Below are 53,326 nucleotides of genomic sequence, written 5' to 3'. Positions count from 1 at the left end.
CTGGACCCCAAGCAACCAGCTCTTTACCCGCCTGATGCGTAGCGGCTGGTCGCAGGTTCCCACACGACAACAATCTGAGACCGTCGATATTGCGTTTGTGAAGGCGCACCCCACCAAGCCACTGTCGCTCGTACTGGGGATGGGTAGTGGGAACAGCCATACGTACACTGTCCACCACGAAGCGGGCAACGCCAAGACCAAGCTCGTGGGCGCTGTCTGGGCGGACTGGGATCAGCGGGGGCGCCTGGTCTACTCTCTCGACGGGAAACTCTTCACCGCGGAGCTCGACTTCCCTGGCAAGCTTCAGCCCTCAGAGATCGCCGACTTCACGACAACGGCTCGCCGACGTCCACCAACTCCCGAGTCCGCGAGCCAGTGGTGAGGGTCCCCCGAAGGCCGCATCGCCCTCTCATGCCAGCCCCTCGTAGACCGCGCCGCTCTGGAAGGTCACGCGAAAGGGCACCGGGGCGGCGAGCTGGGTGTTATCGGGGTACCACGGACGCCCCACTTGGACCAGAATCACCAGCCCTTCTTCGTCCCCCACCGGCCGGAAAGTCTCGCTCCCCTCGCAGTAGTCGGGGAGGCTGTAGGGCGGGGAGTTCAAGTAGCGTCTTTGCTGCTCCACCACAGACGTCACCCTGCCGATCTCGCTGATGCCGAGGAGCTCAAACTGCTCGCGGCGGCTAGAGGGTAGCGTGTGGCGTGCGATCAGCTCGGCGATATTGCCATCGGGGTCCTTGAAGTAGACCGCGTGCGCGTTCCAGTGGGTGAAGTCAAAGACCGTCTCGCTACCGTCGGCGCTGGCGAGCAGCGGCACGCGCTCCCGGAGCCACTCAACCGCGGCATCGAACTGGTTCTCAGGGACATTGAAAGCGAAGTGCGCACAGGCCAGGGGTGTCGGTGACTGCCAGAGGGTCCAGCGCGTCTCCCCCGCAGCCAGAGTGACAAAATCGGGGCCGGAGGAAAGCTCCTCCAGCCCCATGGTCTCGACCCAGAACTGCCGTGCACGCTTCAGGTCGGCCGTGCCGAGCTCAAGCGCGCGGAAGCTCACTGCGAAACAACCCAGAGGTTCTTGTACTGAACTAGGTCGTGGTTGCCCTGAAGCACGAGCGGCCCAACCTTGACCTCACCCTTGAAATCGCCGTACTGGATTCCGGTGGGGCCATTGAACTCCTCGTTGTTCTGCACGAGCACGCCGTTCCAGAAAACACTGGCGCGGGCCTTCTCGGTCACCTTCCCGGTCTCGTCGAAGCGCGGGGCACGGAAGAGGATATCGTAGCTCTGCCACTCGCCCGCGGGCTTGGCGGCGTTGAACTTGGCGGCCTTCTGGCTGTAGAACGCGGCGCCGGTCTCCTTGGTCAGCTCACCCCCAAAGGAGTTGTACATCTGCACCTCGTAGCGGCCATGGAACGCGATCCCGGCATTGCCATGCTCGGTGGGAACCTTAAACTCCACGTGCACAAAGCAGTCGCCAAACTCAGACGTGCTGGTGATGTCTTTCTTGTTGGGAAGCATCCCGCCATCTTCCTGTAGGGTCCATGCGGCTGGGTCTTTGGTTCCCCGCGTGACCCAGTTCTCCGCAAACCCCTCGCCCTTGGGGCCGATCAGCACCTTGGCGGCCATCGGAGCGCGCCCTCCGAGCCGGATGGAGCTAGGGAAGGCAGGGGGCTGCTGCTGGCCACGCTGGGCTTGCGATGCCGCGGGTGTCGCCGTCGTGAGGAGCGTCGCCGCCCCAAGAAGCGCCGTTGCGCTAAAAAAGAAAATGGATTTACGTGTTGCCATAGCGTATTGTACTGCCCCCTGGCCCCCACAGGTGGGGGAAGTATAAGGAATTTTTTTCTGATTTTTTTATCAGATTTCGGTGCCATCGCCCGTTATAGGGGCGATGAAACCAAAACCAAAGCTTCGGGGAGGCGCTACAGAGACTCTCCATCAATGGGCTCAGGAGAATCGGAATACCCCGACAGCTGCTGAGGAGCGGCTCTGGGAAGCCCTTCGAAACCGACAGCTCTCTGGGCTGCGCTTTCGATGCCAGCATGCCTAGGCAACCTTATAGTTCCCCCACCCGTGGGGGGCTGGGGGCCACCTTCATGACTCCTTCACAAATTGCTGGCAAAATCAAGGCTATGAAACATCAACCTCCTGGCAGTGTAGGCAAGACTGTCGGCTATAACCCCGAGGGGGGCATCGTGTGGTTTGGGACACTCAAGGCGGGGCTCGCGGAGGCCAAGCGCACCAACCGTCCCGTCTTTATCATGTCCGCAGTCCCGGAGTGCCACGGCGTCTCCGGCATCTGGTGACCGGGCAAGCAAAATACAGACAGGAGTCTCCTGTCTCAGAAACCCGTGATCGACGCCTCCCGTGCGTTTATCTGTATCCGTCCCGCCACCTACGAGAACGCCGCCGAGGCCAAGTACCTGGAGGCGATCTTCAAGGGCCGCGCCGGGACTCTTGAGAATACCGTCTTTGCGATCCTCAACCCCGAGGGCACCGAGCACTTGGTGCGCCCCGGGCGCTCGCCGCAGATGCTCTACCGAACCCCAGCCGAGATGGCCGCCGCGATGAAGCAGCTCGCGGCCAAGTTCCCCGCCAAGGCCGCTCCCACGGCGATCCCCGCCATGCACGACTTCCGGCTCTCCCTCAACACCGCGGCCTGCGACTCCATGCCGCTGGTCGTGGCGGTGGGTGGGGGCGAGGCGACGGTTGCAAAGCTGGCCTGGGCACCGGAGCTCCTCGGGAAGTGGGCCTACGCACCGGTTGCGACTCCTGCCGAGGTTAAGGCAGCGGGCCTGAGCCTGGAGCCGGGAATCTACGCCATCGAGCCGGATCGGTTCGGGCAGAAGGGTGCCGTCTTAGCCCAGTGGCCCCTGAATGCGGACCCTGCGATGGTGAGCAAGGGCCTGCAAGAGGCGCAGAAGAAGCACAACGGCGACGGTAAAGTGGCGCGGGAGCACATCAACCAGGGAGTCCAGCTCGGGGTTCTTTGGAAGAGCCTCCTCCCCAACACCGACCCCAACGGCCCCCCACCCCGCCGCTAGCGTTCGTCCAAGACCGTCTCGCCGTCGCGGAGGGCGAGACGGACAGGGGCGGTCCCGGACTGGCGTGCGATGGCGTCGGCGAGCTTGGTGCTGTGCGTGACGATCCAGAGCTGGGCGCGCTGCGACGCCTCGACAATCAGCTCGGCGAGGGGCTCGATCAGGTCGGGGTGGAGGCTGGTCTCCGGCTCGTTGAGGGCGAGCAGCGGCGGCAGGCGTGGGGAGAGCAGCGCGGCGACCAGGCAGAGAAAGCGCAGGGTGCCGTCGCTGAGCTCCGTGGCCTCCAGCGGGCGCAGCAGCCCTGGAGTCTGGAGCTGCACCCGAAAGCGCGCCTGCTCGGGATCGTGGGCGATCCGCAGCTCCGCGCCACCCAGTGCCCGCGCGACCGTCAGCAGCAAGCGCGGCGCATCCCCAAGTGTCAGAATCGTCGCCAGCGCGGCGGCGAGGTCGCGGCCATCGTGGGCGAGCGCGGGGGTGAAGGTTCCCACCTGCGGCTGGCGCAAGGGCGCGGCTTCGTCGGTGCGGAACTGGTGGTAGAAGCGCCAGCGCTGGAGCGTGTCCCGAAGGCTGACGAGATACGGGTAGCGGTGCGGCTCGGCGATCTGGGTCAGCACGGACTCGCTCCGGGTCAGGCTCATGGGCAATGAGACGCGCTTGCCGCTCTCATCGCGCAGGGTGACTCCACTCTTGCCACGGTCTACCAGAGTCGAGCCCTCGAAGCGGACGGTCTCCTCCTTGATCAGTGGGTCGAGCTGGAAGTAGCCGTGCTCTAGCGGCAGGTCGTTGGGCTCGGGGAGGCCGGCGGCCAACGTGTAGGCGAGCCCGCCGGTCAGGTGGACTCCCAGGGTCAGCCGCCGGGTCTCGTGGCGCTTGCGGGGGCCGGCCCAGAGCACCGACGGCATCCCGCCCTCGTCGGCGAGGGCGCGCGCGAGGCTCCCTGCCGCCGCCGCGTGGAGGAGATAGACCGCGCGGTAGAGGTTGGACTTGCCGCAGCCATTGGGGCCGGTCAGCACGTTGAGCGCCCCGAGCTCCAGCCAGAGATCGTGGACCGAGCGGTAGCCCTGGACCGAGAGCGCGGTGATCATGCGGGGAGCGTGAAGAGCTTCTTCTCCAGCGACGGGTTGGCCTTCACCTGGGTGTAGGTCTCCGCGAGGGTGAGGTTCTCGCTCTGAAAGTCTGTCTGGATCATCAGCCGCCGGAGCAGGTGATCGTCCTTGCCGATGGAGAAGGTCAGGCGCACGATCCCATCCTTGGTCTGCACATCCGCGATCACGACCTCGACCGCGACCCCATCGAGGTTGATCGGGTTGCCGTAGCCCAGCACCTTGGGCGGTCCGGGGAGCAGGCTCGGAATGGGCGCGGCCCGCGAGGTCAGGTAGAGAAAGACCGGGGAGATAAAGAAGTTCGCCTGGCTCAGTGTCGTGATGACGGCCTTCTCCCCTGCCTCCGCCTTCCCCTTGCGCCGGGAGCCGCCGCCCTCGACCAGGCGGTTGGTGCCATCGCTGACCGAGAGCTGGCTCGGTCCGCCCACACGCTTGACCTCGACCCGGGCGCGGTTGGGTTTCTGGTAGGAGACAGTCGCCATGGCGGTCTCGCGCTTGGTATCTCCAACGGCCTCTGCGCGGACCTGGGCGGAGTAGGAAAAGAGCGCCTGGTGCGCCGCGACCAGCTGGTCGATTGCCTGCTGTGCTCCTCGGTCGATCTGTCTCATTGGCCGTGCGGCTCCTTGACGTCTAGCATCTCAATCTCCATGATAATGGTGGCGTTGCCTGGGATCACCTTCCCCGAGCCACGCTCCCCAAAGGCAAGTGCGGGCGGGACGATAAGCTTGCGCCGTCCCCCGGGCCGCATCCCCAGTACGGCATCGTTCAGGGCGGGGAGCACCTGGCCAGGCACGGTGAAGCGCATGGGCTGGCCACTCCCTTCCTCCCGCGACGAGCCACAGGGCCGCCCATTGGTGAGGGTACTCTTGTAGTGAAACGCCACCTGCGATCCCTTGACAGCGGCCGGCCCCTTCCCCACCTTTAGGTCCAGATAGACCAGCCCGGCGGCAGTCTTGACAGCCCCCTTCCCAAGCGAGGGAGCGGGCGGAAACACCTCCGGCGGCCCGTCTTGGTCGCGGTAGCCCGCCGGCGGCTCGAACCACCAGAGAGTTGTGGGGAGAGCAGGATTGACACGCACTGTCTGATAGACCTCACGAAAGGTCAGCGCAGTTCCCTGGGTATAGCTCACCTCACGAAGAATCTTGTCCTTCGGGTCAAAGCGCAGCAACCAGCTCCCACCGGAGTCGCCGTGAAAGGTCAGTGTCCCAGGGTCTAGGGTGAGGGTCTTAAACATTGCCAGGCAGGTCTCCAGGCCGTCGGGCTCGGAGAAGAGCTTGCTAAAGATGGGTAGCGGAATCAGCCCGGTCTCATCGAGCGCCACGGCAAGCGGGTTCCCGTCGTGGGGGACAGCCTCCGCCTTGTAGCTCCGTGTCTTGGAATCGGCGCTGTAGACAAAGCCATCGGTAGCCACCACGAGCCGCGTCCCGCTCAGCGCTCGGGGGCCATCGCACTCCAAGCGCAGGTGATCGGGCCGCTGGAGGGAGACCCGGACCCGTCCCTCGCGCTGGTTGGGAGCTCCCCGAACCGTGATGGCGACCTCGGCGGAGTAGGAGCGCAGTGCCTTGTGTGCCGCAAAACAGCGGGTCAGGGCGGCCTTGACCTCGGGAGCGAGCGTTGTCTCTTGCATAGGCGATTATAGCCTATCTACTCAACCGTAGGCTTGCGCTGAATAATTGTCTATGATACATTAATTACCATGAACGTCTCCTACGAGCCCCTCGCGGGCGGTCTCTACGGCCTGCTGATCGGGGATGCACTAGGTGTCCCCTACGAGTTTCACCGCCCCGAGAGCCTCCCCCCACTCGCGGACCTGGAGATGGAGCCCCCGGCGGGCTTCGCACGAGCGCATGTCCGGACGCCGACCGGGACGTGGAGCGACGACGGCGCGCAGGCCTTGGCCCTGCTCGACTCGCTCCTTACCTGTGGCGGGCTCGATCTCGACGACTTCGGCAGGCGGCTCGTGGCTTGGTACAACGATGCCGCCTACACCCCCGATGGCCGGGTCTTTGACTGCGGCATCCAGACCGGCGATGCGATCCGGGAGCTGCTCCGTGGGACACCCGCCTATGCCGCGGGCCGCACCGACGAGCGAGCAAACGGCAATGGCTCGCTGATGCGTGTTCTTCCCCTGGCTCTCTGGCACCAGGGAAGCGACGATGACCTGATCCGGGACGCGCACCTCCAGTCCTGTGTCACCCACGGCCACCCACGCGCCCACGTCTGCTGCGCCCTCTACTGCCTCTGGGCGCGCTACCTGCTGGCCGGTACGCCCGATCCCTGGGCCGAGGCCACCGCCACACTCCGCGGTTACTACGCCGAGAGCGGCCCCTACCGGCTTGAGCTAGAGCTTCATGTCCAACCCGACACTCCCGCCAGCTTCCCCGGCGGCACTGGTAGCGGCTATGTCGTAGACTGCCTGCACTCCGCAAGGCAAGTGCAGAGCGAGCTTAGCTACGAGGCGATTGTCAAAGCCGCTGTCGCGCTGGGCAACGACACCGACACCACGGCCTGTGTCGCCGGGGGCATCGCGGGGCTACGCTTCGGGCTCTCGCAGATCCCCAGGCGCTGGCGGGACGCACTCCACGGAAAAGCGCTTGTCGAGAATCTTTTGACGCGCCTTTTAGCACACCACGGCCTCGCAACGATAAAGCAGGCATGAATACGTTCTTCTATCAGCCCTCGAATCCACCGCCACCACCGGCTCTGTCCTGAGAGACCCTCTCCAGAGCCGGTCCCGCTGCGCATCGTGTCGCACCGGGGCCGTTTTTATTTTTAGGGTATTTCAATGCCCAGCCCCTGGGTAGGCTCGGTCGCCGGAGAGACCAGCAGCCTGTAAAGCTGTCGCCTTTGCGCTATGGGGGTTCAAGTCCCTCCCTACCCACTTGTTTGTTCACGGGATGTAGCTCAGTTTGGTCAGAGCGCTCGCCTTGGGAGCGAGAAGTCGCAGGTTCGAGTCCTGTCATCCCGATTATCCCACCTCCGTTTGAAAGGTTTTAAAGATAGGAAAAACCATGGATTTTGGAAAGTTCGCAGACGCCATAAAGACACGCTACGAGAAGCTGGCTTCCTTGCCAACCAGCCTCTTGGTGGTCGATGTCCCCAAGGATACTCTCTGGTTGACCTACCTCTACTCGTTTGAGAACGACCCGATCTTCAAGACACGCAACGAGCACGACTGCTCCTGCTGCCGGCACTTTATCTACGATGTCGGCCGTGTCGTCGCGCTGGTTGACGGGAAGAAGCAGACGCTCTGGGACGTTGTGATAGACGATGAGCCGCAGTACCAGAAGACCGCCGACACCATGGCGGAGCTGATCTGGAGCGCGCCTATCACCAGTGTCTTCACCACGCTCACAGAGACATCGGGGGCGAAGCAGTCACGGGCACTGATCGACGACCAGCTCTACAACTTCTCACACTTCCACGCCAAGCACAAGCGCGAGTATGTCTTCCGTAAAGACACCCTGGCCACCGAGCGCTCGGCGCTCAACACCCAGGCGGAGCTGCTAGAGAGGAGCCTGACACAGATCAGCCCCGATGCCCTCACCGAGGTTCTGGAGCTGATCGCCTCCAACGCGCTCTACCGCGGAAGCGAGCACCAGGCACTGGTTGTCTCGTTCCAGAAGCTCCAGCGCGAGCAGCTAGAGTCGGGGCTGGATGCGAGCACGTTTGCCTGGATGCACTTCCGAAAGGCAGGGCCAGCTGTCTGTAGCATCAAGAACTCGGTGATCGGAACGCTTCTGGTAGATCTTGCATCTGGCAGTGCGCTTGAGGAGGCGGTGAAGCGGTTTGAGGTCAAGGTCGCGCCCACCAACTACAAGCGGCCAACGGCACTGGTAACGCCGCGAATGATCGAGGAGGCACGGGCCAAGCTCATCGAGCTGGGCCTCTACGACTCGATCGCGCGCCGCTACGCCAACCTGAGCGATGTCTCGATCAACGACGTGCTCTACGCCGACCGCGGGGTACAGCCACAGCTCAAAGACGGCGATCTCTTCGATCTGCTCAAGAGCAAGGCGACCACGGTCTCGCCAAAGACCTTCGATCGTGTGGATACCATCGGCCTGGAGGCGTTCCTGGCGGAGGTCCTGCCCCTTGCCAGCACGGTTGAGGTGTTTCTGGAGAACAAGCACGAGAAGAACCTGGTCTCGGTCGTCACGGCGGCCAACCCGGACGCTGCCCCGCTGTTCAAGTGGAGCAATCCCTTCTCGTGGTCCTACAACGGGGACCTCGCCGACTCCTACATCAAGGAGCGGGTCGCCGCGAAGGGAGGCAACGTGACAGGAGATGTCTGCTGCCGGCTAGCGTGGAACAACTACGACGACCTGGACTTCCACATGACGGAGAGCACGGGGCGGGGCGGGTCCTACAAGATCTTCTACCAGAACCGCCGGAGCCTCTCGCCAAGCCGTGGGCGGCTGGATGTCGATGCGATGGCAAGTGGTGGTCGCGCCCCGATGCCCCGTGACCCGGTTGAGAATATTTTCTATGGGTCGGTGGGGACGATGCGGGACGGCGAGTACCTCTTGCAGGTGCACCAGTACCGGCTGATGGAGAAGGTCGATACCGGGTTCACGGTCGAGATCGACCTCCTCGGCGAGGTGCACCGCTTCCAGAGCGCGACGAACCCGCCGCAAGGCCAGCTCGTGGATATCGCGCGGCTCAAGGTTCGGGCGGGGAAGATCAGCATCACTCCCCTGATGCAGTCCACAGCCCAGTCGCGGAAGCTCTGGGGCCTGGAGACGCAGAACTGGCAGCGGGTCGCCGCGCTGCTGAAGTCGCCCAACCACTGGGAGGGAGAGGCAGGGATCGGCAACCTGCACTACTTCTTCCTACTGGACGGCTGCATCAACGACGGCAACGCGCGGGGGTTCTATAACGAGTTCCTGCGCGACGAGCTCAACCCGCACCGCAAGGTTCTGGAGCTTGTCGGGAGCAAGAGCCGGACCGCAGAGACAGTAAACCAGCTCTCCGGAGTCGGCTTTAGCAACAACGGTCGTCAGCAGGTCATTGTGCGCGTCACAGGGCGAACCCAGCGCGTTCTGAAAGTCAGTATCTAAAGGAAAGAAACAACTATGTTTGAAAAGGCAACACGTCTTAAGCTACGCTTCGAGACAACCAAGGGGCTCCTCTCGGTCGAAGACCTCTGGGAGCTCCCGCTGACCTCGCCAACGAGCAAGGTCAACCTCGACGAGATCGCGCGGGGGCTGCACCACAAAGTGACTACACAGACCGAGGTTTCGTTTGTGAACCCGACCGCCAAGAGTGCGGCGGCGGAGAAGGACCAGCTAGCCCTGGATATCGTCAAGCACGTCATCGGTGTCCGGCTGGCCGAGAACGAGGCAGCGGCGAAGGCCCGTGCCAACGCCGAGCAGAAGAAGAAGATCCTGGAGATCCTCGATGAGAAAGACACCGAGTCTCTCAAGGGCAAGAGCACGGAAGAGCTCCGTGCAATGGTCGCCGGTCTGTAAGCGCAAGGCCTCTCTGGCAACAGAGGGGCCTTGTTTTTTGCTTCGTGTGGAACTTCTCCCTATCTGTCTACGTCCCATCTCTGGCGAGAGATACGCCAGATTTTACACGTAGGACACAAGACGAATGGACAATCTCCTTCAGGGTTTAATGGGGCAGCTCGGTGGCGGTGCGGTCGGGCAGATCGCGGAGAAGCTCGGGGTGGATGAGGGCACGGCGCAGAACGGAATCCAGGCCGCCCTCCCGATCCTTCTAGGGGCGCTTGCCCGCAATGCACAGACCGAAGGGGGCGCCGAGGCACTCCACAGCGCGATCTCCAACGACCATGATGGCAGCGTGCTTGAGAATGTCGAGGGATCCATCGCGGGCTACCAAGACGGCCCCGGTGCCGCGATCCTGGGCCATGTCCTAGGCGGCCAGAGCGATGCCATCAGCGGCCTTGTCAGCCAGCAGCTCGGGGGGGCAAATGGCGGAGCACTCTTGCAGATGCTCGCTCCGCTCGTCCTGGGCTACCTGGGTCAGCAAAAGCAGCAGCAGGGCCTCGATGTCGCTGGGCTGGCCGGGATGCTCCTAGGCGGTGGCGGCCAGCAGCAAGCGCAGCCTGCCGCCAGCGGGCTCATGGGTATGGTGGGCCAGCTCCTAGACCAGAACCACGATGGCTCCCCGGTCGATGACATCATCGGGCTGGCGGGGCGTTTCCTGAAGCGCTAGAGAGAAAGCTCCCTGCACGGGTTGCCGTGCAGGGGGCCTTGTTCTTTAGTGGAGCTCTTTCAGGATCATGTGGGCGATATTCAGGTAGATAATCAGCCCGGTCGCATCCACGAGGGTCGCAATCAGAGGCGCCGAGACCAGCGCGGGGTCGATCTTCAGCTTGGTCGCCAGCAAGGGCACGAGCGAGCCGATTGTGTTAGCCCACGCACAGACCGCGACAATCGTCAGGGAGACCACCAGCGAGAGGGGTAGCCCACGCCCCATGATCATCGAGCGCACAAAGGCAATCACTCCCAGCAAGAGCCCCAGCAGGAGCCCTGTCCCCGCCTCACGGAGCAACACCCGCCACGCATCGCGGCCCCGAATCTCCTTCAGCGCCATCGCACGGATGATCGTCGAGACGGTCTGGGAGCCAGCGTTTCCTCCCGTGCCGATCAGCAAGGGAATAAAGAAACTCAGGGCCACCACCCGCTTTAGCTCGTCCTCGAAGTGCTGGAGAACAGAGCTCGTGGCGGTCTCGGCGACAAAGAGCAGGATCAGCCAGCCGACACGGCTCTTGACGACGCGCCAGATGGGAGCGGAGAAGTAGGGCGCATTGAGGACCCCCGGCTCGGCGTGGATCGCGCTCTGCTTGAAGATATCCTCGGTCTGCTCCTGCTCCAGGATATCGACCACGTCATCCACCGTGACGATACCCGCCATCGTGCCATCGGAGAGCACCACGGGCAGGGCGGTGAAGTCGTACTTGGCAACAAGGCGGGCGACCTCTTCCTGGTCGAGATCGGCGGGGATCGAGACGATATCCCGGATCATCAGCTCGCTCAGGCGCTGGTTGGGGCGAGCCCGTAGCAGGTCCCGTAGCGAGAGCACCCCGACAAGGCGCTCTCCCTCCAGAACATAGAGTGCGTTGAAGGTCTCAGCGTCGTCCGCAAAGCTCCGCAGGGTGGCAAACGCGGACTCCGCGCTCTGGTTCGGGGCCAGGCTGACAAACCGATCGGTCATCAAGCGCCCGGCTGTGCCCGGCTTGAAGGCGAGAAGCTCACGCACATCCTGTGCATCTTCAGGCGCACGGTCGGCGAGCCCCTGGAGGATCTCTTCCTGTTTCTCGCCGCTCGTGACCTCAGAGACAATCTCCGCCACATCGTCGGCGGGCAGGATATCGAGCAGGCTCGCGATGCGCTCCGGAACCTCGTTATCGAGAAGATAGCGTGCGGTGTCCGAGTCGAGCTCGTCGAGTACTTCCGCAGCACGGACGAGGTCGAGGATGCGGAAGACACGGATCGAGTCGGTGTCGTCGAGGCGCTCCATCACCTCCGCAATGTCTGCAGGGTGGTAGCCATCGAGCACCGCGATCAGCGGTGCGTCATCGGGCGAACGAAGAACGTCTTTAAGGCCGACCTCAAGACGCTCGGTGTTCTTTTCGAGTGTTTCCATCCGGATCATGTGAGTGGTCCTCATCATGCAGCCGGGAATGAAGGATTGTGGAAGTCGCGACGGGCAACGGTGCCCTATCGCATCAAGTGCTTAGGGGCGTGTCGTCCGCCGCGACGGCTTTAAGCCTTCGTCCGTCGCATTTTCTTTCATGGGTGTTTCTTGGTGGTGGTAACTGGAACCGTCCGACATTTCGGGTTCTCCTGGTCTCCCGCACGTGTTTTGTGCTAAGGGAACCGCGCGATTGTATCGCTTTCTTTCTCTATCGGCAAGTGGCCTGCGTAACTAAAGCCGCCGCGGAAGCGTCCTATCCGGTACAATAGGAACATTGTGCGGATGCTGCGATTTTCACTTACCTTTTTTGCCCTCCTGACGGCTCTCCTCCCCGCCCTCGCCCAGAGCGATACCAGAGAGATTGTGAGTGAGCTCAAAGACAAGACCCCCAAGTGCGTTGTGCTGATCATGGATGTCTCGGAGTCGATGAAGGTCGATGACTACAACCGGAAGATGCGCAGCGCGGCGGAGGCGATTGTCAAAGACGGCCTGAGTGATGGCGACCAGCTGGTTCTCTACACCTTTGGTTCGGGCTTTAAGAAGGTCTTCGACGAGACCCCGCAGACACCGGCAGCGCGGCGCAAGCTTATCGAGCAGCTCCCTCTCAAGCCGGAGCCGGGTGAGGGCACCAATATCCGCCAGCCGCACCACGAAGCCCTCAAGCTCGCCCATGCGTCGGGGAAGACCCCGTTTATCGTCATCATGACGGACTCGTTCAACGACCCGCCTAAGAACACCCCCGATGCCTACACCGAGTACCAAAAGTACTACACCCCAGGCAAGCTGGATGTCTACCCCAGCACCCCCGAGAACCAGGACTACGAGTCGCAGCTTGCGTGGATGAACGCCAGTCCGGGCAAGACCTTTGGGATCGGGGTGGAGATTCTGCCATCGGGGCGGCCCAAGGAGCGCTTTAAGGTCGCCCCCAAGGAAGCGGCTCCTGCGACACCGGAGCCCTCGCAGCAGACCACCAGCGCTCCTGCGCCGCCCCCCAAGACTGAAGAGTTTCCCTGGGCGCTTCTGTTGGGAGTCGGAGGGGCCGCCCTCGCCGCTGTTCTCTTTGCGGTTCTCCGCCCCAAGCCCCTCCCCCTGCGGATCGCGGGCTCCGGCCCCCCACGCGACTTCGATGTCCGGGGAAATACCACGCTCCGATTGGGCGGTGAAGGGGGCTCTGCCGCTCTCGATGCCTATCCCCTCGCAGGAACCCGTGAGGTGGTCGCGACGGTCAAGGGAGGTCGGGGGCAGTTTACGCTCGTTCCGCAACCAGGGACCAAAGCCCGTGTCTACCATAACGGAGTCCCGCTGGAGGCTCCATCGCCGCTCCGCTATGGCGATGAGGTTCGCGTGAGTATCCTGGACAGCAACGGAGCTCTTGTCAAAGAGACCCGACTGAAGTTCAGCGACCCGAACAAAACGATTTGAAACGAAAAACCTTGAGGAAAACTGTGAGATTGACCCGCCTTGTCACCCTTCTCGTCGCGCTACTTGCCCTTGCTCTCCCCAGCCTGGCGGGGAAGCCAGAGCTCAAAGCGCTCGCGGCTCCCGATGATCTGAAGAGCCTCTACCGGACCAATGAGAAGTACACGCTTCACCTGGAGTACAAAGACCCCGATGGGTTCACGGTCAAGAGCGCCAAGTTCCACGACAAGTCCAAAGACGGCGAGCCCAGCTTCGATGCCAAGCAGCTCAGCGGCAACACGGAGAATGGCCTCAACCTGACCTGGGAGATCAACGGCTTTGCCAAGGGCGACCACGCCGGCTACTTCGAGGTAGAGAATGAAAAAGGGATGGTGACTCGGTACCCGTCTGGTGCCAATGAGTACTACTCCTTTGCGGTCGAGAGCCTCGTAGACAAGTGGGTCGTGATGGGGATCGGCCTGCTGATCTGCCTCTTCATGCTCCCGTTCTTGGTCTATCTGATCGCCCGCTCGACCAACAAGCAGGGCAACCCCTCCAGTGCGGCGCGAATCGGCCTGATCATCGGGATCTTTGCCGCGCTCGCGCTCTTTATCTTCCAGTTCCTAAGCTGGTACAGCCCCTTGGTTCTGGTTCTGGGGGGAATTGCCGCACTCTTCCTGCTGGTTGTCGTGCTCACACGGCGCTAGGTACCCTACACGATGGAACTTCAGCCCGCAGACCTTGGCCCTAACCGCTCCGTGGAGATCTTTCGGATGCGTGCAGTGGCCCAGTTCTCCCAGGGAAACGCTCCCGGAGGTAGGCTTCGTAGCGCCTTTGCCACAAAAACAGGCTCGAATGCCCTCACACGGTTCTGGGCAAAGGAGTCGGGGCTTGCTCCGGAGGTTGCGGAGAAAGCGATTCAGGAAGTCCGAGGGCAGCTCCTGGGAATCCTGGTCGGAATGGGCGGCGGGCTGGGCTGTAGTTTTGCGATGCAGTCTGCGATCTTGGGCTCGCTCGCCAACATGCCCGCGCTTGCTGCGGCGATGGGAGCTGCCTCGGTGGGCGGGTTTGCAGCGGGTGGGCTTGTCCCTCGAAACTACGTGCGACGCTGGGGGACCACTCCCCTTAGCCCTCAAGAGCTTGACCTCCTTGTGACCCAAGAAGACGATCCCCTGGCGCGCTCGTTTTTACTCCTGGTACGGGAGGCGCAGTCACAAACCAACCTGCCCGATGCCGCCCAGAACGAGCTCAAGGAAGCGATTCGGGTTCTCGGGCTCGCGCTGGAGCGCCTCCCTTCCGCCCCCGCCGAGACCGCCCTCCGCGATACAGAGAGCCTCCGTGCAGAGTCGGGGAGCCTGCGCCAGCAAGCTCTAACCGAGACGGACCGGGTGGCCGCGGACTCCCTGGAGCGACGGGCCGATGCCTTGGAGCGCAGTGCCAGTGCGATGGAGAAATCTGCGACTCTCCTGCGGCGCAATAGCCTCCTGCGCCAGGAGCTCCAGGCGCAGATCGAGGCGCTTCGGCTGGAGCTGGGCTCGACCGTGGTCACGGGGACAGATACGACCAGCCTCGCCCAGGTCGCGAGTGTTGCGCGGGGAGTGGCCCGGGAGGCCGATGCTCTGGCGACAGCACGCGCCGAGCTTGATACACCTCAGCAACAGAGAGTAGGAGTGGGCTAGTGGATTTGAGGCCAGACGATCTTGGCAAGACCTTCGGAGAGGCCGTCATCCGCAATCGTGGAGGGCAGACCGATCCCAAGGCAGAGCGCCAGCAGACGCTACAAACAGGGGGTGTCGCGGCGGCCTTAGGCTTGGGCATTGGGGTCATCAATCAGAACCTACTCATGGGAGCAATCATGGGCGTAGCCTACGGGGGAGCGACTGTGCTCCTCATGCCTCGGCTACGCCGCAAGCGTATCCACGAGACCCCCATCAGCGCCTTTGAGCTCCAGCGACTCCGACCACAGAAAAACCAACCTACCGTGGTGGTGCCGACCCTGCTTGACACGATTTTCACGACACTCCTGGGACAGCCACTCCCACAGCTACCTCAGAAACACACTCTGGAGGATGCCTATTTCGAGCTACTCTCCGAGGTACAGGAGCTGAAGGTAGCCCAGGTGGAGACCGAGGCGGAGCTTCGGAGCACCCTGCGCTCCCTCAGCGAGGCGGTCGCCTCCCTGCCCCCGAGCGCACCGGTAGATGAGTCAGAGATCACGGACTTGGTGGTGGATGCGGAGGGGCTTCTGTTTAAGTCGCAGCGGGAGAAAGACCCGATTATCGCGGCGTCTTTGCACCGACAAGCCGAGGCGGCTGTCCGCAGGGCACGGGCGCTGAAGAACGCTGCCCAGCTCGCGCGGCGCACCCGAACCCTACGAGAAGAGGTCTACCGCCAGATCGGTGCCCTGCGTGCATCGCTGCCCGCCTACACCCAAGCCTCGCAGAGTATCGCCACGGGCCGGATTCAGGAGCTCGCACTCTCTGTCAACCAGGTGGCGCAAGATGCGGCATCCGTGGTCGCAGCACAGGAAGAGCTCGCCCAGACCCTCGCCCCGGAGTGGCGGGTCCGCACGATCACCGAGGAGCCCCTGGTGCAGGTTCAGCGCCTCGGCCAGTAGCGCCTACTTTGCGAAGCGTGAGTCCGGTGAGATCGTCGTCACTTTTTCCTGCGTACGAGCGATCACGCGCACCAAGGCCTGGGATACCTCCGTCGCCGCGATGGGCTGCGTGGCTTTCTTCACCAGCGGATCGGTCTGAGGGACGTAGCCTGCAGCGGCAAACTCCCGTGCCGAGCGGGCCTTACTGGGACGCCCCTCCACCCAAGCGGCGAGTCCCTCCAGCCAGACAGCCGCTTCGTTGCCCGTGACACTCTTCTCTCCCTCAAAGGCGGAAGTGCTCACGCGGGCCACATTACGGGCGTTTAGACCCGCGATACTCTTGGCAGCCCAGTGGCTCGCGGGAACATCGGAGAAGCGCTTTGCCTTCGTCGGATCGGGGGCCGTATTGCTCTTTCGCCCCGGCTTTACCTCGCGCGGGCTTCGCCGAGGCTGTGAGGCGGCCGCCTCGATATGCGTGACCAAGGCAAAGAGGGTTGCGGCAAGCTCGTAGCGGGTGATCGCCTTCATCGGCTCAAAGCCCGGCATCGCCTTTGTCTCGCGGACATCGGCGTGATCGTGGTCGTGGTCATCTTTCTGCATCGTCTCTGCCCTTCTATTCGTAGCTACCGCTCAGGTTGTGGCTGTCTCGGATGGCATCAAACTCCTCCAGTGCCCGCCCCGTACCGATGGCGACACAGGAGAGCGGGTCGTCCGCGACATGCACCGGGATTCCTGTCGCCAGGGAGAGCAGGCGATCCAGGCCCCGGAGCAGTGCCCCACCGCCCGTCAGCATGATCCCACGCTCGATGATATCCGACGAAAGCTCGGGGGGAGTCTGCTCGAGGACCGCCTTGACCCGATCGACGATCTGAGAGATCGGCTCGGCGAGCGCCTCCCGAATCTCGTCACTGCTCACATCGACCGTCTTAGGAAGGCCCGCCACGAGGTCGCGGCCCTTGACCTCCATGTGCAGCTCCTGCTCCAGCGGAAACGCGGAGCCCACGCGGATCTTGATCTCTTCTGCGGTCCGGTCTCCGATCATTAGGTTGTAGGCGTTCTTGATGTGACGAATAATCACTTCGTCGATCTTATTGCCCCCTACCCGCAGGCTCTTGCTAACCACGATCCCACCCAGCGAGATCACGGCGATATCGGTGGTTCCCCCGCCGATATCGACCACCATGTTGCCACCCGGCAGCGCAATGGGCAGCCCCGCCCCGATCGCCGCCGCCATGGTCTCCTCAATGGTCGCCGCAACCCCTGCTCCTGCCTCCTCGGCGGCTTGGAGCACAGCACGCTTCTCCACACTGGTCACCCCTGCAGGAACACAGACCAGGACGCGCGGCTTGAAGGGACCACGACGCCCACAGACCTTGCCAATCAGGGCCCGAAGCATCTCTCGGGTGGTGGAGTAGTCCGCGATCACCCCGTCTTGCATGGGACGGATGGCGATAATATTGCCGGGGGTTCTTCCCAGCATGAGACGCGCCTCCTCGCCCACCGCCTTGACTTTCCGACTAGCCTTATCGATTGCCACGACGGAAGGCTCCCGTAGGACAATCCCCTTACCCCGCTGATAGACCAGAATATTTGCCGTGCCCAGGTCGATCCCTATCTCCGGGGCTAGTCGAATCTTCACGCCGCCTCCACTCTCATACCGTGCTCATCTTCACGCCAGATGTTTGCGCCCACGCCTGCCAGCTTTGCGGTCAGGTGCTCATAACCACGATCAATATGATGTATAGAGAATACCCTAGTCGTCCCCTGGGCCACAAGCCCCGCGAGCACCATTGCAGCTCCCGCACGTAGGTCCGAGGCCTCAACATCCGCCCCCGAGAGTGCGTTCACACCCGTGATCACCGCAGTGCGCCCCTCCCAGCGGGCCTTTGCCCCCATCTTCAGGAGCTCACTCAGGTAGCGAAAACGGCCTTCGTAGACCGTGTCGGTGACCATGGCGGTCCCCTCGGCTAGGCTCAGCAGGGTCGCGACTGGCTGCTGGAGATCGGTGGGGAAGCCAGGGTGTGGCATGGCGGTGACATCCACGGCACGAAGCTTGTGGCCGGGGTGGGAGACCCGAACCCCATCCGGTGCCTCCTCGATAACCACACCCATCTCCGCAAGCTTCATGAGGATCGGGCGCATGTGGCTGGGATTGGCTCCCTCCAGAAACAAGCTCCCGCCCGTGATCGCTGCAGCCATGGCGAGAGTCCCCGCCTCAATGCGGTCCGGGGAGACCATGAAATCCACCCCTTTGAGCGCCGCGACTCCGTCGATGGTGATCATCCCGGTGCCCTGGCCCTGGACCTTGCCCCCCATGGCATTGATCAGGCTCCCCAGGTCCTCGACATCGGGCTCCTGGGCGGCGTTCTCGATAATGGTCCGTCCGTGTGCCAGCGATGCAGCCATGAGGATATTCATGGTCGCCCCCACCGACGGCTTATCGAGGTAGATCTGCGCCCCACGAAGGCCCGCGGCGGGTGCCTCCGCAAAGATATACCCCGCGCTCTCGTCGATCGTGGCTCCCAGCGCACTCAGCCCTTTTAGGTGCAGGTCGTAGGCACGCGCTCCGATATTGCAGCCTCCCGGAGGAGCCAGCCGAACCCGCCCCTGGCGCGCCAGGATCGGTCCCAAGAGCTGGAGCGAGCCGCGCATACGGGTGACAAGCTGGTCCTCGGGCTCAAACGACGTCAGCCGGGTCGCATCGATACTGACATCCTGACGGCTCTCCGAGAACTCCACCACGATCCCTAGCCCTCGCAGGATAGTCGCCATCGTCGCGATATCACTGATCCGAGGAACGCGATGCAGGTGTGTCGTCCCCTCCGATGCCAAGACAACCCCTGCCATCAGCGCCAGGGTTGCGTTCTTTGAACCTCCTACAGGAATGGTTCCCACCAGCGGCTTTCCGCCCTCAATCACGATACGTGACTCACTTGGCGTAGGCTGCATACGGCGCCCCACCTCCAGTCCTAGCTTTGCTCCTGTACTCACCGGTTTTTTCTCTACCTCTACGATCATGTTAAACTTCCCAGAATAATTGCCTAAAAATTGCACCCGCATTGTATCGCTGAAAAAAGGAAATGCGTAGCAAGAAAACGCTATAAAAGGCAGCTAGAGTACAGAGCGAGCCTGCAAAACCCGCGCGACAGCCTCGTCCGGGGTCTGGCCAAGTGCGGTCAGATGCCCCATCTTACGGCCAATGCGGGCCTGTGCCTTGCCATAGAGGTGCAGATGGACACCAGGAAGGGCGAGTGCGGCGCTCCAGTTTGGCTCAGACACCCCATTTTCGGGCCAGATATCCCCCAGGAGGTTGGCCATTGCCACTCCCGGAGCACGAAGTACGGTCGAGCCGAGGGGAAGCCCGCAGACCGCACGGACTTGTTGCTCAAACTGGCTGGTATCCGCGCCCTCGATACTCCAATGCCCCGAGTTATGAGGGCGTGGGGCAAGCTCATTGACCAGCAGAGCCCCCTCGTGGGTCACAAAGAGCTCCACACACAGCACCCCCACCACGTCCAGCGCCTCTAAGATCTGGCGGGCAAGTTCCTCCGCACCGGTGGTCGTGGTTCCGGGGGCGGTTGTCAGGTCTAGGATATGGTTGACATGGTCGTTGCGCACCGCGGGGTAGGCCACAAAGCTGCCATCGAGCCCCCGTGCCGCGACCACACTCGCCTCGTAGGCAAAGTCAACGAGTGCCTCCAGAATGCACGGCTGCTCCCCCAGCGCCAAGAACGCCGCCTTTGCGTCTTCGGCACCGGCGACCTTCCGCTGCCCCTTGCCATCGTAGCCAAAGCCAGCCGTCTTAAGAATCGCAGGGTAGGAAAAATCGTCGCAGTCGCTGGGGCTTAGGACGGCCTTGAAGGCGGTGGTCGGCACCCCAATCTTCTGGAGAAAGCTCTTCTCCCGCAGGCGGTTCTGGGTTGTGTGCAGGACATGCCCCCCCGGCCGAACGGGGGCGTAGCGTGCCGCAGTCTCCGCCGCCGCCGCGCTAACATTCTCAAACTCAAACGTCACCACATCGACCGACTGCGCAAAGGCCGCGACCGCCTCCAGATCGTCGTAGCTCCCGGTCACCTCGCGCGCCCCAACCTGGGCACAGGGAGTCGGGGTGGAGTCGGGGGAGAAGCAGGCGACTCTGTAGCCCAACCGGCTCGCCGCCATCGCCATCATCCGCCCGAGCTGGCCACTGCCCAGCACTCCAATGGTCGCCCCCGGATTCAAGTGTGTCATAGCGGTAGCTCCATCGCAAGGACCTTCTCGGTCTGGCTCGTCCGGAACGCGTGAAGCTTCTGGCGTAGCTCCGGGCGGGAGTTGGCAAGAATGGCGACCGCGAGCAGCGCCGCGTTGATCGCCCCCGCCTTCCCAATCGCCAGTGTCCCCACGGGGATTCCGCCGGGCATCTGTACGATAGATAAGAGGGAGTCTTGTCCCTTGAGGGCGTGGCTCTCGACCGGAACCCCGAGCACCGGAAGGACCGTGAAGGCCGCCGCCATGCCCGGAAGGTGCGCCGCGCCACCCGCCCCCGCGATAATCACCTCAAGCCCACGTCCCTCCGCGCTCTGGGAGTAGTCCCGCAGGAGCTCCGGGGTGCGGTGCGCACTGACAATCTGACACTCGTGGACCACTCCAAACTGCTCCAGGGTCTCGTGGGCATGGCGCATCGTGTCCCAGTCGCTGACACTGCCCATAATAATGCCAACCAGAATCTTCTCTTCGTTCACGAAGCCATTGTACCCCGCGATAATCCCGCTATAATGAGGCCACATGTCTCACGCCAAAGGCTTTCGTGTCTCCCCTGCGCCCACCGATGATGGGGTGCGGCTGGGTAACCTGCGGACAAAAGTTCAGTGGCTCCACCTCGTGGCGCTGATAATTGGAGTAGGCGCGCTTGTCTTCTTGGCGTTTGCCTTCTGGGGAATCACGGAAGGGATCGCGATGGCGCTGGGCCACAAGCAAGGGCTCGGGCCGCTCCTGCCACTGATCCTGGCAACCCTGGGAAGCTGGAGCATCATGTATCTCCTGCACGACAAGCTCGGTATCCTGGGCTCCGCGACGGCGCGGGAGGCGCTCCTGCCCCGTGCTCGCTCGCTCGCGGGGAAAGAGCCCACCCTGGCACGCCACTTTGTGGAGGTGCGCCCGGTGGCACGGCGCGGGGCGTTTCAGCCCGACTGGGGCTGGCTCTTGATCTTCCCCGACCGCCTGGAGTTTGCCGGAGAGCGTCAGCAGCTGACCATCCCACGCCCCGAGGTGGGCGGGATGCCGGAGCGTGAGGGGACGGCAGGTGGCCTGCTCCCTCTCTGGCTCAACCTGCCGGTCCGCGACAAGGGCACCAGCATGGCGCTGCTCTGCCGCGATAGCGCGCGCTCCCTATCGGATACCCAGCGCGACGGCGAGGCGCTCGAGGCCAGCCTGCGTGCCTGGCTCCAGCGCCTCCCCGACTCCGAGCCCGCCAGCTAGCGCTTCTTTTCCTCGAACTTGGTGCCGCTCCAGAAATAGTACGTCGTGCCCTTGTAAGCAGGCTTTCCCTCCACCGCGGGCTCATCGACATCGATCCGAATCATGCGATACCCACGACGGTCCAGCTCGTCAAACGAGATCAAGCGCTTTTTATCGCCGTCGAGCTCCGAGAGAAACTGCTGGCTCCCCGGCTGGGCAAAGCCCTTGGGAAAGACCACAAAGAGGTGCGCCCCAAGGCCCTCAAAGTGCAGCGCGGGGAGCTTCTTGCGGGCGGGAATCACCCAGAGCGGGCGGATCTTGTAGTCCCGGCTCACGGTCTCTGGCGCATACCCGAGCTGAAACTTCTGGAGGCGCTTGCCACTAGGCGTGAGGATATCCAGGTAGCGAACCGCGCTTCCGGGGTCCCCCACACGATACTCATGGAGCAGGAGCTTCCCGCCCGAGACCCCGTAGTTCACCTGAGCAAAGCGCAGGCTCTTGGCACCGGTCGGGGTTAGCTTCATGACCGAGTCTGGGGCAGCACTCTCTTTCAGGCTGATCTCAGGTGCCTGTGCCACGAGTGCCATGGCACAGACGGCAACAACAAGGCTCATCGAGACCGCCTTCGCATGCTCTTGGTGTACTTGTTGTTCTGCACGAAGATATCCGGGCGGGCGCGAAGCTTGGGCATGACCTCCCGTAGGTGCTTGGCCCACTCCTCGGCGAGGGCCATGTGGGTCGAGCCATGCGCCTCCGCCTCGGCATTGCCAATGGGGACGATCAGCTGGCCGTTGGCGACAATCTTCGCGCCGTAGTCCCCAAGGGGCTTGACTTGAATATCGCTGGCCTTGAACCGCGGGTTGTTGAGGATCGTGCGAATGCGGTCGTAGACATCGTTGGAGCGCTCTTGGGCGGTCTTGTCGAGGTCCTTGTCCGCTTTAAAGACAAAGAGCGTCTCCCCTCCCAGACCAACCACCGTCTCCGCACGAACGGCCTGGGGAAGTAGTGCCAGGGCAACGAGCCCCAGAAGTGCAGTAGGTTTCATCGTCTCTCTTCTCTCTTCTACGAGTACTTGACGTAGCGGACTTTCTGTGTCCCGCGCATCAGCCAGTAGCCGACCTTGCGGCCATTTCGGTAGCGGTAGCTGCGGTGGGTCTTGGCCTGCGCCTTGCGCTGATCTTCGTACTTCTTGCCCGCATAGACCGCGCCCGCTCCGAGGAGCAGTGCTGTCTTGGGGTCTCCCTTGATCGACTTATGAACCGCGAGTGCTCCCAGGCCAATGCCCAGGTTCCGCATGTCGTTCTTGTCTTTCTGGCGCTTGGTCTGGGCAAGGGCCGCCGACGAGCTCCCCAACAAAACGATACACAGCGCCCCCGCAATCGCCGAGAGATGGGTAAACTTCATTTAGGTGTTCCTTTCTTGAACAGAAGTACTACTCCTATCCCAAACTCGGAACCAGGTTCCCTAGAAATTGCTATGAGCGCGGTATGATGGATTCCACAATGCGCCGCTACGACTGGACACTCGGGCTGTGTTTCTTTGTCCTTCTCGCCCTGCTGTTGGGAAATGTCTTCCTGGCAAACCGCTCCGTGTATGGATTGGTAGAGTCACAGCGCTCGGTGACCCACACCTGGCAGGTGCGAACGGCTCTCCACGACCTGATGATGCAGTTTGAGGCATCGATCGCGCAGGGGCGAGGGTATGCCATGATGGGTGATCCTCAGTTTGCCACGGGGTTTAAGCAAGCACAGAGCAATATCCGAAAAGACCTTGATCTTGTCACGAGTCTCACCCTGGACGATCCCCTTCAGGCAAAAAGCACCACAACATTGCGTGCGCTCATGGACGATCAAATGGAATATGCTCGGATGAACGTCGAGAAGATTCGGCGCAACGGCAACTCCCGGCACATCACTCCCGAGGTGATGGCGCAGTCCCAGAAGCGCATCAAGGCGATCCAAGGGCTCACGCAGTACATGGACGGGGAAGAGCTCTCCCTCGCACGGCGGCTCGAGCGACAAGCCTTCCAAAACGAGCGCCAGACCCGCCTGACCTTCTTCGGTGCCACAGCCGCCGCCGTCCTCGCCCTTATCGCAACCTTTGCTCTAATCCGCCAAACCCTCCACGACCGAGAGGCCAGTGAGGCCGCTGTGCGCCAGCTCAATGCGGTACTGGAGCGACGGGTCGAGGAACGTACGGAGAGCTTGAAAGCCGCCAACGAGGGCCTCCACGCCGCCAACCGTGAGCTGGAGGCCTTCTCCTACACCGTCTCCCACGATCTCCGAGCCCCCCTGCGCCATGTGGTTGGCTTTGCAGACCTGCTGGAGAAAAAATCAGGGGAGCTGCTTGACGAGCCCGGCAGGCGCTATGTCAGCCTCATCAAAGACGCCGGACGGCGTGCGGGGCTCTTGATCGACGATCTCTTGGCCTTCTCCCGGATGAGCCGGACGGAGCTCAACCAGACCGTGGTCTCGATGCAGGCCAAGGTGGAGAAGATTCAGGCAGAGCTCGCCCTCGAGAACCCCGAGCGGACGATCACCTGGGAGGTGGGAAGCCTCCCCGCAGTCTGGGGCGACATGCCCATGCTCCGCCTCGTCTGGCGGAACTTGATGGAGAATGCGGTAAAGTACTCCAGTAAGAGCCCCACCACCCATATCGAGATCCAGTGCCGTCAAACAGCAACCGAGCTGGAGTTCTCCGTGAAGGACAATGGTGTCGGATTTGACATGGCGCACACGGAGAACCTCTTTGGGGTCTTTCAGCGCCTGCACGAACCCGAGGAATTCGAGGGAACGGGAATCGGGCTAGCGAGCGTCCGGCGCATCATCGCCCGGCACGAGGGGCGAACCTGGGCAGAGAGCACCCTGGGAGCGGGAGCGACCTTCTACTTCTCCCTGCCCCTGGAGCGGCTCCGTGACGAAGAAAATAGAGAGATTACATGAAGACAATCTTATTGGTAGAGGACAATAGCAACGATATCGAGCTTGCCTTGGAGGTACTCGCCGACGAAGACTTTGCGCAAGATATTATCGTGGTTAAGGATGGCCAGCAGGCTCTGGATTTTCTGAAGCGCTCCGGTTTGCATGCGGATCGGGAGCCCGGAAACCCGATCTTGATGATGCTCGACCTCAAGCTCCCCCGAATCGATGGCCTTGAGGTCCTGCGGCGGGTAAAGTCCGACCCCAGCCTGATGAGCATTCCCATTGTCATGCTGACCAGCTCCCGTGAGCCCGCGGACCTCCAGAGCAGCTATGGACTCGGGGCCAATGCCTATGTGGTAAAGCCCGTCGACTTCGACCACTACTCCGAGACGCTCAAGGCGATTGGGACCTTCTGGACCAACACCAACCAACCGCCACCCGAGCCGGTGCTCTTCGTATGAGAGCCTACCAGCTCCTGCATGTCGAAGACGATCCCCTAGATGCCGAGCTTGTGCGGGCCTGCCTCGAAGACGCTGCCCCCAACTTTACGGTCACCACGGTCAGCCGCCAAGAGAGCTACGTCGCTGCGCTTCAGGCAAACCCGCCCGATCTGGTGATCTCTGACTTCAACCTAACGGCCTTCAATGGCATTCAGGCGTTCCAGCTCCTCCAGGATACCGACTCGACCATCCCCTTTATCTTGCTCTCGGGTGCCCTAGGGGAGAGCCGTGCAGTCGAGTGCCTCAAGCTGGGAATGACCGACTACATCCTCAAAGATCAGCTAGAGCGCCTCCCTCCTGCGGTAGAGCGTGCCCTGCGTGAGGCCCACGAGCGCCGTGAGCGACTGGCTGCCGAAGAGACGCTGCGTGAGCGCCAGAAGGAGATCGAGGACCTCAACCAGCGGCTCCAGCGTGCGATCATGGAGAGCCACCACCGGATCAAGAACAACCTCCAGGTCCTGATCGCTCTCGTGGATGCGATGCGCTTCGACGATGACTCGGGGACACAGGCACTCGCCCGGCTCGCCCGCCACATCCGTGGCCTCGCCACCCTCCATGACCTGCTCACCCACCAGACCAGCACCCCGGGGGTACCGCTCGATAGTGTCTCCGCACGCTTCGCACTTGAGCGCCTGATTCCTGCGATGGCCAATGTCCTGACACCACGGGTCATCACGCTCGATGCCGATGAGGTGGAGCTCAGCCTCAAGCAAGTGAGCTCCCTGTCTCTCCTCGTCAATGAGCTGGTCTCCAACGCTATCAAGCACGGAGATGGCACGATCCATATCTCGCTGAAGCAAGAAGCTGCCGAAATCCAGCTGGATGTCTACAACGAAGGCCCAGGGTTTCCCCCCAGCTTTGACCCAATCCGTAGCGCCAGTATCGGGCTGAGCCTGATCGAGAGTATCGGGACCTGGGACCTCGCGGGCACCTTGACCTTCGTGAACACCCCCACAGGAGCCCGAGTGGGGCTTCGGTTCCCTTCCTCAGAAGCTCCCTGAGATTCCGATGAAACCCAGGCCCCTGTTTTGTATACGATCCTTAGATTCAAAAGTTAGGAAAGAAGGTCGTGTGCAATGGGGATAGCAACCTATACTCTCATCGGTTTACTGGTGGGGACTCTACTCAAAAAGAGCTTGGGTGCCCACCCAGGCAACTCGCAAGGGCTTTTGGGGACGAGCGTGCTGAGCGTGGTCGGTGCCGTAACCGGAGGCTGGTCCTGGAACCTGCTCCTTGGCAATGAAGGTCCCATGGGACTAGAGCTGGGTAGCCTGCTCGCCGCGACCCTGGGAGCGCTCCTTACCCTGAGTATCCTACACGTGATCCGCCACTGAAGCAGAGCGCAACGCCTAGGCAACGGCAAGGTCGCCGAGCTTTCGCTGCATGTTCTCACGGGCACGAAAGAGCCGGGACTTAATGGTTCCCAAAGCAACTCCCGTCTCCTGGGCGATCTCCTCGAACGAGCGCCGGTGGATGTAGTGAAGCTCGCAGAGAGCCCGCTGGTGGGCCGGCAGCGAGGCAAGAGCGGCGCGCAGACGAGCACTTCGCTCCTCCTGAACCACCCGACTCATCAAGATCGTGGCAGGATTCTCACTCTCATCCGCACGCAAGATATTGTCACCGCTCGCCTCCACCACCGCCTCCAGGGATGCCTGAGCGGGCATTCGTCCCTTGCGACGCCAGACCTGGTAGACCTCGTTGATGGCGACCCGCTTGATCCAGCCAGGGAGGGTCAAGGTGTTATTGCAGGAGTTGATGACGCTAAAGACATGCAGGTAGATATCCATCGCCAGATCCTCTGCATCCGGGCGATTGCTGGCCATGCGACTGGCAGTCGCGTGGATAATAGACTGGTATCTGCCCACCAGGGCGTGGCGGGCGCCGAGATCACCTGCCCGGCTCCGCCGAAGCAGCTCATCGACAGAGCAGCGATCCAAGGGACGAGACACCGAAGAAGGAACTGTCCGAGTTGCCGATAAGGTAAGAGTTGCTTGCATGGTTTTTCTCCGCGGCGCAAACAAAAAGGCCAGAAAAGCTTCGCTGAGAAGAGAGGTCTTCTCCAAGCGAGGCAATCCTGGCCTCAAATGTTTGCGTGACGGTCATGGCCACACAAAGTATTTAAGAAGCGTCTGCCCCCGATCAGGTCTACCCAATCATGGTGCGCACAGAGGCAATATCCCCCAGATTTCCCCCTCTGTCAAGCAGTAATGGAAATACTCACAACGATGTCAGTAGCTCATCGGCGCGGACAATCTCCAGAGCGACCTGCTTGAGAGGAAGCGATTTATCCCGTGCAGATTTCTGTAGTCGCCGGAAGGCATCGGCCTCGTTGAGCTGGAGACGCGACGCTAGGATTCCCTTGGCACGCTCGACCAGCTTTCGGGTCTCCAGAGCATCGCGCAGGTCGGTGTTCTCGCGCCGGGTCTCCTGCAGCACGTCAAAGCGCGCCAGCGCCGTCCGAACCGCAGGCGCGACTTGCTCAGCCACCACAGGCTTGACCAGATAGGCACAGGCCCCCGCAGCGATCGCCTCCTCCACGAGGGCTTGGTCGCTGTAGGCAGTGAGCATGATAATCGGGAGGGGGCGCTCTAGGGTGATCTGTCGTGCGGCCTCGATACCGCTCATCCGGGGCATGTTGATGTCCATCACCAGGAAGTCCGGGGCGAGCTCACGGGCGGCCAGTACCGCCTGCTCGCCATCGGGGACTGCCTTGACAACCTCATAGCCGGCGAGAGTCAGCGCCCGACGAAGCAAGAGGATGGTCATCCCTTCGTCCTCGGCAAGAATAGCACGTATTTTTTTCGGTTCTTCAGGCATAGCGTTCGCAGTTACATATGCCCCGTAAAGACAGCAAGTTCCTTTTTAAATTTCGAGGGAACCAGCTCGCCCATTGCGTATACAGGTTCCACAGCCAGCCACTACTGGCTACCTAGAAAAGGAATCAAGACCATGTCAGAGAAAACCACCGACAAGATTGAGAAAACAGTCGATACGATCGCCGGAGCCGGCGCGAGCGACAAGGCCGAAGGAAAGGCCCAAGAGCTGCTTGGCAAGGCACAGCACAAGCTAGGGACGACGCTTGAGGACCCGGAGCTGACCGCACGCGGCGTGGTCAACCAAGCCGATGGCCAGGTCAAGCAAGAGGTAGGCGAGCTCAAGAGTGATCTCGAAGACCTAAAGGAGCGTGCCAAGGAGCTCCTGGGCGATACCGCAGAGGTCATCAAGGAAAAGGCCCACGATGCTGCCGAGGCGATCAAGGCCAAGGTCCACCACACGAAAGACGCCGGACAGTGAGCGTCGATCCGAAGCTCTCGCCGGGCGAGGGGGAGCCCGTGACGATCTCGGTGACGGAGGAGGAGCTTACCATGGCTCCCCGCCAGCGCTTGGTCCACGAGCACCTCGACGGCATCCAGCACGGCCTGGACGATGACCCGAACAACGATCCTGCCAAGGGCAGTGTTCTGGGAGCGACCGGCGGAGCGGTTGTCGGGGCGGTTGCCGGCGCGGTACTCGGGCCCGTGGGAGCCGCACTGGGCGCACTGGCAGGAGCCGCAGCGGGCGCGATTGCCAGCGGCCTTGCCGTGGCAGCCGTGGACTCTGTCGACAACGATGACAATATCACGGGCCTTGGTGCCGAGGTGTCGGTCGATGCAGACCAGTTCCCCCCCGAGCCAGTCCAAGACCTGATCCGTGAGAAACAAGACCGCTAAAGAGAGTAAAAGATAGGAGAGAATAAGATGAGTATCCTCATTTGGATCGTCGTAGGGTTGATCGCTGGCGTCCTCGCCAAGGCCATCATGCCAGGCAGCCGGGACGAGCCCGGTGGCTGGCTGGGAACCATTGCCCTGGGGATTGTGGGAGCCGTGATCGGCGGCTTTCTTAGTAGCCTCGTTCTTGGGGGCGGTGGGGCCAATGGGCTCAACCTGGGCAGTATCCTTGTCTCAGTTGTCGGGGCCTGTGTCCTGATTGGCATCCTGCGCATGATCCGACGCTAGCCAGGATGCAAGCGACCCTCTTTGACACCAGGGGCCTCGACCGCACGGTGGCGCTCCGTGAGCTGCCGCTCACGGAGCTCACCGCGAACCAGGTGCTCTGGATCGACGTGGACCGCAACCAGCAGAGGGACCTTACCGAGCTAGCAACCTGGCTCGGTATTCCTTCGCTGGGCCTGCCCGTCGAGACCGAGGGCCGGAGCCGTCCGCGCGTGGACAACTACGGCTCCTGGCTCAAGGTGCGGGTTCTGATCCCAAGCCACGATATCTCTCTGCAGGCACTTTACTTTTTGGTTGGGAGCAACTGGATTGTCACGGTCCACGATGGCGTCGTAGAGCCCTTGGAGAACTTCGAGCGGCAGATCCGCGACGACTCCCAGCTGGGCCAGCTCTGTGCCAGTAGTTTCTTAGCCGCGATGCTCGACTGGCACCTGACCAGCTTCTTTCGCACGATCGAGCGCCTTGAGGCCGAGGTAGATTCCTGGGACGATCTCGCCATGGCCGCCGCCCCCGCCACTCCGATCCTCCCCCAGCTCCGCCGGCTCCGTCAGAAGATCGCCGCCCTCCGACGAGCACTAGTCCCCCATCGTGAGGTCTACAGTGCTCTCCTACGGCCGGATATCGTCTCCGTGTTTGGCAACCGCGAGCAAGAGACGGTCTTCCCTACCCTCTGGAGCCAGCTAGAGCGCGCGATCGACAGTATCGACAACGCGCGCGAGCTGGTTCTAGGCTCATTTGAAATGTACACCGCACAGGTCGCCCAAAAAACCAACGATGTCATGCGCCTCCTGACGGTCGTGACGGTACTTCTCTTGCCCATTGGGACACTGGCCGGGGTGCTGGGGATGAACTTCCAGGCGAGACTCTTTACCACGCAAGACCGTGGGTTCTGGATAACGGTCGGGGTCATGCTGACCTTGATGAGCTCGGGTGGGCTCCTAGCCCACCGCCGCGGCTGGATCGGTGGGTAGCTTGCAGGAAGGCGAGGGACGTGCTGGGTACGGGTCGTGATATAATCAAGGCGCGCAACAGCGCAAACGGAATCCTTATGTAGGGTAGCGGCTCGCTATCCTATTTTTTTGTTGGGGGAGCAGGTGTCTATGGGCGCGGTCGTGGTCGTGGGGACGCACTGGGGGGACGAGGCGAAGGGTAAGCTGGTCGATCTCCTCGCGCAGGATGCGGACATGGTGATCCGCTACGGCGGCGGGCCGAACGCGGGCCATACGGTCCATGTGGGCGAGAATACCTACAAGTTCCATCTGATTCCCTCGGGGATCCTCAACCCCAAGATCCACTGCATCATGGCCGATGGCATGGTGATCGACCCCGCAACCCTCGTGCGCGAGCTGGAGATTCTGGGTGCCGTGGGGATCGACACGCGCAACCTGCGCATCTCCCACAACGCCCATGTCATCTTGCCCTACCACCGGCTGCTGGACCAGCTGGAAGAGAAGCTCAAGGGGGCCAGCGCGATCGGCACCACCGGGCGCGGGGTCGGGCCGTGCTACGCCGACAAGGCCAGCCGGGTCGGTATCCGCATGGGCGATCTGGTCAGCCCCACCCGTCTGCGCGAGCGCCTCAGCGCCGCCCTGCCCCTGAAGAACGCAATCCTCACCAAGGTCTTTGAGGCGGAGGCTGTTGATCTAGAAGCGCTCCTCGCAGAGCTGACCCCGCTGGGGGAGAAGCTTGCGCCGTATGTCTGCGACACCCAAGCCCTCGCGGGCGATGCCATCGCCGATGGCAAGCGGATTCTCTTTGAGGGCGCTCAGGCGACCATGCTGGATATCGACGGCGGCACGTACCCGTTTGTGACGAGCTCCCACCCCCTCTCCGGCGGCGCGACTATCGGCACCGGAGTCCCGCCCACGGCGATCACGGAGATTATCGGCGTGGTCAAGGCCTACACCAGCCGCGTGGGTGCGGGAACGGTGCCCACGGAGCTCCTCGACGAGCGCGGGGACCGGATCCGCGAGCGCGGCCATGAGTACGGAACCACGACCGGACGCCCCCGTCGGATTGGCTGGCTCGATGGCTTTGCGCTCCAGTACGCCGCACGGGTCAATGGCCTCACGGGAATCTGCGTGGGGCACCTCGATGTGCTCGCGGGCTTTGAGACGGTCAATGTCTGCGTGGGCTACACCAAGAATGGGGTCCTGCTCAAGCACTTCCCCGCCGGCGATGTCTGCCTGCTCGATGGCTGTGAGCCGGTCTACGAGGCGCTCCCCGGCTGGCCTGAGGACTCCATCGACAACGTGACGCGCTTTGAGGACCTGCCGAAGAACGCCCAAGACTATGTCCGCTTTGTCGAGAAGCTCGCTGGTGTCCCCGCCCGCTTTGTCTCCATCGGCCCCCGCCGCGACCAGACCCTGGTCGGACCGGGAATGCCCGCCCCCGCCGGGCTCTTTACCCGAGAGCCTGCCGTCGCACGACGATGACCTGGCAGGAGCACCGCGACGAAGCGGAGGAGCAGGCAATTTTGGAGAGCTGGGAGCTTGCCGCCGCGCACTATGTTGAGGCGGCCTCGCTCCTGATGCAGACCAAGCGCCTTGAAGATGCCCCGGAGCTGGCCTACCTCCAGCTCCAAGCTGCCAAAGCACTCCTTAAGCACGGCGAGCCCGGTGCGGCCACACCTCTCCTGGAGAACGCGCTCCAGCTCGCCACCTTAATCGACTACGCCGAGCTTCTCCCCCAGATTCAGCTTTCCCAGGGCGAGGCACACGCCGCCCTCGGGGAGCACGAGGCCGCCATTGCCTGCTTTGAGGCCGCCCAGCCCCCGCAGCTCGACCCGGCGATCTACCTGAAGATCACGCTCTCACAGCTTGCGATGGAGCAAGAAGAGAGCGCCCTGAAGAACCTAGAGCGTGCCTGCAAGCTGCACTTTAAGGCGAAGAATCTTCAAGGAATGGTCGATGCGGTCACCCGCGCCGCAGGAGTCGCAGCCGAGACCAACCAGCCAAAGCTCGCACGGGGCCTCTATAAAAAAGCCCTCGACCTCGCCGAGCTCCTCCCGGAGCGCGACGAAGCCCTCCTGAAAGAACTCCAAGAACGCTATATGACAATTCATACTTGAGGCCGCCCGGCGGAGCGCATAAACTTAGCCTATGCACTTGCCCAAACCCGAAAGCCTCGTCGTCCTCGTTGGCGGAACCCTTGTGATTGTCAGCCCGCTCCCGCACTAAGCCGCTAGCCTGTCAAGCCGGCAAAGTCTCTCTCGCTGAGGCCCTTGAGCTCCCCGGTGCTATCGCCAAAGCGCTCGGCCTGGACCCCCATGCGCCGTAGGAGCCCTAGGTGCAGGTTGCAGAGCGGAGTTTCCTTGCTGTAGACCAGGTGCCGCCCCGTGGAGATCGAGCCGCCGCCGCGCCCGCCGAGGACGATGGGCAGGTTGTACGGGCTGTGCGCGTTGCCGTCCTTGATGCCGCTCCCGATCAGCACCATGGAGTTGTCCAGAAGCGTGCTCTCGCCGTCTTTGATGGCCTTCATTCGCTGGAGCATGTAGCCGTACTGCGCCATGTGCCACGCCCCGATCTTCTTGTAGGGATCGAGCTTGTCGGCCTTGCCCTCGTGGTGGCTGTACTCGTGGTGGCCGCCGTTAACACCGGGCAGGAAGCTGAAGTTGCGCCCGGAGACCTCGTTGCCAAAGAGGAAGGTCGAGACGCGGGTGGAGTCCGACCAGAAGCCCAGCACCATCAGGTCCAGCATGATCCGCACCTGCTCGGTGTGGTCCAGCGGGCGCTTGTCGCCGGGAACCGCGTACCAGTCCTTGATGCGCTTGTCGAGCTTCTCCGACTCCGCACGCAGGATCGGATCGTCGAGGATCGAGCCCTTCCGGCGCTTGGCATCGAAGGCGATCCGCTTCTCGACCGCGCGCACGGCATCCAGATACTCTTCCAGCTTGAGGCGGTCCGCCGCACTGATCTTTTTCTTCAGCCCCGAGGCATCGTCCATGACGGCGTCCAAGACCGAGGCATCGCTCGCGGAGACGCCCTTGCCGCTCTGGCCTTGGCGGAAGAGGCGGTCGAAGGCGGCCTGCGGGTTGATCTCGCGCGAGACCGGGGTCGTGGGCGTGCTCCAGGAGATATGCGAGCCGTAGAGCGCGGTGAGCCCCACATTGGTATCGACATACGTGGTGGGGGGATCGACCGAGAGCTCCAGCGACGGCAGCGGGGTGAGGTTGCCCAGCTTCTGAGCGATGAGCTGATCGAGCGAGACGCCGCCCGCGTTGAGATTTGCCCCCGTGGTCTTAGAGATAGTTGTGCCGGTCAGAAACGGCGCGATCTTGTAGTAGTGGCCATCCCCCGTGATCGAGCCATGGTTCATCAGCTCCGTGAGAACTAGGATATCGTCCTTGACCGGAGCTAGGGGGGCCAGGATCTCGGAGAGCTCGAACTGGCTTCCCGTGCCCTTGGGGGTCCAGGCAAAAGGATTGACGCCATTGGGCATGTAGAGCACCGCCAGACGGTTCGGCGACTTGGCCGAGGTCTGGGCGAGCGCCTCAAAGGCGGGCAGGGCCAGCGCGACACCCGCGCCCCGCAAAACCGTTCGTCGTGTCAGAGTCTTCATCGTAACCATTCTACCCTAGACGCGTTTAGTATGATAAGGAGTAATCCCATGAGCAAAGTCAGTAAGATAGTGGTAGCGCTGTGCCTGCTACTCTTGGTTGCGGCGGGCATCTGGTCGCTGGCGCCCCGCCCCGCCGCCACCCCGGAGCTACAGATCGCCGAGTCGCTGCAGGAGGCCGCCGATGCCGCGCAGGCCGGGCATGTCTCGGCGATGATGGACCTGATCTCGGAGGACTTCAAGAGCGGAATGCTCAACAAGGCCCGGATGCGCCTGCTCCTCAACAACGCCAAGAGCAGTGGCCGAGGTGTCAAGTACGATGTTAAGATCACGCCCCCCAAGGTCCTGGAGTCCGCGGACAAAGACCCCAAGCAGCGAGTTGTGTTTACGTCGGCGTCGGTGCTCGGCGATGGCAGTGAGACCCTCTGGGGCGGCAATCAGCTCACGCTGGTGATGCGCCAGGAGAGCCGCCGCCGCAATCTCTTTTTTACCGAGCCCCACTGGCGGGTGATCAGTATCGCCAACATGCCGCCCCTCCCCGGCGAGGCAGAGTAGATGGCCGCACGCCCTCAAGTGACCGTGCTCTGTGTCGGGAAGCTGCGCGAGAGCTACTGGAAGGACGCGGTCGCGGAGTATGTCAAGCGCCTGGGCGGCCAGACCAGCACGTTTAGCCTGATCGAGGTGGAGGAAGACACCCGCGCCGACTCCGAGAAAGAGGGCGAGCGCCTCCTCGCCCGTCTCCCCGAGCGCGCCTGGGTGGTCGCCTGCGACGGCACCGGAAAGGCTCTCTCCTCCGAGGCGCTCGCCGCTAAGATCGAGCAAGTCTGCACCGACGGTGAGAGCCACCTGATCTTTCTGATCGGCGGCGCCAACGGCCTCAGCGATGCGGTCCGGGCCCGCGCGAACTTCCTGCTCTCTTTCGGCCCGATGACCCTCCCCCACCCGCTCGCTCGTGTTGTGCTGGTCGAGCAGCTCTACCGAGCGTTTAAGATCAACCGGGGTGAGGCGTACCATCGGTGACCTCCCCCCGCGCTTTAGCGCGCGACCCCCTCCGGCTTCGCGAAGGGGGGGAAGCTTTGGCTATCTTGAGATGTGCGGGAGATTAGCCAGGCGAAATCCCCAGAAAAAGCTCCACATTGTAGGAACCATCCGGCCCCGATAGGCGCAGCAAAACTCCTCCCTCGCACTATGCCCCCACGCGCCACCATGAAGGCAGCGAAATGTCTTGGTGTCATCGTACCAGTCCGCGCTCCACTCAAAGACATTTCCTGCCATATCGTACAGTCCAAACGGGCCCGCAGGGAAACTCCCCACGCGCGATGTACCCCCAGAGTCAACACGGGATTTCTTACTACACTGGCACTTGCTGGCGTCCCAATCATCGCCCCACGGATACACTCTGCCATCGCCACCACTGGCCGCGTACTCCCACTGTGCCGCCGTGGGGAGCACGAGCCCTGCCCAGTCGGCGTAGGCTTGGCAGTCCTCCCAGGTCACCCTCACAATCGGATGATCGCGCACTGCATCCCAGCCACTCCCCCACACAGGATGATCGGGTGGCGCTTGCATCTCACGATGCGTGGCACCGCAGAACTCCTGCCACATCCCGACCGTAACTGGCGTGCGCCCCATCTGAAAGGCGGGTATGGTTGCGACTTCGCTTAGGATCGGCTCTTCGGCGGTGATGACCTCCGTCTTGCCGGTCAGCCGCGCGACAATTCCCTTGGCGGGGCGCTCCCGAAGCACCGACATCATGCCCGTTCGACGCAGGAGCTTCCCCGCCGGAATCGAGACAAGCTGCGCCTTGTAGGCTTCCAATAAGGGGCGGCCCGACGGCTCAAGTTTCTCCCACGCCATGCCGCCATTTTACCCCCTTCGCTTGCCGGAGGGGGTCGCGCGCTAAAGCGCGGGGGGAGGTCAATCAAACACCGCCTCCAGCGGCGGCAGGAGCTCCCCGGCACGCTCGCAGGAATCGGCCCACTCGTGAAACGCGGTGAGATCGTGAGGGGGGCCGGGCGGGAACCTTTCCGGGTCGATTGTCATCGGAGGAGTGGGAAGAGATAGCCGCATCAGCCAGTCCGCCTCGGCCTGCGAGGCAAGATAGAGGGCGGTGGCGTGGTTGAGCGCGAGCTGTTTTGGTATCAAAAGCTCCGCCGACGGGTAGCTCCCGGCGCGCCAGGCGGCGCGAAAGGTGGCCTTCTCGGCGGGATCGACAATCGGGATAAACTCCTCGCGGTGTGCCCAGCGCATCGTGTTCCACTTGAGATAGCCCGCGCCAGGGAGCTCGGCGATTGCGGGGTCGAAGGCAAAGAGCACGTGAGGATAGCCGCGCTGGCATTTATCGGTAAGAAGCGGTGTCCGTGCGGTAAAAGAAAGATGGACAACCCCCTCCAGCCCAAGCTTGCGGCGGCGTGCCAGGGCGCGGGGCCTTGGGTAGGCCGATGCCACGAGCGCCCCAGAGCTCAGGATCGCGGGGACAAACTGCAAGGGGCTCGTGTGCCAGTAAAACTCCGGGTCAGGAACCATTCTCTTAAAACAATTGTACACTCTCGTTGCGAAGGAGAGATGCACCGCGATACAATCGGCGGCGTCCTCCTCAGGAAATAACTATGGCAAGATCGCTCATTATCGTCGAATCGCCCGCCAAGACCAAGACCCTCAAGGGCTTCCTTGGCAAAGACTACCAAGTCGAGGCCAGCATGGGCCATGTCCGTGACCTCCCCAAGTCCAAGCTCGCCGTGGATATCGAGAACGACTTTGCACTCACCTACGAGCCCCTAACCGACCGCAAGGATGTCCTGGGCAAGCTCGCCGCCGCTGCCAAGGGCTGTGACACGGTCTACCTCGCCTCCGACCCCGACCGCGAGGGGGAGGCAATCTCCTGGCACATCGCCGCCGCACTCAAGCTCCCCAAGTCCCGCATCAAGCGCATTGTCTTCAACGAGATCACCAAGACCGCGGTGCAGGCAGCGCTGGCCAACCCACGCGATATCAACCAAGATAAAGTCGAGGCGCAGGAGACCCGCCGCACACTGGACCGCCTCGTGGGCTACAAGATCAGCCCGCTGCTCTGGAAGAAAGTTCGCAAGGACCTCTCCGCCGGGCGCGTTCAGTCCGTGGCCGTGCGCCTGATCGCCGACCGAGAGCGCGAGATCCTCGCCTTTGTCCCAGTTGAGTACTGGAGCCTGACCGCCAACCTAACCCCCCAGACCGGCAAGAAGCAGGCCTTCGATGCCAACCTCGTGGGCTTTGAGGGCAAGAAGCTCGAGATCAAGACCGAGGACCAGACCATGACGGTGCTGCGAGCGGTCGAAAAAGCCCCTTGGAATGTCGTCAAGGTCAAGAAGTCCGAGCGCCAGCGCCGGCCCTACGCTCCCTTTATTACCTCGACCCTCCAGCAAGAGGCGGCGCGCAAGCTCGGCTTCACCAGCAAGCGCACGATGTCCGTGGCGCAGCAGCTCTACGAAGGAATCGACCTGGGCGGGGATGCAGGGACGGTTGGTCTGATTACCTACATGCGTACGGACTCGACCCGTGTCGCCGATGAGGCACAGGCGGCAGCAAAAGAGTACATTGTCAGCACGTTTGGCAAGCCCTACGCCCCTGAGAAGTACAACTTTTATAAGTCTAAGAACGCGGCGCAAGATGCCCACGAGGCGATCCGCCCAACCTATATCTCCCGCGACCCGGACAGTGTCAAGACCCGCCTCAACCCGGACCAGTTCAAGCTCTACCGCCTGATCTGGCTGCGTTTTATCGCGTCGCAGATGTCTCCCGCAGTCATGGATGTGGTGCAGGCCGATATCGAGGCGGCGAAGTACACCTTCCGCGCCACCGGCTCGACCGTCAAGTTCGACGGCTTCCTGCGGGTCTACACCGAGGGCAAGGACAACCCCACACAGGTGGACGACGACGAGAAGCCGCCGCTTCCTCCGCTCACCGAGGGGATGCCGCTTGATCTCTTAAAGCTCCTGCCCAAGCAGCACTTCACCGAGCCCCCGCCCCGCTTCACTGAGGCGACTCTGGTCAAGGCAATGGAGGAGCAAGGGATCGGGCGCCCGAGCACCTACGCCTCGATCATCTCCACCATCCAGGACCGGGGCTATGTCGCGCTCAATGAGAAGAAGTTCCAGCCCACCGACCTTGGCTTCGTGGTGACGGACCTCCTCGTCCAAGCCTTTCCGCAGATCCTCGATGTCCACTTCACCGCGGGCATGGAGGAGCGCCTCGATGCCATCGAGGAGGGCAAGGAGACCCGCGTCAACCTGCTCAAGGAGTTCTACGAGCCCTTTGCCATCGCACTCAAGGCTGCCGATGAGACCATGGGCAAGTTCGCCAAGGATATCGGCCGCGCCTGTCCGGAGTGTGGCAAGCCGCTGGTGGAGAAGTTCAGCCGCTACGGCAAGTTTATCTCCTGCTCCAACTACCCCGAGTGCAAGTACAGCGAGAAGGTTGCGGCGGAAGGAGCCGACGGTGAAGCTGCGGCCGTGGCAGAGCCGGTGGTCTCGGAGATTCCCTGCCCCAACTGTGGGCGGCTACTCGTGGAGAAGACCGGGCGCTTTGGCAAGTTCCTCGCCTGTCCAGGCTACCCCGAGTGCAAGTACATCCACAAGGACAAGCCCGCGGCGGCGTCCACGGGCGTGAAGTGCTTCGCGTGTGGCAAGGGCGAGTTTGTGGAGAAGCGCAGCCGCACGGGTGTGTTCTACTCCTGCAACCAGTACCCCGCCTGCAAGACCGCGCTCCCCGGCAAGCCGCTCACCGACCGTAAGTGCCCCCAGTGCGAAGGCCTCCTCCACGAGAAGGTCTTCAAAGGACGCCTCACCGGGATCGCCTGTGTCAATAAAGAGTGTGGCTACTCGGAGAGCATCAAGGCGGCCCCGAAAGAGACCGCCGACACCGAGGCAGAGGCCTAGTCCTGCACGAGCATCCGCCTGAGGTACATCGCCTCCTCAGGCGGAAGCGGGATAACAAACTCCTTGCCGCGCGGCTGAGGACGACCCGCGGCGACACTCATCATGGAGAGCGATGCCATGACGCGCTCGCGCTCAATCGCGCTGGCCACGGGCAAGAGCACGACACCATCGTCTTGGGTCTCCGCCTGCTCGATTACCGCACGCAGCATACCGACCGACCGCTTGGCCATGGGTGAGAGGGGCTGGATCGGCCGCGGTAGCGCGATCTTGGGGCGCGGCGTCTGCCGCACGACAGGCTTTGCCGCCGCCTTTAGCTTCTGCTCCGTGCGACGCTTGTCCATGCCCTTCTGTAGCGCAAGCTCCGCCTCCTCCGCCTGCTTGGCCCGTGTCATCCAGCGGCTGATGGTCGAGACATCCAGCTCCAAGGCGCGTGCGATCCGTGAGAGGCTCCACTCCGCCCGGTGAAAGGCCAGCGCCGCGAGCCGCTGCGCCACGACAATATCTTCGTCGGAGGCGGTATTGTCGGCGATCCACTGAGAAACTTCAGCACGATCCTGCTCGAGCTGGGCATTTTTCTCCGCCTGAAGGAGTGCTCGCTTGGCGGCACGCACTGCCTCAGGACTAGGCTCCAGCACACGTTGCGCAGGACGTGGCTCGGGCTCTGAGACAAGAGTCGCATCGGGCTCTTCGTCCTCACTATCGGGGTCGCCCGGCTTCCACTCTCCTAGCTCTTCCTCTTTGAAGAGCGGAATCCAGAGGCGCATCGCAAAAGGGAGCTCCTTGACTTGGTTGTACCAGCGCGAGAGCTTATGCGGGGTCAAGCCAATCAGCTCGGCGATCTCACGCGACTTTTTCCCCTCTTCAAACTGCTGAATCACATAAAGACGAATCGCGTTGTGGTGACGATCAAACTCGGAGAGCTCTTTATCGGGCGGCGGCGGCTGCAGGACATTATCCTTTTGCGCAGTCGGTACGACCGGTGCTTGCTTGAGGGGGACAACAGGAGAAACTGCACTCGGAAAGTCAGGGAGCTCCTCAAACGCGGGTTCTAGTGGCGGAAGCTCTTCCTCAACCTCGCCTAAGAGGGCAGCACGAGCACGTAAAAGCTGAGGGATGTACTCATCGTCTTCCGCAAATAGCTTTCTCTCCGCTTCTAGGATATCGTCGGGGGTAGCATTTTGTAAAATCGCCTGCCGTTGACGAACACGACGGAGTATATCTTGGCGGCGACGTGAAGAGATTGGTGAATCTGACGTCATGATATTTCTATATTTCAAGGCTCACACCTTGTTTATTCCTTAGACCCAACACATTTTTAGACACGAAGTTCCCGTGTCAAAGGTGTGTCAAGGATTTTTTTAGTATATCACGACAAAAAAGGAAAAGGAAAGACACTCTCAGCGCCCTAGCTGACGTCGTAAAAGTACCAGGGAGAGATTCGCCCCAATGGGAAACAGTACCATGCCCCAGAAAAGCGTGCGGAGGGGGTCTGCAAGCTCGCCCCCTCCGCCGACACGACTGATATTGTGGTAGGTCGCCAGGTCAATCAGCAGCCCAACACTACAAAATGCCAGCCCGACCCAGCCGATCAGACGCATAGTGGCCTCAGACCTTGCCCCAGGCCTTCAGGTTCTCCATACTAACCTTGATCGACTCAAGCGGGGTCAAGGGGGCCTGGCAGCTGTCCTGCTCGACCATGTAGTAGGCGACGCCCGCTGCCTCCGCGGCCGCAAACAGTGCCGGATAGTCCACGGTCCCCGTGCCCACCGGCGCAAAGTTCCCTTCGGCATCCATGTCCTTCAGGTGCACCAGCGGTACCCGCCCCGAGAGCCGGGTGAGGTACTCCGGGATGTCTTGGCAGCCCTTCTTGATCCAGAAGGTATCCAGCTCTGCCTGGACACGGGGGGCGGACTCGAATAAGACATCGAGCCCCGTCTTGTCCCCCTCCAAGAGGTCGAACTCAAAGGCGTGGTTGTGGTAGCAGAGTGTCAGCCCCGCCGCAGTATACTGCTCCGCAACTGCGGAGAGCTCCGCTCCCAGCGTGCGGTAGCCCTCAAGCGACTCGGTGTAGGGCTTGCCGATCCACGGGACGATCACATAGTTGTAGCCAAAGAGCTTCGCCTCTTCAATAGTCTGGTCGATCTTTCCCGTGACCTGGTCCACGCCCACGTGGGCACCAATGGCGCGCAGGCCATGGGAATCGAGGAGCGCCTTGTACTCCTGCGCTGTCTTGCCTGAGTAGCCGGCCAGCTCCACTCCCGCATAGCCAAGGCTTGCAACGGTTGCGAGGGTCCCTGCCAGATCGCGCTGGGCATCGTCACGGACCGTATACATCTGCAAACAAATGGGTATCTTTGCCATGCCTTGTCTTTCACCAAAGCCACCGTGGTTTCCTGCGGGTACAATCGCGCTGTGGAAAACCCGTTCCTACTCTGCTCGTCGCTCGATCCGGTTGAGGCACTCTTTGTGGTGGAGACCCCACGGACAAAGCCCCTGATCACCGAGCTTACCCGGCTCGCCGGGGTGCCTGTCTACGCAATCGCCAACGATCCCGCGCACGCGTCGGATGTCTGGATGCAGGACACGGTGGAGTTTGGGGTGCGTGGCGGCAAGCCCGCCGCGCTCCTGGGCCTTCGCAGTAAGCACGACATGGGCCTGGTTTGTGGCCCGCTGGATGCGCGGGTCGCGCAGTTTCTGGCGGAGAAGCTCCCGCAGGTCGAGCGCATCCCGGTGGGCGAGGCGCTACCCCAGCGACGCTGGATCGACTGGTACGGCAACCTGGAGGTCTCCCCTCCGGTCCCCGGCTACCCGCACGGGCGCGCTCTCACGGGCAAGCAGAAAGAGCTGAGCTTTCACCCCGATGCCCTGGCATTCCTGGAGGCACAAAAGGCCCAGTGGCCGCCGGTCTTCGTGGACGTGAGCTGGCTGACAATCGGACATGTGGATGAGGTGCTCAACTTTGTGCCGGCTCCCGACCGCAAGGGCTGGCGTGCCCTGCTCCCCTGCCCCGATACCGCACTCGTGGCCCTCACGGGGCTGAACGACGACCAGCCGGTCTTTGTGGGGCGGCGCGGCGAGACCACGGTCGGTCACCTCAAGGCGCTCGCCGTGAGCCCGGAGCAGGGGCGGATTCGGGCGGCGCTTAAAGCGACACGGGAGCAGCTCAAGCGCGAGCTTGGTATCGACGAAGCGGATATCGTGGCGCTGCCCGCGCTCTTTGAGAACGGCCTGGCGGTCTTGCCCAATCCCGTCAATAGCTTGGTTGTCGGCAAGCGAGTCTTTGTCCCCGATCCCGCCTTTGCTCCCTACCGGCACCAAATTGCCACGCTGTTTACCGAGCTGGGCCTGAGCCCCCAGTTCTTAGATATCTGGGAGCCCTACCATACGGCAGCGGGCGAGGTCCACTGCGGCACCAACGCCCTACGACGGCGCCTCGCCCCGGAGAAAGCGCCGCGCTAGTCCTCGGTCTTGTCCATGTTCTCGAGGGCGATCTCAAAGTCCGCCATCGTGACCGCCTCGACTCCGCCCTCATCCGCGAGTCGGATCAAGGCTTGCATCCCGGCCTCGTTCACCAGCGCGCGCAGGTCGGCACCTGAGAACTCCTCCGCACCCGCCGCAAGCCGGTCCAGGTCCACATCGTCGGCGATCACGGCCCGCTTCACACAGACCTCCAAGATAGAGCGCCGTGCCTCTTCGTCGGGGAGCGGGATCTCGATCTGGCGAGAGAGGCGCCCTCCGCGGACGAGCGCGGGGTCGAGCATGTCTGGGCGGTTGGTCGCGCCCACCACAAAGAGCCCTTGGTTGGCGACCAGCCCATCCATCTCGTGGAGGAACTGATTGACCACCTTGTCGGAGGGCATGTGCATCCCCCCCACACGGCTCGGGATCAGGGCATCGACCTCGTCGAGGAAGATGATCGCGGGGGCGTTCTGTCGTGCCTCGTTGAAGAGCTTGGCCACGGCCTTCTCGCCCTCGCCCACCCACATCGAGTTCACCTCGGCGGGGCTGGTGGCAAAGAACTTACACTTGGCCTGAGCCGCCAGGATGCGGGCGATCGTGGTCTTGCCCGTGCCGGGAGGGCCGTAGAGCAGGAGGCCGGTCGGGGGATCGACACCAAGCCGCCGGGCCTGGGCGGGGTTCTCCAGCAAGAGCTGCATCTGGCGCAGCTCCCGCTTGGTCTTGGCCGGCAGCACGACATCGTCCCAGGTGAGCGTGGGGCGCATGGGCTCGGGGCTGGCGGAGGGCGTGGCGCCATTGCGCAAGGGCGGCGCGGCACGGCTGGGAGTGGGCTCGGGGGCGGGGCTCTCCAGGAGCCGGACGAGGCGCCCGTACTCGTCGTTCTGGGGAGCGAGCTCGACCGCCTTACGCGCCGCGACACGTGCCTCACGGGTTCGGCTGAGGTGGCGGAGAGCATGGGCCATCCAGTAGTGAATCTCGGCGTGTGTTGGCTCGATGGCAAGAGCCTTCTCAAAGTTCTCCAGTGCCGTCTGCATCTCTTTTTCAGAGGGAGCGTAGGGAAGGAGCGACTCGCCACGGCGCAGGTGAAGTCGCCCACGGGTATAGTGCAGTTCCGCCTCAGGGGTCACGTTGTTATTTTGCCTCCAGGTTGGCCAGCCAGAGTGTGTTGTTTTGCTCGACACTCTCGGTGAGGCCACTGATATCCAGGATCAGTAGCTGCTTGACACGGCTCGCGTCGAGTTTGTCGCGCTTGCTGTCATTATCGGGCTTGAAGTCGGCGAGCGGCAGGGTCAGCTTGCGTGCGGACCGCACCCCGGGCACCTCGATCGTCGTATTGAACTTCCCCCCTTGGTCGTCCTCGAGCTGCACCAGAAAAGTCGCCGATTTGAGGACCGCTACCGAGAGAGTCAGGCTTGTTTTTTCCGCCAGCGCCCCGCTTACGAGCGCGTGAAAGATCCCTGCGACCTTGCCACTGCCCACCTGGTAGGCCGCCTCGACACTGGTCGCGGTCAGCGGGCTCTTGGCGGCGGCCGTGCGCTTCAGGTCCGCGCCCCCCACCCCGATCCAGGAGAGCTGCGGTCGCGCAAGGCCATCGAGGCCTGGGGCGGGCAGGGCGGCGGTGCCCACGGAGAACTCCTTGAGCCATAGCTCCCGCGGTCCGGCGACAATCCCGGGAAAGAGCGCCTTAGCTGGCCCGTCCGCGGTGCGAATGAAGAACTCATGCAGGTCGATAAGGCTCACCGACTCGATCTGGTCCGCATCCAGCTTGCCATTGGCATCGGCGGGATCGCCCTTATCCCGTGCCAGAGCGAGCTCCGAGGGCGAGAACTCGATCTCCTGCCAGACATTCTTGGGCAGGGTCGCGGTTGCACTGAAGCGCCCCCCGCCCTTCTCCTGGATCAGCACCGCAAGCACGGTGTCGGTATCGGTCTTGGCGGAGAAGTGCAGACGCTGTGCGCCTTTGAGCACGCCGGGCTCAAACGTATGTACCAGCGCACTGAGCGAGTCTTTTCCCACCATGTACTCAAAGTGCAGGGTCGGAGCCGGTGGGGCCGTACGGCTCACCTTGGCGATATCCCCCAGCCCCAGCCAGCCGTCGTCACTCGTCGAAAAATCATGCCGAACCAAGGCGGTGGTCGGTGGCTGTGGGGCGGCAGGCTGCCCGACCAGCCCCAGAAGAAGCACACTAGTTAATCCGAACATCATAGCCATTGTTCTCCAGCTCTCGTTTCCGGCGCTCGGCACTCTCCGAGTCGCTGAAGGCCCCCGCTTGGACATGAAAGACCGTCTTGCCCTTACGCTGGTCGGCGATAATGGCGGGCGTGTAGCCCTGACCCCGTAGCTGTGCGACAAGCTTCTCCGCATCCTCGCGGGTAGTCTTGGTCCCCCCAATTCGAACCCGGAAGAGCCCCTTGGCAGCCACTTCTTTCTCGGCTTCCGTCTTGGGCTTGGGCTTCTCGTCGGCTGGCTTGGACTTTTCCTCCGCGGGCTTCGCCTTCTCGTCGGCAGGCTTTGCTTTTTCCTCGGCGGGCTTCGTTTTCTCGTCTGGTGTCACCGGTTTCTCATCGGCGGACTTGGACTTTTCATCGGGAGTAGCCGATTTCTCATCCGCGGGCTTCGTGGTCTCGTCGTCGGCAGGCTTTGCCTTGTCGTCGGTGACCTCCGCGTCGGGGGTAGGCTCAGGTGTCGCCGCAAGGAGTGCTTCCTCAGCCGCCTTGGCCTTTGCCTCCAGCTTTGCCTTCTCCTCGGCCTCTTTCCGCTTGCGCTCCGCCTCTTTCTCCGCCGTGATGTCCTCGACCTGTAGCGGCTGGTTGTTGACCATGGTTACCGGGAGGGAGGCGGGAGTGGGTGCCGGGGAGGGCGTCGCCACCGCAGCGGCGGGGTCCGCGTTGCCCTTCGGTCCAAAGACAAAGTAGCCCAGGCAGAAACAAACCACTACCACACCAACTGCTGCCAGCGACCATCGCAATGTGGGATTATCTGAGTCCATAATTTCGACTTCCTCTTGTAAGATACCTTGTTATTCTACCGTGTTACAGACACCAAGCGTTCCGCGAGCCGTAGCGCTCCTTCACAGGGCGATCCCGTGGCAGGGCTCGCAACCGCTCCGGGTAGCCAGCGCTCTAGCAAGACAGCAAAGGGCTCGGTCATCAGCGCCCCTAGCTCCCACATTCCTCCGACCAGCGCGACAGGAACGGACTCGTCCGCCACGAACCCCAGCTGCTCGTAGGCGGCGCGGACATAGCGCGCCAGCCAGCCCGCCGCCCCGGTATAGAGCCCCCGTGCTTCGTCGTCGCCCGCCAGCGCCTGTGCATGGACCAGGTGCACCAGGAAGCCACGCCCCTCGGCGAGCGCTCGCTGGCGTGCTCGCTCCCCCACCAGCGCGGCCTCCGAGGTCCCGAGCGCGGCGCAGACCGCCTGGGTGAGCGGGGTAGGGGGCCAGAGGCCGTCACAGGCCCGGAGCGTGCGCCGCATCAGCTCGGTCGTGACATAGGCACCGCTCCCCTCATCGCCAAACTCCCAGCCGCGCCCTCCGACCCGGACCGCCTGGCCGCGGGCATTTTCGCCGTAGACCACCGAGCCGGTCCCGGAGACACACAAGAGCCCGTGGCCACTCGGGACCGCCCCATGAAACGCGATCACATAATCTGGTACGACCGTGAGCTCCGCTGTCGGGCAGGCTGTCGCCAGTGCCTGCTCCCACCGCGCCTTGGTCTCCCCTCGGCTCACCTTCGTGATCCCCGCCGCCAGTGCGACGAGCTCACCGGGAGCCTGCCTCAAGAGGGCAACAGCGGGCTCTGGGCCGCCCTCCGGGTCGGCTACCCCCCGAATCTGCTCCTCCGCTCCGGTCTCCAGGTCTCTCCAGCGCAGGCGCACCTGCGTCCCTCCCGCATCAATCCCCGCGATTAGTTTTGTCATCGCTTGCAGATTCACCACACACATGATACTATTCCTTCCACTTCGGGGCGTGGCTCAGCTTGGTAGAGCGCTGCGTTCGGGTCGCAGAGGTCGCAGGTTCGAATCCTGTCGCCCCGATAGAAAAAGATAAAGAAGGCTTGCTCCGGCAGGCCTTTTTTGTTTGTATAGTGGCCCCATGAAGTTCTCCTTTCTCCGCGCCGATCGCCCTGAGCTCACCCACGGGGTGCAGAGCGGCGATATTTCTTTTGACAGCGCCGTGCTCTGGAGCCGCACCGACCGTCCCTCCAAGATGTGGGTGGAGCTGGCCGCGACAGAGTCCTTCCGCAACCCACGCCTGCTCCCCGGCCCCACGGTATTGGAGAGCTCGGGCTTTACGGGCAAGCTCTTGGTTACGGGCCTTCCCCCCGGCGAGGAGGTCTTCTACCGTGTCCACTTCACGGGCCTGGAGAGCGACAAGGCCGCCAGTGCTCCCTTGGTCGGGCGGCTCAGGACCGCTCCAGTCAAGAAGCGCGATATCACGTTTGTGTGGTCGGGGGATACCGTCGGCCAGGGCTGGGGGATCAACGAGGCCTTTGGAGGACTCAAGGGCTACGGCGCGATGCGTACCAGCAAGCCGGACTTCTTTATCAACTCCGGGGACTGCATCTACGCCGACGGCCCCCTGGCATCGGAGGTGCGCCTCCCCGATGGGACGCTCTGGAAGAATCTTGTGACCGAGGCCAAGTCCAAGGTGGCGGAGACCCTCGATGAGTTCCGGGGGGCGTTTGCCTACAACTTGCTGGACACGCACTACAAAGCCTTTGCGGCGGAGGTGCCGATGCTGGTGCAGTGGGACGACCACGAGACGCTCAATAACTGGTTTCCGGGGCGGGTGCTCGACGATCCCCGCTACAAGACCAAGAGCGCGGCACTGCTCTCCGCCCGCGCCAACCAGGCCTTCCGGGAGTGGATGCCGATCCGCGAGTGCCCCGAGGAGCCGGGCCGTGTCTACCGAAAGATCGCCTATGGCCCCCTGCTCGATGTCTTTCTGATCGACATGCGTACCTACCGCGGCGACAACACCGACGGCCGCGAGGCGACTCCGGGTGCCGACACTCCCCTCTTCGGCCCCGCCCAGCTCGCCTGGCTCAAGCGCGAGCTCACGGCGAGTAAGGCACTCTGGAAAGTAATCGCCTCAGACATGCCTCTCGGGCTGGTTGTGGGCGATACCTACCAAGGAAAGAAAACCATCGAGGCCGTGGCCAACGGCGATGGCGCGGCCACGGGCCGGGAGCTCGAGCTAGCCGAGCTCCTGACAGCGCTCAAGAAGCAGCGTGTCCATAATATTATCTGGCTCACTGCCGATGTCCACTACTGCGCCGCCCACTACTACGATCCCAACAAGGCTGTCTTTCAGGACTTTCTTCCCTTCCATGAGTTTGTGGCGGGGCCCATCCATGCCGGCACCTTCGGCCCCAACAAGCTCGACAACACCTTTGGGCCACAGGTGCTCTTCCAGAAGGCGGGGACGGGTGGTCCCGCCGCAGGGAACCAGTTCTTTGGCGAGGTGAGGCTCACGGCAGCCACGGGGGAGCTGAGTGTTACCCTAAAAGACACCGACCAGCACGTGCTCCACACAACCCGGCTCTCTCCCCAGCGTCGCTAGGCACACGGAGCAAGTTTTGCACTTACTGATAGATCCCACACGCCTATCTGATAATTTTTGACACCTGCTTTCCGCCTTTCCCCTACGATTCCGAGTATGGAAGCGAAGGAAGTCCCTTCGGGAGGTAAGAAAAGGATGAGTCAGGTACTAACCGTTACCAAGTCCCCGGCTAGCGAGACCCGTGTGCGCCGCACCGAGCGCCCCGATCCCGCCTGGGTACGTGGCCGCTGCCCTGAGTGTGGCGATGAGCTGGTCTCACATCTGTACTACAAGCGCAACGAGGGCTACGTGATCCAGTGGGAGTGCTGGGCCAGTCAGGGGGAGTCCCCCACGTGCGGCTATAAAAAAGTGCTTTAACCCTATTTTTTGACCATTTGGCGAGATGAAGTGAGGTTTGATCATGATCGTAAGTAACAATATAAATATGACCACTGCCAATGCACTGACGCGGGTACAGGTCTACAAGCAAGTCACCCGGGATCGGGTCTTGGATGTGAGTGAGATGCTCTCTCTGGAGCCGCGGCGTAGTAAGATTGCCTTCACGCTCGTAGAGTTCGATGAGAGCCATAAAGCAACCGTACGCGTCAAGCACTACGCCGATGCGGCGGACTTTAAGCTGGTCTGTTGGGACATTCTCTACGGCAGCTTCGACGAGTGGACGGACTACAAGGGCACGGTCTACGACGATGGCATCCAGGCGCGGACGCTCTCTCTCCGCAAGGACACCAAGTACCGCCAGCCCTTTGTTCTCAAGATCGACAACGGCCACGGCGAGACCCTCGCCAGCGGTGCGGTCAAGATGGTGGAGGTGCGAGACTCTCTCACGCTGCTCCTCTCCGAGTTTGAGGCCCGCAAGCTCGCGCAGACGGTTCTCGACTACATCCGCGACTGGGAGACCGTCAACTTCCGCCGCCGCCAAGAGGCGATGACCGTGGTCTTGCCGCTGGCCGAGCTCTCTCAGCCAACGCTCCCCCTGCACGAGAGCGAGCCCGAGACGGCTCCGACGGAGCCCGAGGAGTCCCCCGCACCACGTTCTCGGCGCCGTAGTGCCAAGGCGGCCTAAGGTTATTGGTAGGGACTGCCAAAAATAGTGGCATGTCCCTGCCTCCTATTGTCAGCGAGAATATCGAGCGTTTCTATGGCTCAGACAGTGCCTACCGGCCCTACGCCATTGCCATCACATTCTTCTTACTCCTGGTGTTTAAGCGCGATAGCCGCCGCGCCGGGGTGATCGGGATTGCGTGCACGGTCCTGGCGTACTATGTTGTCGGGTTTGTGGGCGATGCCTTTGTGCAGTTTGCCCCACCTCCCCCGCAAGCCGCTCCCGCCAAGAAGCACTACTAGCGCGAGAGGCGCAGATTCGTCACGCTCTCGGGCGGAAGAAAGCCACGCAGCAACAGATAGCCCCCCTTAGCCTCCGCCGACTCCACCCGGATCGGGGCGCGCAAGCCCGAAAAATCCACCACGGGGTTGAGCCGCTCCGCCACAAAATCAAGGAGGGGCTTGGGGATGGGGACGATCAGGAGCCGTGCCTTGTCGGGCTCGAAGTCCAGCGCCACGCCGCCTCCTTTTGAGAGCAGGTTTCCCTCCACTTGAATGGGGACGGTCGGGTGCCCTAAGAGCTCAGGGGTCACCTGGACACTCACGTAACGCCCCCGTAGCTGCACCCGCAGATCGGCGAGCCGAGGGCGCCGGGTTCGTACGAGTCGATTCAGCTCCGCCTCATCGATACGGGCGGTAAAGCGGGCCTCGCCCACACTCTTGAGGCTGGCTCGCTCCCGGTCCACCTCGATCTCGGCGGCGTCCACCCGTAGCTCGGCGACCGTGAGCTCGGGCAGGAGCTGCACCTCACGGCCAATAATCTGCACCGTCCGAACCCGCCCCCGCATCAGTGCTCCCAGGCTCGCGGCCTTGACCTGCGCCCGGTAGCTCTTTGCCGGCCCCAGGTAGCTCGGCAGGAGCTCCTCGACCATGCGCTCCGCCTTCTTCTCGCCCGGCCGAGCGCACCCCACCAGAGCCAGCAGCATCGCGCAGACCAAGACCGCGCGTCTCATCGTGCTTCCTCGTCCTGGGAGAGTGTCAGAATCGAGGGCACCGCGACCGTGATCACGAGCGCAACCACGGTTATCCCCGCAGAGAAGTAGTAAGGCATGGTTGGCCCAAAGGTCTTGAAGAGCCAGCCTGCGAGAAGAGGGCCAATGGTGCGGGCAAGGGCATCAAACGACGACTGCACGGAGAGATTCAGCCCCTGCCCCTCGGTCGACTTTCGCGTGATCAGCGCCGAGATCGCCGGCCCCATCATCGAGCGCCCCCCGGAGAGCGGGATGGTCGGCAGGAACACCAGCCAGCTCCACTCCCGTGGCAGGGTCAGGGCGATATAGCCCACCACCAGAACCGCCATCCCGATCCGCGCGACAGTCCCCTCGCCAAGACGGGTCACAAAGCGGCCAATCAGCCCCCCTTGGACAATGATCCCGACGATCCCCACGAAGGCCATGATGATCCCAAAACGCTCGGGGAGGTTCTTATCGGTCGCGATCCCGCGTGCCAGAAGAAAGAACCCAAAGGCCTGCTCGATAGCAGCAAACCCGAGAATCGAGATAAACGACAGCGCGTAGAGCCCGATGGTTGGTCCCGTGAGCACCCGCCGTAGCTGCTCCAGAGTCCCCGGACGGTCGGCGGCGCTGAGCCGCGCACGCTCCTCCGGGGAGAGGGACTCGGGAAGGAGACGCGACGAGAGAAAGAAGTTCGCTAGAGCCATCCCGGCCGCGACATAGGCGGGAAGCGAGAGGCTGACCTTCCCCAAGAAGCCCCCGATAGCCGGCCCCATCATGAACCCCAGCCCGAAGCAAGCCCCTAGAAGCCCCATCCCCTTGGCACGGTTCTGAGGCGTTGTCACATCGGCGACATAGGCAAAGGCGACACCAATCGAGGCCGAGGAGAGCACGCCCGCGAGGAGCCGCGCGGTAAAGAGCATCCAGAGGTGCCCATTGGAGAGCCCAAAGAAGATATAGGCCACCCCCACACCGAGCAGGGAGATTAGGATCACGGGGCGACGCCCCACTCGGTCGGAGTAGCGGCCCCAGAAGGGCGCACAGAGAAACTGCGTCAGGGAGTACGATGCCGCCAGGAGGCCTCCCATAAAGGCGGCATCCCCCGCACTCTGGCCGACCGCTTGCTTGATGTAGAGCGGCAGGTTCGGCAGGATAATCCCAAAACCCAATAGGTCGATAAAGACCGTCAGGGCCAGGAGGAGAATGGGACGCAGGACGGCCTTGAAGCCATCATCGGGAAGAGAAGCATCGGAGGAGCGCTTTCGCATGACGTACTGTTGTACCATGTGAGAACCTGCCAAGAAGGGGGTACACTGGCTCTATATCCGAATCAAGGGACGAAAAAACCTCGTATGAAAAAACCGGCATTCCCTCTCTGGGCTCTCGCGCTCCTGGCACTGCTTGTAGGCGGGCTCGTGGCCATGAACTCCATTAATAGCAAAAACGTGCAGACCTACGCCGATCACGACCACGACCATGACGGTAAGCCAGACCATGGCGAGGGCGACCATCACTGAGCAAGATCGCGGGGGGCGGCGATATAATAGCCACTATGCGCTATGCCCCCCCCAAAGGTACCTACGATATCCTTCCCTCGGCTCCCGGCCGTGATGCTGTCCAAGACTCAAGTAACTGGCAGTGGCTGGAGTCCCACTTCCGCGAGCTCTGCCGCCTCTACGCCTTCTCCGAGGTGCGAACCCCTATTTTTGAAGCCCACGAGCTGATCCACCGCTCGGTCGGTGAGGGCACGGATATCGTTGCCAAAGAGACCTTTGACTTTGTGACCAAGGGCGGCGACCACCTGACCCTGCGCCCAGAGGGCACCGCGGGCGTGATGCGGGCCTTTGTGACCAACCGCCTCTATGTCGAGCGCCCCACCAGTAAGCTGTTCTATATCGGCCCGAACTTCCGCTACGAGCGCCCGCAGAAGGGCCGCTACCGCCAGCACCACCAAGCCGGCGCGGAGCTCCTGGGGGCGGCAGGCCCGGAGGCCGATGCGGAGATTATCGCGCTTGCCTGCGCCTTCTACGCGCGCCTTGGCCTGACCGATCTGACCGTCAAGCTCAACACGGTCGGGACCCCAGAGAGCCGTGCGGCCTATGTGGAGGCACTGCGCGCCTGGGCCGAGCCGCTCCTGCCCCAGATGAGCGCCGATAACCGCCGCCGCTACGAGGAGAACGCACTACGGATGCTGGACTCCAAGGAGCCGCAGGATATCGCGCTTCTGGGCTCAGCCCCCGCCCTTCGTGACTACCTCGATGCCCCGAGCCAGGAGCACTTTGCCCAGGTGAAGCACTACCTCACCGCCCTGGGGCTCGCCTACGACGAAGACCCACGGCTGGTGCGTGGCTTTGACTACTACACCCACACCGTCTTTGAGATTCAGTCGTCGGTGCTGGGCGACAAGGCACTGGGCGGCGGCGGGCGCTACAACGGCCTGATCGAGGCGGTCGGTGGCCCCGCGACTCCCGGGATTGGGTTTGGGCTCGGGCTGGAGCGCGTCCTCCTGGCGCTCGAGGAGCTCAAGACCCTGGAGGCACCCGCCCCAACCCTCGGTGCGTTTCTCTGTCCCCTCGGAGATGCGGCACGCGCGCGCTGTGTCGAGCTGCTTGCAGAGCTTCGTCGGGCGGGAATCGCAGCGGACATGGACTACACCGAGCGGCGTATGAAGGTCATGCTGGAGCAAGCCGACCAGAACCGCGCCCGTTTTGCCGTTATTCTGGGCGATGATGAGCTTGCTAAGGGGGTAGCAACCGTTCGCGACATGCAAACCAAGGCCCAAGAGAGCATTGCCTTGGATCTGCTAGCAGAGCGGCTCGCCTAAGACCTCTTCATTTGGTGCGGACTTGCCAGAATATAGAATAGCATGCCTGTTCTATCCGTGGCCCACCGTGAAGAGCTTGTCGCGCGTCTGCTCCACGCGACGCGTGGGATCGCCTATGTCGCCCAGCTCGACCGGGAGACGGGCAGGCTATCGGACCTTGCCATTGCGGAGTGTGCGCGGGCGCAGGAGCTCCTCCCGCTCGCCCCTGGCAGTAGCTTTGGGGCAGCCTTGGAAGCCGCCATCCCCCCCGAAGACCAGCAGGCACGCTTAAGGGCCTTTCAGTCGGGGCGACGTGAGGTGCAAACCCGTGTCCGCTGCACCGACCAAGAGGGAACCACCCACTGGCTCCATGAGGAGGCGATTGTCGAAGGCACTCACGTGGTAGGGGTTCTCTCCGTGCTCCCCACCGTGCCTCCGACCATCGAGCCCCTCGTTCGCCCAGAGCCCGAGCCGGCCGCACCGCGCCCCCGCTCGCTACGAACACTCGCAAAACCAACCACCTCTGGGGAGCTGGAGCGTGCCCTCGATGAGAAACAGTTCACCCTTGCCTACCAGTTCCAGCTCCGGCCAGCGGAGAGGATGCTGGTGGGCGCGGAGGTGTTTGTCCGCTGGCGTCACCCCAGCCAGGGCCTCCTCTTTCCCGGCCGCTTCCTCCAGAAAGCGGAAGAGTCGGGGCTGATCATCCCGCTTGGCACCTGGGTGATCGAGGCCGCGTTTGCGCAACAGCAAGCCTGGCTCCAGAGAGGCTACTCGATCCCGCTGAGCATCAACCTTGCGGTCAACCAGGTCACGTCACCCCACTTTGCCGAGCAGCTCCCAGCGGCCCCGCTCAGCCTGGAGCTCCCCGAGAGTGCCCTCGCCCTCCATGGCAAGGCCCTGGTGCCGCACCTGACAGCCCTCAAGGAGCGCGACTTCACGCTGGGTCTAGACAACGCCGGCCTGACTCCCCTCCCCGAGAGCCTACTGGAGCAGCTCCCCCTCTCCTATGTCAAGCTCTCCCGCACGATTGTCCAAGACCTCGACTCCCCCGAGAACCAACAGCGAGCCGAGGCGCTGGCAGCGCAGGCACGGGAGCATAACCTCCAGCTTGTCGCCGATGGGGTCGAGACCAGTGCCCAGGCGACCTGGCTTCAGGAGCGCGGGTATCCCGTTCTTCAGGGCTACCTCTACTCCCGCCCCCTCGCCGCCGAGGCCCTTGAGGAGATCATTCGCTCGGGGAGCTACCAGCTGCCCTAGGCGCGGTTACTGCACCGCCCCCGTGGTTCTCCCCGGCCGACGGAAAGCTCCCCGCGGACTCCGTGCCAGCGGCG

General features: G+C 62.6%; 63 protein-coding genes and 3 tRNA genes (2 of these 66 only partly in view). 37 read left to right on the top strand and 29 right to left on the bottom strand.

Translation table 11 applies throughout. The features are described 5' to 3' along the window. Positions 1–382: the final stretch of a hypothetical protein gene (locus HNQ39_RS26630; protein ID WP_184203639.1), read on the top strand. It extends 476 nt beyond the left edge of the window; the window shows 382 of its 858 coding nt (coding positions 477–858); its start codon lies beyond the left edge, outside the window; its stop codon occupies positions 380–382. Positions 383–409: 27 nt separating this feature from the next. On the opposite strand, the gene HNQ39_RS26625 is transcribed toward HNQ39_RS26630, so the two are convergent. Together HNQ39_RS26625 and HNQ39_RS26620 are read right to left on the bottom strand one after the other, a co-directional pair. Further along, positions 410–1,051 (bottom strand): VOC family protein, encoded by a 642-nt coding sequence (locus tag HNQ39_RS26625; protein WP_184203638.1) that lies wholly within the window; start codon positions 1,049–1,051, stop codon positions 410–412. Next, positions 1,048–1,782 (bottom strand): 3-keto-disaccharide hydrolase, encoded by a 735-nt coding sequence (locus HNQ39_RS26620; protein ID WP_184203637.1) that lies wholly within the window; start codon positions 1,780–1,782, stop codon positions 1,048–1,050. Before HNQ39_RS26620 ends, HNQ39_RS26625 begins: the two co-directional genes overlap by 4 nt. Before the next feature lie 103 nt (positions 1,783–1,885). On the opposite strand from HNQ39_RS26620, the gene HNQ39_RS30755 reads away from it, so the two are divergent. From HNQ39_RS30755 to HNQ39_RS26605, 3 genes are all read left to right on the top strand, one after another. Further along, positions 1,886–2,044, top strand: a complete 159-nt coding sequence (locus HNQ39_RS30755; protein ID WP_184203636.1) for a DUF559 domain-containing protein — start codon at positions 1,886–1,888, stop codon at positions 2,042–2,044. An 82-nt stretch (positions 2,045–2,126) separates the two neighbouring features. Then, positions 2,127–2,300 (top strand): hypothetical protein, encoded by a 174-nt coding sequence (locus HNQ39_RS26610; protein ID WP_184203635.1) that lies wholly within the window; start codon positions 2,127–2,129, stop codon positions 2,298–2,300. Positions 2,301–2,345: 45 nt separating this feature from the next. Continuing rightward, complete coding sequence (locus HNQ39_RS26605) at positions 2,346–3,038, top strand: hypothetical protein (protein ID WP_184203634.1); 693 nt, start codon at positions 2,346–2,348, stop codon at positions 3,036–3,038. Here HNQ39_RS26605 and HNQ39_RS26600 read toward each other — a convergent pair. The 3 genes from HNQ39_RS26600 to HNQ39_RS26590 are packed head-to-tail and all read right to left on the bottom strand — an operon-like array spanning position 3,035 to position 5,765. Next, a complete protein-coding gene (locus tag HNQ39_RS26600) occupies positions 3,035–4,120 on the bottom strand; it encodes an AAA family ATPase (RefSeq protein ID WP_184203633.1) in 1,086 nt (361 codons plus the stop codon). The genes HNQ39_RS26605 and HNQ39_RS26600 overlap by 4 nt on opposite strands. Beyond that, complete coding sequence (locus tag HNQ39_RS26595) at positions 4,117–4,746, bottom strand: LolA family protein (protein ID WP_184203632.1); 630 nt, start codon at positions 4,744–4,746, stop codon at positions 4,117–4,119. The genes HNQ39_RS26600 and HNQ39_RS26595 overlap by 4 nt, the downstream gene beginning before the upstream one ends. Next, the gene (locus HNQ39_RS26590) at positions 4,743–5,765 is read right to left on the bottom strand and encodes an FKBP-type peptidyl-prolyl cis-trans isomerase (RefSeq protein ID WP_184203631.1); all 1,023 of its coding nucleotides are present in this window, start codon (positions 5,763–5,765) and stop codon (positions 4,743–4,745) included. Before HNQ39_RS26590 ends, HNQ39_RS26595 begins: the two co-directional genes overlap by 4 nt. 69 nt (positions 5,766–5,834) lie before the next feature. Here HNQ39_RS26590 and HNQ39_RS26585 point away from each other — a divergent pair, with 69 nt between their 5' ends. The 6 genes from HNQ39_RS26585 (at position 5,835) to HNQ39_RS26560 (ending at position 10,318) form a co-directional block, all read left to right on the top strand. Then, positions 5,835–6,797, top strand: coding sequence for an ADP-ribosylglycohydrolase family protein (locus HNQ39_RS26585; protein ID WP_184203630.1), 963 nt, complete (start codon positions 5,835–5,837; stop codon positions 6,795–6,797). A 139-nt stretch (positions 6,798–6,936) separates the two neighbouring features. Further along, positions 6,937–7,019 (top strand) — tRNA-Tyr (locus tag HNQ39_RS26580). Positions 7,020–7,031: 12 nt separating this feature from the next. Further along, positions 7,032–7,106, top strand: a tRNA-Pro gene (locus tag HNQ39_RS26575). A 43-nt stretch (positions 7,107–7,149) separates the two neighbouring features. Beyond that, positions 7,150–9,198 (top strand): hypothetical protein, encoded by a 2,049-nt coding sequence (locus HNQ39_RS26570; protein WP_184203629.1) that lies wholly within the window; start codon positions 7,150–7,152, stop codon positions 9,196–9,198. Positions 9,199–9,213: 15 nt separating this feature from the next. Beyond that, positions 9,214–9,609 (top strand): hypothetical protein, encoded by a 396-nt coding sequence (locus HNQ39_RS26565; protein WP_184203628.1) that lies wholly within the window; start codon positions 9,214–9,216, stop codon positions 9,607–9,609. Positions 9,610–9,733: 124 nt separating this feature from the next. Continuing rightward, a complete protein-coding gene (locus tag HNQ39_RS26560; protein WP_184203627.1) occupies positions 9,734–10,318 on the top strand; it encodes a DUF937 domain-containing protein in 585 nt (194 codons plus the stop codon). A gap of 45 nt (positions 10,319–10,363) precedes the next feature. On the opposite strand, the gene mgtE is transcribed toward HNQ39_RS26560, so the two are convergent. Then, entirely contained in the window at positions 10,364–11,752 is a 1,389-nt protein-coding gene (gene mgtE, locus HNQ39_RS26555) for a magnesium transporter (RefSeq protein WP_184203626.1), read from the bottom strand. A gap of 333 nt (positions 11,753–12,085) precedes the next feature. On the opposite strand from mgtE, the gene HNQ39_RS26550 reads away from it, so the two are divergent. From HNQ39_RS26550 to HNQ39_RS26535, 4 genes are read left to right on the top strand one after another with little or no spacing between them, the layout of a single operon-like run. Next, a complete protein-coding gene (locus HNQ39_RS26550) occupies positions 12,086–13,225 on the top strand; it encodes a vWA domain-containing protein (RefSeq protein WP_184203625.1) in 1,140 nt (379 codons plus the stop codon). Between the two features lie 29 nt (positions 13,226–13,254). Then, the gene (locus tag HNQ39_RS26545) at positions 13,255–13,908 is read left to right on the top strand and encodes a hypothetical protein (RefSeq protein WP_184203624.1); all 654 of its coding nucleotides are present in this window, start codon (positions 13,255–13,257) and stop codon (positions 13,906–13,908) included. Positions 13,909–13,920: 12 nt separating this feature from the next. Next, positions 13,921–14,880 carry a hypothetical protein gene (locus HNQ39_RS26540; protein WP_184203623.1) on the top strand — a complete coding sequence of 320 codons (960 nt, stop codon included), beginning with the start codon at positions 13,921–13,923 and terminating at the stop codon, positions 14,878–14,880. Further along, positions 14,880–15,818, top strand: a complete 939-nt coding sequence (locus HNQ39_RS26535; RefSeq protein WP_184203622.1) for a hypothetical protein — start codon at positions 14,880–14,882, stop codon at positions 15,816–15,818. Before HNQ39_RS26540 ends, HNQ39_RS26535 begins: the two co-directional genes overlap by 1 nt. 3 nt (positions 15,819–15,821) lie before the next feature. Here the strand turns inward: HNQ39_RS26535 and HNQ39_RS26530 are convergent, their stop codons facing one another. The 5 genes from HNQ39_RS26530 to purE all read right to left on the bottom strand — a co-directional run bounded on the left by HNQ39_RS26530 (position 15,822) and on the right by purE (position 20,485). Next, positions 15,822–16,397 (bottom strand): hypothetical protein, encoded by a 576-nt coding sequence (locus HNQ39_RS26530; RefSeq protein WP_184203621.1) that lies wholly within the window; start codon positions 16,395–16,397, stop codon positions 15,822–15,824. A 13-nt stretch (positions 16,398–16,410) separates the two neighbouring features. Next, a complete protein-coding gene (gene mreB, locus HNQ39_RS26525; protein ID WP_184203734.1) occupies positions 16,411–17,430 on the bottom strand; it encodes a rod shape-determining protein MreB in 1,020 nt (339 codons plus the stop codon). Positions 17,431–17,432: 2 nt separating this feature from the next. Continuing rightward, positions 17,433–18,815: a UDP-N-acetylglucosamine 1-carboxyvinyltransferase gene (murA, locus tag HNQ39_RS26520; protein ID WP_221290359.1), complete on the bottom strand. Its 1,383-nt coding sequence runs from the start codon at positions 18,813–18,815 to the stop codon at positions 17,433–17,435. A 93-nt stretch (positions 18,816–18,908) separates the two neighbouring features. Next, positions 18,909–20,027, bottom strand: coding sequence for a 5-(carboxyamino)imidazole ribonucleotide synthase (locus tag HNQ39_RS26515; RefSeq protein WP_184203620.1), 1,119 nt, complete (start codon positions 20,025–20,027; stop codon positions 18,909–18,911). Then, positions 20,024–20,485, bottom strand: a complete 462-nt coding sequence (gene purE / locus HNQ39_RS26510; RefSeq protein ID WP_246386245.1) for a 5-(carboxyamino)imidazole ribonucleotide mutase — start codon at positions 20,483–20,485, stop codon at positions 20,024–20,026. Before purE ends, HNQ39_RS26515 begins: the two co-directional genes overlap by 4 nt. 76 nt (positions 20,486–20,561) lie before the next feature. Here purE and HNQ39_RS26505 point away from each other — a divergent pair, with 76 nt between their 5' ends. Beyond that, a complete protein-coding gene (locus HNQ39_RS26505) occupies positions 20,562–21,254 on the top strand; it encodes a hypothetical protein (protein ID WP_184203618.1) in 693 nt (230 codons plus the stop codon). On the opposite strand, the gene HNQ39_RS26500 is transcribed toward HNQ39_RS26505, so the two are convergent. Genes HNQ39_RS26500 through HNQ39_RS26490 form a run of 3 tightly spaced genes read right to left on the bottom strand, consistent with a single transcriptional unit; the run spans position 21,251 to position 22,637 of the window. Then, a complete protein-coding gene (locus tag HNQ39_RS26500; protein ID WP_184203617.1) occupies positions 21,251–21,847 on the bottom strand; it encodes a hypothetical protein in 597 nt (198 codons plus the stop codon). The two genes, HNQ39_RS26505 and HNQ39_RS26500, sit on opposite strands and share 4 nt — an antisense overlap. Beyond that, positions 21,844–22,278 carry a hypothetical protein gene (locus tag HNQ39_RS26495; protein WP_184203616.1) on the bottom strand — a complete coding sequence of 145 codons (435 nt, stop codon included), beginning with the start codon at positions 22,276–22,278 and terminating at the stop codon, positions 21,844–21,846. The genes HNQ39_RS26500 and HNQ39_RS26495 overlap by 4 nt, the downstream gene beginning before the upstream one ends. 17 nt (positions 22,279–22,295) lie before the next feature. Further along, positions 22,296–22,637, bottom strand: coding sequence for a hypothetical protein (locus tag HNQ39_RS26490; RefSeq protein WP_184203615.1), 342 nt, complete (start codon positions 22,635–22,637; stop codon positions 22,296–22,298). Between the two features lie 83 nt (positions 22,638–22,720). Between HNQ39_RS26490 and HNQ39_RS26485 the strand changes: the two genes are divergently transcribed. From HNQ39_RS26485 to HNQ39_RS26470, 4 genes are all read left to right on the top strand, one after another. After that, a complete protein-coding gene (locus HNQ39_RS26485; RefSeq protein WP_184203614.1) occupies positions 22,721–24,175 on the top strand; it encodes a sensor histidine kinase in 1,455 nt (484 codons plus the stop codon). Beyond that, on the top strand, positions 24,172–24,615 hold the full coding sequence (locus HNQ39_RS26480) for a response regulator (RefSeq protein ID WP_184203613.1): 444 nt from the start codon (positions 24,172–24,174) through the stop codon (positions 24,613–24,615). Before HNQ39_RS26485 ends, HNQ39_RS26480 begins: the two co-directional genes overlap by 4 nt. Beyond that, positions 24,612–25,655: a sensor histidine kinase gene (locus tag HNQ39_RS26475; protein WP_184203612.1), complete on the top strand. Its 1,044-nt coding sequence runs from the start codon at positions 24,612–24,614 to the stop codon at positions 25,653–25,655. The genes HNQ39_RS26480 and HNQ39_RS26475 overlap by 4 nt, the downstream gene beginning before the upstream one ends. A 75-nt stretch (positions 25,656–25,730) precedes the next feature. After that, entirely contained in the window at positions 25,731–25,988 is a 258-nt protein-coding gene (locus HNQ39_RS26470) for a GlsB/YeaQ/YmgE family stress response membrane protein (RefSeq protein WP_184203611.1), read from the top strand. Positions 25,989–26,003: 15 nt separating this feature from the next. Here the strand turns inward: HNQ39_RS26470 and HNQ39_RS26465 are convergent, their stop codons facing one another. Together HNQ39_RS26465 and HNQ39_RS26460 are read right to left on the bottom strand one after the other, a co-directional pair. After that, positions 26,004–26,591 carry an RNA polymerase sigma factor gene (locus tag HNQ39_RS26465; protein WP_184203610.1) on the bottom strand — a complete coding sequence of 196 codons (588 nt, stop codon included), beginning with the start codon at positions 26,589–26,591 and terminating at the stop codon, positions 26,004–26,006. Positions 26,592–26,871: 280 nt separating this feature from the next. Further along, a complete protein-coding gene (locus HNQ39_RS26460) occupies positions 26,872–27,471 on the bottom strand; it encodes an ANTAR domain-containing response regulator (protein ID WP_184203609.1) in 600 nt (199 codons plus the stop codon). Positions 27,472–27,603: 132 nt separating this feature from the next. Between HNQ39_RS26460 and HNQ39_RS26455 the strand changes: the two genes are divergently transcribed. The 6 genes from HNQ39_RS26455 (at position 27,604) to HNQ39_RS26430 (ending at position 31,716) form a co-directional block, all read left to right on the top strand. Further along, entirely contained in the window at positions 27,604–27,948 is a 345-nt protein-coding gene (locus HNQ39_RS26455; protein ID WP_184203608.1) for a hypothetical protein, read from the top strand. After that, the gene (locus HNQ39_RS26450; RefSeq protein WP_184203607.1) at positions 27,945–28,364 is read left to right on the top strand and encodes a Blp family class II bacteriocin; all 420 of its coding nucleotides are present in this window, start codon (positions 27,945–27,947) and stop codon (positions 28,362–28,364) included. The genes HNQ39_RS26455 and HNQ39_RS26450 overlap by 4 nt, the downstream gene beginning before the upstream one ends. Before the next feature lie 27 nt (positions 28,365–28,391). Continuing rightward, the gene (locus HNQ39_RS26445; protein ID WP_184203606.1) at positions 28,392–28,649 is read left to right on the top strand and encodes a GlsB/YeaQ/YmgE family stress response membrane protein; all 258 of its coding nucleotides are present in this window, start codon (positions 28,392–28,394) and stop codon (positions 28,647–28,649) included. A gap of 5 nt (positions 28,650–28,654) precedes the next feature. Further along, the gene (locus tag HNQ39_RS26440; RefSeq protein ID WP_184203605.1) at positions 28,655–29,617 is read left to right on the top strand and encodes a magnesium transporter CorA family protein; all 963 of its coding nucleotides are present in this window, start codon (positions 28,655–28,657) and stop codon (positions 29,615–29,617) included. Positions 29,618–29,746: 129 nt separating this feature from the next. Beyond that, positions 29,747–31,081: an adenylosuccinate synthase gene (locus tag HNQ39_RS26435; RefSeq protein WP_184203732.1), complete on the top strand. Its 1,335-nt coding sequence runs from the start codon at positions 29,747–29,749 to the stop codon at positions 31,079–31,081. Beyond that, positions 31,078–31,716 carry a hypothetical protein gene (locus HNQ39_RS26430; RefSeq protein ID WP_184203604.1) on the top strand — a complete coding sequence of 213 codons (639 nt, stop codon included), beginning with the start codon at positions 31,078–31,080 and terminating at the stop codon, positions 31,714–31,716. The genes HNQ39_RS26435 and HNQ39_RS26430 overlap by 4 nt, the downstream gene beginning before the upstream one ends. Before the next feature lie 113 nt (positions 31,717–31,829). Here HNQ39_RS26430 and HNQ39_RS26425 read toward each other — a convergent pair whose 3' ends face one another. After that, positions 31,830–33,206: a DUF1552 domain-containing protein gene (locus HNQ39_RS26425; RefSeq protein WP_221290356.1), complete on the bottom strand. Its 1,377-nt coding sequence runs from the start codon at positions 33,204–33,206 to the stop codon at positions 31,830–31,832. Between the two features lie 48 nt (positions 33,207–33,254). Here HNQ39_RS26425 and HNQ39_RS26420 point away from each other — a divergent pair, with 48 nt between their 5' ends. Further along, positions 33,255–33,758, top strand: a complete 504-nt coding sequence (locus HNQ39_RS26420; protein ID WP_184203602.1) for a hypothetical protein — start codon at positions 33,255–33,257, stop codon at positions 33,756–33,758. After that, on the top strand, positions 33,759–34,223 hold the full coding sequence (locus HNQ39_RS26415) for a 23S rRNA (pseudouridine(1915)-N(3))-methyltransferase RlmH (protein WP_184203601.1): 465 nt from the start codon (positions 33,759–33,761) through the stop codon (positions 34,221–34,223). A gap of 60 nt (positions 34,224–34,283) precedes the next feature. Here HNQ39_RS26415 and HNQ39_RS26410 read toward each other — a convergent pair whose 3' ends face one another. Both HNQ39_RS26410 and HNQ39_RS26405 read right to left on the bottom strand, forming a co-directional pair. Next, positions 34,284–35,060: a formylglycine-generating enzyme family protein gene (locus tag HNQ39_RS26410; protein ID WP_184203600.1), complete on the bottom strand. Its 777-nt coding sequence runs from the start codon at positions 35,058–35,060 to the stop codon at positions 34,284–34,286. A gap of 60 nt (positions 35,061–35,120) precedes the next feature. Next, complete coding sequence (locus tag HNQ39_RS26405) at positions 35,121–35,729, bottom strand: hypothetical protein (protein WP_184203599.1); 609 nt, start codon at positions 35,727–35,729, stop codon at positions 35,121–35,123. Between the two features lie 83 nt (positions 35,730–35,812). Here HNQ39_RS26405 and topA point away from each other — a divergent pair, with 83 nt between their 5' ends. Beyond that, positions 35,813–38,116 (top strand): type I DNA topoisomerase, encoded by a 2,304-nt coding sequence (topA, locus tag HNQ39_RS26400; RefSeq protein WP_184203598.1) that lies wholly within the window; start codon positions 35,813–35,815, stop codon positions 38,114–38,116. Here the strand turns inward: topA and HNQ39_RS26395 are convergent. The 3 genes from HNQ39_RS26395 to HNQ39_RS26385 form a co-directional block, all read right to left on the bottom strand. Further along, positions 38,113–39,375: a hypothetical protein gene (locus HNQ39_RS26395; RefSeq protein ID WP_184203597.1), complete on the bottom strand. Its 1,263-nt coding sequence runs from the start codon at positions 39,373–39,375 to the stop codon at positions 38,113–38,115. The genes topA and HNQ39_RS26395 overlap by 4 nt on opposite strands. A 138-nt stretch (positions 39,376–39,513) precedes the next feature. Further along, positions 39,514–39,714 carry a hypothetical protein gene (locus HNQ39_RS26390; protein ID WP_184203596.1) on the bottom strand — a complete coding sequence of 67 codons (201 nt, stop codon included), beginning with the start codon at positions 39,712–39,714 and terminating at the stop codon, positions 39,514–39,516. A 7-nt stretch (positions 39,715–39,721) separates the two neighbouring features. Beyond that, positions 39,722–40,477 (bottom strand): sugar phosphate isomerase/epimerase family protein, encoded by a 756-nt coding sequence (locus HNQ39_RS26385; RefSeq protein ID WP_184203595.1) that lies wholly within the window; start codon positions 40,475–40,477, stop codon positions 39,722–39,724. A 51-nt stretch (positions 40,478–40,528) separates the two neighbouring features. On the opposite strand from HNQ39_RS26385, the gene HNQ39_RS26380 reads away from it, so the two are divergent. Continuing rightward, positions 40,529–41,575 carry a protein-arginine deiminase family protein gene (locus HNQ39_RS26380; RefSeq protein ID WP_184203594.1) on the top strand — a complete coding sequence of 349 codons (1,047 nt, stop codon included), beginning with the start codon at positions 40,529–40,531 and terminating at the stop codon, positions 41,573–41,575. On the opposite strand, the gene HNQ39_RS26375 is transcribed toward HNQ39_RS26380, so the two are convergent. Genes HNQ39_RS26375 through HNQ39_RS26360 form a run of 4 tightly spaced genes read right to left on the bottom strand, consistent with a single transcriptional unit; the run spans position 41,572 to position 45,493 of the window. After that, positions 41,572–42,702, bottom strand: coding sequence for an AAA family ATPase (locus HNQ39_RS26375; protein WP_184203593.1), 1,131 nt, complete (start codon positions 42,700–42,702; stop codon positions 41,572–41,574). The two genes, HNQ39_RS26380 and HNQ39_RS26375, sit on opposite strands and share 4 nt — an antisense overlap. Before the next feature lie 4 nt (positions 42,703–42,706). Further along, entirely contained in the window at positions 42,707–43,780 is a 1,074-nt protein-coding gene (locus tag HNQ39_RS26370; protein WP_184203592.1) for a hypothetical protein, read from the bottom strand. Then, the gene (locus HNQ39_RS26365; protein ID WP_184203591.1) at positions 43,761–44,543 is read right to left on the bottom strand and encodes an SPOR domain-containing protein; all 783 of its coding nucleotides are present in this window, start codon (positions 44,541–44,543) and stop codon (positions 43,761–43,763) included. Before HNQ39_RS26365 ends, HNQ39_RS26370 begins: the two co-directional genes overlap by 20 nt. A 56-nt stretch (positions 44,544–44,599) precedes the next feature. Next, positions 44,600–45,493: an N-acetylglucosamine kinase gene (locus HNQ39_RS26360; protein WP_184203590.1), complete on the bottom strand. Its 894-nt coding sequence runs from the start codon at positions 45,491–45,493 to the stop codon at positions 44,600–44,602. Between the two features lie 43 nt (positions 45,494–45,536). Here HNQ39_RS26360 and HNQ39_RS26355 point away from each other — a divergent pair. The 5 genes from HNQ39_RS26355 (at position 45,537) to HNQ39_RS26335 (ending at position 48,482) form a co-directional block, all read left to right on the top strand. Continuing rightward, positions 45,537–45,610: transfer RNA gene (locus tag HNQ39_RS26355), tRNA-Pro, on the top strand. Positions 45,611–45,668: 58 nt separating this feature from the next. After that, on the top strand, positions 45,669–47,138 hold the full coding sequence (locus HNQ39_RS26350) for an alkaline phosphatase D family protein (RefSeq protein WP_184203589.1): 1,470 nt from the start codon (positions 45,669–45,671) through the stop codon (positions 47,136–47,138). Between the two features lie 135 nt (positions 47,139–47,273). Then, positions 47,274–47,495 carry a hypothetical protein gene (locus HNQ39_RS26345; RefSeq protein ID WP_184203588.1) on the top strand — a complete coding sequence of 74 codons (222 nt, stop codon included), beginning with the start codon at positions 47,274–47,276 and terminating at the stop codon, positions 47,493–47,495. A 67-nt stretch (positions 47,496–47,562) separates the two neighbouring features. Next, on the top strand, positions 47,563–48,201 hold the full coding sequence (locus tag HNQ39_RS26340) for a hypothetical protein (protein ID WP_184203587.1): 639 nt from the start codon (positions 47,563–47,565) through the stop codon (positions 48,199–48,201). Between the two features lie 32 nt (positions 48,202–48,233). After that, positions 48,234–48,482 (top strand): hypothetical protein, encoded by a 249-nt coding sequence (locus HNQ39_RS26335; RefSeq protein WP_184203586.1) that lies wholly within the window; start codon positions 48,234–48,236, stop codon positions 48,480–48,482. Here HNQ39_RS26335 and HNQ39_RS26330 read toward each other — a convergent pair. Beyond that, entirely contained in the window at positions 48,479–49,192 is a 714-nt protein-coding gene (locus HNQ39_RS26330) for an LmeA family phospholipid-binding protein (RefSeq protein ID WP_184203585.1), read from the bottom strand. The two genes, HNQ39_RS26335 and HNQ39_RS26330, sit on opposite strands and share 4 nt — an antisense overlap. Further along, the gene (locus HNQ39_RS26325; RefSeq protein ID WP_184203584.1) at positions 49,189–50,460 is read right to left on the bottom strand and encodes an MFS transporter; all 1,272 of its coding nucleotides are present in this window, start codon (positions 50,458–50,460) and stop codon (positions 49,189–49,191) included. The genes HNQ39_RS26330 and HNQ39_RS26325 overlap by 4 nt, the downstream gene beginning before the upstream one ends. An 84-nt stretch (positions 50,461–50,544) precedes the next feature. Between HNQ39_RS26325 and HNQ39_RS26320 the strand changes: the two genes are divergently transcribed. The 3 genes from HNQ39_RS26320 to HNQ39_RS26310 are packed head-to-tail and all read left to right on the top strand — an operon-like array spanning position 50,545 to position 53,252. Then, on the top strand, positions 50,545–50,709 hold the full coding sequence (locus tag HNQ39_RS26320; RefSeq protein WP_184203583.1) for a hypothetical protein: 165 nt from the start codon (positions 50,545–50,547) through the stop codon (positions 50,707–50,709). A 35-nt stretch (positions 50,710–50,744) separates the two neighbouring features. Then, the gene (gene hisS, locus HNQ39_RS26315; RefSeq protein WP_184203582.1) at positions 50,745–52,016 is read left to right on the top strand and encodes a histidine--tRNA ligase; all 1,272 of its coding nucleotides are present in this window, start codon (positions 50,745–50,747) and stop codon (positions 52,014–52,016) included. A gap of 42 nt (positions 52,017–52,058) precedes the next feature. Next, a complete protein-coding gene (locus tag HNQ39_RS26310) occupies positions 52,059–53,252 on the top strand; it encodes an EAL domain-containing protein (protein ID WP_184203581.1) in 1,194 nt (397 codons plus the stop codon). 6 nt (positions 53,253–53,258) lie between these two features. Here the strand turns inward: HNQ39_RS26310 and HNQ39_RS26305 are convergent, their stop codons facing one another. Beyond that, positions 53,259–53,326, bottom strand: partial view of a hypothetical protein gene (locus HNQ39_RS26305; protein WP_184203580.1) — the 3' portion only. It continues 1,333 nt past the right edge of the window; only the last 68 of its 1,401 coding nucleotides appear in the window; the start codon falls outside the window, past its right edge; its stop codon occupies positions 53,259–53,261.

The organism is Armatimonas rosea, assembly GCF_014202505.1.
In the GTDB taxonomy this organism is placed as follows: Bacteria; Armatimonadota; Armatimonadia; order Armatimonadales; family Armatimonadaceae; genus Armatimonas; species Armatimonas rosea.
The sequence above is the reverse complement of the archived record's forward strand: the minus strand, read 5'-3'. Positions and strand labels throughout refer to the sequence as shown.

Coding starts and splice junctions, on each gene's coding strand:
- HNQ39_RS26620 (WP_184203637.1), bottom strand. CDS start 1,782: ATGGCAACACGTAAATCCATTTTCTTTTTTAGCGCAACGGCGCTTCTT.
- HNQ39_RS30755 (WP_184203636.1), top strand. CDS start 1,886: ATGAAACCAAAACCAAAGCTTCGGGGAGGCGCTACAGAGACTCTCCAT.
- HNQ39_RS26610 (WP_184203635.1), top strand. CDS start 2,127: ATGAAACATCAACCTCCTGGCAGTGTAGGCAAGACTGTCGGCTATAAC.
- HNQ39_RS26600 (WP_184203633.1), bottom strand. CDS start 4,120: ATGATCACCGCGCTCTCGGTCCAGGGCTACCGCTCGGTCCACGATCTC.
- HNQ39_RS26595 (WP_184203632.1), bottom strand. CDS start 4,746: ATGAGACAGATCGACCGAGGAGCACAGCAGGCAATCGACCAGCTGGTC.
- HNQ39_RS26590 (WP_184203631.1), bottom strand. CDS start 5,765: ATGCAAGAGACAACGCTCGCTCCCGAGGTCAAGGCCGCCCTGACCCGC.
- HNQ39_RS26585 (WP_184203630.1), top strand. CDS start 5,835: ATGAACGTCTCCTACGAGCCCCTCGCGGGCGGTCTCTACGGCCTGCTG.
- HNQ39_RS26570 (WP_184203629.1), top strand. CDS start 7,150: ATGGATTTTGGAAAGTTCGCAGACGCCATAAAGACACGCTACGAGAAG.
- HNQ39_RS26565 (WP_184203628.1), top strand. CDS start 9,214: ATGTTTGAAAAGGCAACACGTCTTAAGCTACGCTTCGAGACAACCAAG.
- HNQ39_RS26560 (WP_184203627.1), top strand. CDS start 9,734: ATGGACAATCTCCTTCAGGGTTTAATGGGGCAGCTCGGTGGCGGTGCG.
- mgtE (WP_184203626.1), bottom strand. CDS start 11,752: ATGGAAACACTCGAAAAGAACACCGAGCGTCTTGAGGTCGGCCTTAAA.
- HNQ39_RS26550 (WP_184203625.1), top strand. CDS start 12,086: ATGCTGCGATTTTCACTTACCTTTTTTGCCCTCCTGACGGCTCTCCTC.
- HNQ39_RS26540 (WP_184203623.1), top strand. CDS start 13,921: ATGGAACTTCAGCCCGCAGACCTTGGCCCTAACCGCTCCGTGGAGATC.
- HNQ39_RS26530 (WP_184203621.1), bottom strand. CDS start 16,397: ATGCAGAAAGATGACCACGACCACGATCACGCCGATGTCCGCGAGACA.
- murA (WP_221290359.1), bottom strand. CDS start 18,815: ATGATCGTAGAGGTAGAGAAAAAACCGGTGAGTACAGGAGCAAAGCTA.
- HNQ39_RS26515 (WP_184203620.1), bottom strand. CDS start 20,027: ATGACACACTTGAATCCGGGGGCGACCATTGGAGTGCTGGGCAGTGGC.
- purE (WP_246386245.1), bottom strand. CDS start 20,485: ATGGGCAGTGTCAGCGACTGGGACACGATGCGCCATGCCCACGAGACC.
- HNQ39_RS26505 (WP_184203618.1), top strand. CDS start 20,562: ATGTCTCACGCCAAAGGCTTTCGTGTCTCCCCTGCGCCCACCGATGAT.
- HNQ39_RS26500 (WP_184203617.1), bottom strand. CDS start 21,847: ATGAGCCTTGTTGTTGCCGTCTGTGCCATGGCACTCGTGGCACAGGCA.
- HNQ39_RS26495 (WP_184203616.1), bottom strand. CDS start 22,278: ATGAAACCTACTGCACTTCTGGGGCTCGTTGCCCTGGCACTACTTCCC.
- HNQ39_RS26490 (WP_184203615.1), bottom strand. CDS start 22,637: ATGAAGTTTACCCATCTCTCGGCGATTGCGGGGGCGCTGTGTATCGTT.
- HNQ39_RS26485 (WP_184203614.1), top strand. CDS start 22,721: ATGATGGATTCCACAATGCGCCGCTACGACTGGACACTCGGGCTGTGT.
- HNQ39_RS26480 (WP_184203613.1), top strand. CDS start 24,172: ATGAAGACAATCTTATTGGTAGAGGACAATAGCAACGATATCGAGCTT.
- HNQ39_RS26475 (WP_184203612.1), top strand. CDS start 24,612: ATGAGAGCCTACCAGCTCCTGCATGTCGAAGACGATCCCCTAGATGCC.
- HNQ39_RS26470 (WP_184203611.1), top strand. CDS start 25,731: ATGGGGATAGCAACCTATACTCTCATCGGTTTACTGGTGGGGACTCTA.
- HNQ39_RS26460 (WP_184203609.1), bottom strand. CDS start 27,471: ATGCCTGAAGAACCGAAAAAAATACGTGCTATTCTTGCCGAGGACGAA.
- HNQ39_RS26455 (WP_184203608.1), top strand. CDS start 27,604: ATGTCAGAGAAAACCACCGACAAGATTGAGAAAACAGTCGATACGATC.
- HNQ39_RS26445 (WP_184203606.1), top strand. CDS start 28,392: ATGAGTATCCTCATTTGGATCGTCGTAGGGTTGATCGCTGGCGTCCTC.
- HNQ39_RS26440 (WP_184203605.1), top strand. CDS start 28,655: ATGCAAGCGACCCTCTTTGACACCAGGGGCCTCGACCGCACGGTGGCG.
- HNQ39_RS26435 (WP_184203732.1), top strand. CDS start 29,747: ATGGGCGCGGTCGTGGTCGTGGGGACGCACTGGGGGGACGAGGCGAAG.
- HNQ39_RS26430 (WP_184203604.1), top strand. CDS start 31,078: ATGACCTGGCAGGAGCACCGCGACGAAGCGGAGGAGCAGGCAATTTTG.
- HNQ39_RS26425 (WP_221290356.1), bottom strand. CDS start 33,206: ATGAAGACTCTGACACGACGAACGGTTTTGCGGGGCGCGGGTGTCGCG.
- HNQ39_RS26420 (WP_184203602.1), top strand. CDS start 33,255: ATGAGCAAAGTCAGTAAGATAGTGGTAGCGCTGTGCCTGCTACTCTTG.
- HNQ39_RS26415 (WP_184203601.1), top strand. CDS start 33,759: ATGGCCGCACGCCCTCAAGTGACCGTGCTCTGTGTCGGGAAGCTGCGC.
- HNQ39_RS26410 (WP_184203600.1), bottom strand. CDS start 35,060: ATGGCGTGGGAGAAACTTGAGCCGTCGGGCCGCCCCTTATTGGAAGCC.
- HNQ39_RS26405 (WP_184203599.1), bottom strand. CDS start 35,729: ATGGTTCCTGACCCGGAGTTTTACTGGCACACGAGCCCCTTGCAGTTT.
- topA (WP_184203598.1), top strand. CDS start 35,813: ATGGCAAGATCGCTCATTATCGTCGAATCGCCCGCCAAGACCAAGACC.
- HNQ39_RS26395 (WP_184203597.1), bottom strand. CDS start 39,375: ATGACGTCAGATTCACCAATCTCTTCACGTCGCCGCCAAGATATACTC.
- HNQ39_RS26390 (WP_184203596.1), bottom strand. CDS start 39,714: ATGCGTCTGATCGGCTGGGTCGGGCTGGCATTTTGTAGTGTTGGGCTG.
- HNQ39_RS26385 (WP_184203595.1), bottom strand. CDS start 40,477: ATGGCAAAGATACCCATTTGTTTGCAGATGTATACGGTCCGTGACGAT.
- HNQ39_RS26370 (WP_184203592.1), bottom strand. CDS start 43,780: ATGATGTTCGGATTAACTAGTGTGCTTCTTCTGGGGCTGGTCGGGCAG.
- HNQ39_RS26360 (WP_184203590.1), bottom strand. CDS start 45,493: ATGACAAAACTAATCGCGGGGATTGATGCGGGAGGGACGCAGGTGCGC.
- HNQ39_RS26350 (WP_184203589.1), top strand. CDS start 45,669: ATGAAGTTCTCCTTTCTCCGCGCCGATCGCCCTGAGCTCACCCACGGG.
- HNQ39_RS26345 (WP_184203588.1), top strand. CDS start 47,274: ATGAGTCAGGTACTAACCGTTACCAAGTCCCCGGCTAGCGAGACCCGT.
- HNQ39_RS26340 (WP_184203587.1), top strand. CDS start 47,563: ATGACCACTGCCAATGCACTGACGCGGGTACAGGTCTACAAGCAAGTC.
- HNQ39_RS26335 (WP_184203586.1), top strand. CDS start 48,234: ATGTCCCTGCCTCCTATTGTCAGCGAGAATATCGAGCGTTTCTATGGC.
- HNQ39_RS26330 (WP_184203585.1), bottom strand. CDS start 49,192: ATGAGACGCGCGGTCTTGGTCTGCGCGATGCTGCTGGCTCTGGTGGGG.
- HNQ39_RS26325 (WP_184203584.1), bottom strand. CDS start 50,460: ATGCGAAAGCGCTCCTCCGATGCTTCTCTTCCCGATGATGGCTTCAAG.
- HNQ39_RS26320 (WP_184203583.1), top strand. CDS start 50,545: ATGAAAAAACCGGCATTCCCTCTCTGGGCTCTCGCGCTCCTGGCACTG.
- hisS (WP_184203582.1), top strand. CDS start 50,745: ATGCGCTATGCCCCCCCCAAAGGTACCTACGATATCCTTCCCTCGGCT.
- HNQ39_RS26310 (WP_184203581.1), top strand. CDS start 52,059: ATGCCTGTTCTATCCGTGGCCCACCGTGAAGAGCTTGTCGCGCGTCTG.